Annotated in this window: 37 protein-coding genes; 27 read left to right on the top strand and 10 right to left on the bottom strand. The window is 52.0% G+C overall.

Features of this window, described 5'->3' with window-relative positions:
- Positions 1–405: 405 nt before the first annotated feature.
- The 5 genes from Q0482_RS08360 to Q0482_RS08340 form a co-directional block, all read right to left on the bottom strand.
- Positions 406–1,161 (bottom strand): exodeoxyribonuclease III, encoded by a 756-nt coding sequence (locus Q0482_RS08360; protein ID WP_299145403.1) that lies wholly within the window; start codon positions 1,159–1,161, stop codon positions 406–408.
- A gap of 578 nt (positions 1,162–1,739) precedes the next feature.
- A complete protein-coding gene (locus Q0482_RS08355) occupies positions 1,740–3,098 on the bottom strand; it encodes a PFL family protein (protein WP_299145401.1) in 1,359 nt (452 codons plus the stop codon).
- An 11-nt stretch (positions 3,099–3,109) separates the two neighbouring features.
- Complete coding sequence (locus Q0482_RS08350) at positions 3,110–3,382, bottom strand: ACT domain-containing protein (protein WP_291056427.1); 273 nt, start codon at positions 3,380–3,382, stop codon at positions 3,110–3,112.
- 771 nt (positions 3,383–4,153) lie between these two features.
- A complete protein-coding gene (locus tag Q0482_RS08345) occupies positions 4,154–5,509 on the bottom strand; it encodes an MATE family efflux transporter (RefSeq protein WP_299145400.1) in 1,356 nt (451 codons plus the stop codon).
- Positions 5,510–5,600: 91 nt separating this feature from the next.
- A complete protein-coding gene (locus tag Q0482_RS08340; RefSeq protein WP_299145398.1) occupies positions 5,601–6,449 on the bottom strand; it encodes a LysR family transcriptional regulator in 849 nt (282 codons plus the stop codon).
- Between the two features lie 222 nt (positions 6,450–6,671).
- On the opposite strand from Q0482_RS08340, the gene Q0482_RS08335 reads away from it, so the two are divergent.
- From Q0482_RS08335 to Q0482_RS08320, 4 genes are all read left to right on the top strand, one after another.
- Entirely contained in the window at positions 6,672–8,768 is a 2,097-nt protein-coding gene (locus tag Q0482_RS08335; RefSeq protein WP_299145396.1) for a phosphoethanolamine transferase, read from the top strand.
- An 856-nt stretch (positions 8,769–9,624) separates the two neighbouring features.
- Positions 9,625–10,275 (top strand): tRNA (guanosine(46)-N7)-methyltransferase TrmB, encoded by a 651-nt coding sequence (gene trmB / locus Q0482_RS08330; protein ID WP_299145394.1) that lies wholly within the window; start codon positions 9,625–9,627, stop codon positions 10,273–10,275.
- Positions 10,248–11,552, top strand: coding sequence for an FtsW/RodA/SpoVE family cell cycle protein (locus Q0482_RS08325; RefSeq protein WP_299145392.1), 1,305 nt, complete (start codon positions 10,248–10,250; stop codon positions 11,550–11,552). Before trmB ends, Q0482_RS08325 begins: the two co-directional genes overlap by 28 nt.
- A 71-nt stretch (positions 11,553–11,623) precedes the next feature.
- Positions 11,624–12,118, top strand: coding sequence for a hypothetical protein (locus Q0482_RS08320; protein ID WP_299145390.1), 495 nt, complete (start codon positions 11,624–11,626; stop codon positions 12,116–12,118).
- A gap of 979 nt (positions 12,119–13,097) precedes the next feature.
- On the opposite strand, the gene Q0482_RS08315 is transcribed toward Q0482_RS08320, so the two are convergent.
- Positions 13,098–13,352, bottom strand: a complete 255-nt coding sequence (locus Q0482_RS08315) for a hypothetical protein (RefSeq protein WP_299145388.1) — start codon at positions 13,350–13,352, stop codon at positions 13,098–13,100.
- Between the two features lie 186 nt (positions 13,353–13,538).
- Between Q0482_RS08315 and Q0482_RS08310 the strand changes: the two genes are divergently transcribed.
- From Q0482_RS08310 to Q0482_RS08295, 4 genes are all read left to right on the top strand, one after another.
- Positions 13,539–14,483, top strand: a complete 945-nt coding sequence (locus Q0482_RS08310) for a cytochrome d ubiquinol oxidase subunit II (RefSeq protein ID WP_299145386.1) — start codon at positions 13,539–13,541, stop codon at positions 14,481–14,483.
- Positions 14,484–14,498: 15 nt separating this feature from the next.
- On the top strand, positions 14,499–14,675 hold the full coding sequence (locus Q0482_RS08305; RefSeq protein ID WP_291057994.1) for a tryptophanyl-tRNA synthetase: 177 nt from the start codon (positions 14,499–14,501) through the stop codon (positions 14,673–14,675).
- A gap of 241 nt (positions 14,676–14,916) precedes the next feature.
- A complete protein-coding gene (locus tag Q0482_RS08300; protein ID WP_299145384.1) occupies positions 14,917–16,161 on the top strand; it encodes a putative DNA modification/repair radical SAM protein in 1,245 nt (414 codons plus the stop codon).
- 130 nt (positions 16,162–16,291) lie between these two features.
- The gene (locus Q0482_RS08295; protein WP_299145383.1) at positions 16,292–17,185 is read left to right on the top strand and encodes a TIGR03915 family putative DNA repair protein; all 894 of its coding nucleotides are present in this window, start codon (positions 16,292–16,294) and stop codon (positions 17,183–17,185) included.
- Between the two features lie 331 nt (positions 17,186–17,516).
- Here the strand turns inward: Q0482_RS08295 and Q0482_RS08290 are convergent, their stop codons facing one another.
- Positions 17,517–17,975, bottom strand: a complete 459-nt coding sequence (locus tag Q0482_RS08290; protein WP_299145381.1) for a MerR family transcriptional regulator — start codon at positions 17,973–17,975, stop codon at positions 17,517–17,519.
- 126 nt (positions 17,976–18,101) lie between these two features.
- On the opposite strand from Q0482_RS08290, the gene Q0482_RS08285 reads away from it, so the two are divergent.
- Positions 18,102–19,391, top strand: a complete 1,290-nt coding sequence (locus Q0482_RS08285) for a metallophosphoesterase family protein (RefSeq protein ID WP_299145379.1) — start codon at positions 18,102–18,104, stop codon at positions 19,389–19,391.
- 865 nt (positions 19,392–20,256) lie between these two features.
- On the opposite strand, the gene Q0482_RS08280 is transcribed toward Q0482_RS08285, so the two are convergent.
- From Q0482_RS08280 to Q0482_RS08270, 3 genes are all read right to left on the bottom strand, one after another.
- Positions 20,257–21,141, bottom strand: coding sequence for a QueG-associated DUF1730 domain-containing protein (locus tag Q0482_RS08280; protein ID WP_299145377.1), 885 nt, complete (start codon positions 21,139–21,141; stop codon positions 20,257–20,259).
- 54 nt (positions 21,142–21,195) lie between these two features.
- The gene (locus Q0482_RS08275) at positions 21,196–22,179 is read right to left on the bottom strand and encodes a zeta toxin family protein (RefSeq protein WP_299145375.1); all 984 of its coding nucleotides are present in this window, start codon (positions 22,177–22,179) and stop codon (positions 21,196–21,198) included.
- 1,230 nt (positions 22,180–23,409) lie between these two features.
- A complete protein-coding gene (locus Q0482_RS08270; protein WP_299145373.1) occupies positions 23,410–24,180 on the bottom strand; it encodes an adenosylcobinamide amidohydrolase in 771 nt (256 codons plus the stop codon).
- A gap of 145 nt (positions 24,181–24,325) precedes the next feature.
- Here Q0482_RS08270 and Q0482_RS08265 point away from each other — a divergent pair, with 145 nt between their 5' ends.
- From Q0482_RS08265 to Q0482_RS08180, 18 genes are all read left to right on the top strand, one after another.
- Complete coding sequence (locus Q0482_RS08265; protein WP_299145371.1) at positions 24,326–25,660, top strand: LPO_1073/Vpar_1526 family protein; 1,335 nt, start codon at positions 24,326–24,328, stop codon at positions 25,658–25,660.
- Between the two features lie 102 nt (positions 25,661–25,762).
- Positions 25,763–26,425 carry an L-serine ammonia-lyase, iron-sulfur-dependent subunit beta gene (gene sdaAB / locus Q0482_RS08260; RefSeq protein WP_299145369.1) on the top strand — a complete coding sequence of 221 codons (663 nt, stop codon included), beginning with the start codon at positions 25,763–25,765 and terminating at the stop codon, positions 26,423–26,425.
- Positions 26,426–26,435: 10 nt separating this feature from the next.
- Entirely contained in the window at positions 26,436–27,317 is an 882-nt protein-coding gene (gene sdaAA, locus Q0482_RS08255) for an L-serine ammonia-lyase, iron-sulfur-dependent, subunit alpha (RefSeq protein ID WP_299145367.1), read from the top strand.
- A gap of 44 nt (positions 27,318–27,361) precedes the next feature.
- Positions 27,362–28,816, top strand: a complete 1,455-nt coding sequence (gene rfaE2, locus Q0482_RS08250; RefSeq protein WP_299145365.1) for a D-glycero-beta-D-manno-heptose 1-phosphate adenylyltransferase — start codon at positions 27,362–27,364, stop codon at positions 28,814–28,816.
- Between the two features lie 3 nt (positions 28,817–28,819).
- Positions 28,820–29,899, top strand: coding sequence for a glycosyltransferase family 9 protein (locus Q0482_RS08245; protein ID WP_299145363.1), 1,080 nt, complete (start codon positions 28,820–28,822; stop codon positions 29,897–29,899).
- Positions 29,900–29,997: 98 nt separating this feature from the next.
- Positions 29,998–31,209 carry an MFS transporter gene (locus tag Q0482_RS08240; RefSeq protein ID WP_299145361.1) on the top strand — a complete coding sequence of 404 codons (1,212 nt, stop codon included), beginning with the start codon at positions 29,998–30,000 and terminating at the stop codon, positions 31,207–31,209.
- A 258-nt stretch (positions 31,210–31,467) separates the two neighbouring features.
- On the top strand, positions 31,468–32,253 hold the full coding sequence (locus Q0482_RS08235) for a gamma-glutamyl-gamma-aminobutyrate hydrolase family protein (protein ID WP_299145359.1): 786 nt from the start codon (positions 31,468–31,470) through the stop codon (positions 32,251–32,253).
- A 664-nt stretch (positions 32,254–32,917) separates the two neighbouring features.
- Entirely contained in the window at positions 32,918–33,628 is a 711-nt protein-coding gene (locus Q0482_RS08230; protein ID WP_299145357.1) for an AzlC family ABC transporter permease, read from the top strand.
- On the top strand, positions 33,625–33,960 hold the full coding sequence (locus Q0482_RS08225; protein WP_299145355.1) for a branched-chain amino acid transporter permease: 336 nt from the start codon (positions 33,625–33,627) through the stop codon (positions 33,958–33,960). Before Q0482_RS08230 ends, Q0482_RS08225 begins: the two co-directional genes overlap by 4 nt.
- Before the next feature lie 195 nt (positions 33,961–34,155).
- Positions 34,156–34,647 (top strand): YajQ family cyclic di-GMP-binding protein, encoded by a 492-nt coding sequence (locus tag Q0482_RS08220; protein WP_299145353.1) that lies wholly within the window; start codon positions 34,156–34,158, stop codon positions 34,645–34,647.
- 16 nt (positions 34,648–34,663) lie between these two features.
- Positions 34,664–35,779, top strand: a complete 1,116-nt coding sequence (cbiD, locus tag Q0482_RS08215; protein WP_299145351.1) for a cobalt-precorrin-5B (C(1))-methyltransferase CbiD — start codon at positions 34,664–34,666, stop codon at positions 35,777–35,779.
- Positions 35,764–36,390, top strand: a complete 627-nt coding sequence (cbiE, locus tag Q0482_RS08210; protein WP_299145349.1) for a precorrin-6y C5,15-methyltransferase (decarboxylating) subunit CbiE — start codon at positions 35,764–35,766, stop codon at positions 36,388–36,390. Before cbiD ends, cbiE begins: the two co-directional genes overlap by 16 nt.
- Before the next feature lies 1 nt (position 36,391).
- Positions 36,392–36,964, top strand: coding sequence for a precorrin-6Y C5,15-methyltransferase (decarboxylating) subunit CbiT (gene cbiT / locus Q0482_RS08205; protein WP_299145347.1), 573 nt, complete (start codon positions 36,392–36,394; stop codon positions 36,962–36,964).
- 10 nt (positions 36,965–36,974) lie between these two features.
- Positions 36,975–37,751, top strand: a complete 777-nt coding sequence (cobM, locus tag Q0482_RS08200) for a precorrin-4 C(11)-methyltransferase (RefSeq protein WP_299145345.1) — start codon at positions 36,975–36,977, stop codon at positions 37,749–37,751.
- A complete protein-coding gene (locus Q0482_RS08195) occupies positions 37,748–38,842 on the top strand; it encodes a cobalamin biosynthesis protein (protein ID WP_299145342.1) in 1,095 nt (364 codons plus the stop codon). Before cobM ends, Q0482_RS08195 begins: the two co-directional genes overlap by 4 nt.
- Complete coding sequence (gene cobJ, locus Q0482_RS08190) at positions 38,839–39,528, top strand: precorrin-3B C(17)-methyltransferase (protein ID WP_299145340.1); 690 nt, start codon at positions 38,839–38,841, stop codon at positions 39,526–39,528. Before Q0482_RS08195 ends, cobJ begins: the two co-directional genes overlap by 4 nt.
- A complete protein-coding gene (cobK, locus tag Q0482_RS08185; protein ID WP_299145339.1) occupies positions 39,525–40,343 on the top strand; it encodes a precorrin-6A reductase in 819 nt (272 codons plus the stop codon). Before cobJ ends, cobK begins: the two co-directional genes overlap by 4 nt.
- Positions 40,312–40,971: a precorrin-8X methylmutase gene (locus Q0482_RS08180; protein WP_291057780.1), complete on the top strand. Its 660-nt coding sequence runs from the start codon at positions 40,312–40,314 to the stop codon at positions 40,969–40,971. The genes cobK and Q0482_RS08180 overlap by 32 nt, the downstream gene beginning before the upstream one ends.
- Positions 40,972–41,143: the final 172 nt, after the last annotated feature.

Here is a 41,143-nt window from a genome sequence, read left to right as displayed (position 1 = left end):
AGGGGGAAGTCCCGCGAAGCGGGATAGGGGGTGGCCACCGGAGGTGGCCAATTCAGCAGAATGTTTAGCGCGATTTATGCAGCAGGAAGCTCATCCCGTAACGCTGACTTCATAATCATAGCCGCCTCTGGCGGCTATCCACAACCCTCAGCAGTGGAGCTGCTGTCAAACCTGAGAACCCTTGGGCCGTAGGCCCATCAATCTTAAGAACCTTTTCCCTGCTCCTTGAAACACAACCCTTCTACACAACCTGCGGCGAAGCCGCGCCCCTTTTTACTTGCGGCGTCAGCCGCCACCACAACCCTCGGGCCGGCAGGCCCGTCAAACCTGAGAACCTTAAGAACCTTCGGCCCGGAGGGCCGTCAACCCATAAAAAAAGACCGCTGCGGCGGTCTTTTTTGTATCTCAGCATTCCAAATCCAGTTCTACCGGGCAGTGGTCGCTTCCCATGATATTCGAATGGATGGAAGCGCCTTTGATGTGGTCTTTCCATACGCTGGAGACGAGGAAGTAGTCGATTCTCCATCCCACATTTCTTTCCCTGGCTTTGGCAAAGTAGCTCCACCAGGAGTAGGCATCCTTTTCATCAGGATGGAGGTGGCGGAAGGAGTCTGTAAATCCGGCAGAGAGGAGCTCACTCATGCGGCTCCTTTCTTCATCTGTGAAGCCGGCGTTCTTGTGGTTGGAAGCGGGGTTGGCGATGTCGATGTCCTCATGGGCTACGTTCAGGTCGCCGCAGAGAATGACCGGCTTTTCCTTCGCCAGTTTCGTCATGTATTCCTTCATGGCCTCTTCCCAGGTCATGCGGTAGGAAAGGCGGGCCAGCCCCCGCTGGCTGTTTGGTGTGTAGCAGCAGAGAAGGTAATGGCTGCCGAAGTCTGCGGTAATAAGCCGTCCTTCCTGGTCATGCTCCTCTATGCCCAGACCGTAGGTAACGGAGAGCGGTTCTTCCTTTGTGAAAATGGCGGTGCCGCTGTAGCCCTTTTTTACCGCGCTGTTCCAGTACTGATGGTATCCCGGCAGGTCCAGCTCAATCTGGTGAGGCTGCAACTTCGTCTCCTGCAGGCAGAAGCAGTCTGCATCCAGGGCGTTGAAGGTGTCCATAAAGCCTTTCTTCATGCAGGCACGAAGGCCATTCACGTTCCAGGAAATATATTTCAGTGTTTTCATAGGAGTCTCCTTATTTAAATAATTAGATATGTCAGTTCTATTATACAGGGAAGAGGAGATTTTGAAAAGGGTGATAACACGCCTTTGGCGTGTGGGTTTAGAGGGGGCAGAAGGTTCAAAGGGGGGCGTGCAGCCGCGAAGCGGCTGGGATCGAAGATCGGGATCCAGAATCGGGGAGGGCCGCCTGCGGCGGCAGGTGGTGGGCGTAAATAAGATTTACCGCTATCAATCTCCCCTTTTGTATAAATGGGGGAGACGTCGACTTTAGGCGACAGAGGGGGTGCATTTTACACCTTAGAAGGGGCGCCATTATGATAAAACCTTTACAACCGCCCTTACGGGCGATGGAAAAGCACTCCCCCCTTTTGGTGGCTGACGCCACCACCTTTCCCCCGCAAGCGGTGGCGCAATAAAGCTCCGCGAATCATTTTTCTCAAAAGTTGCTCTACATTAAGCACGGGTTGTAGTCCCCCCGCAAGCGGGGGGGGACAATAAATGTGGGAGCCTGAACCTTTGCATCAAAAAAAGAGGAAATCCGAAAATCCGGATTTCCTCTTTTCTATATCCCATCAGTTTGTCAGTGATCTCATGGGGGCGGGAATCTTTCCGCCGCGGTTGATGAATTCATCGGCCCGAAATTTGTTGATTTCCAGGACGGGGGCGTAGCCCATAAGGCCGCCGAACTGGACCATGTCGCCCGGTTTCTTTCCCGGTACGGGGATGAGGCGGGTGGCGGTGGTCTTGTTGTTAATCATGCCGATGGCTGCTTCGTCGGCGAGAATGGCGGAGATGGTGGAGGCGGGGGTGTCTCCGGGAATGGCAATCATGTCGAGGCCTACGGAGCAGACGCAGGTCATGGCTTCCAGTTTTTCCAGGCAGAGGCTGCCTTTTTCAACAGCTTCAATCATGCCCAGGTCTTCACTCACCGGGATGAAGGCGCCGGAGAGGCCGCCGACGCTGGAGGAGGCCATGAGGCCGCCTTTTTTCACGGCATCGTTCAGGAGGGCCAGGGCTGCTGTGGTTCCCGGGCCGCCGCAGCTTTCCAGTCCCATTTCTTCCAATACCTGGGCCACGCTGTCGCCGACGGCGGAGGTGGGGGCCAGGGAGAGGTCGATAATGCCGAAGGGGGCATGGAGTCTTTCGGTGGCTGCTTCTGCCACCATCTGTCCGAGGCGGGTAATCATGAAGGCGGTGTTCTTAATGGTGCGGGCTACTACGTTGAGCGGTGCGCCTTTTACGTCTTCCAGTGCTCTTTTCACTACGCCGGGGCCGGAAACGCCTACATGGATGGCGGTGTCGCCCTGGGTGATGCCGTGGAATGCGCCGGCCATAAAGGGGTTGTCTTCCACGGCGTTGCAGAATTCCACCAGCTTGGTGCAGCCATAGGCGTCCTGGTCCTTGGTGAGTTCAGCCGTTTCTTTTACCACTTCGCCCATCCGTTTTACAGCGTCCATATTGATGCCTGCCTTGGTGGAGCCTACAGCTACGGAGCTGCAGATGCTTTTTGTGGAGGCAAGGGCTTCAGGAATGGAGTCGATGAGGATTTTGTCGGAGGAGGACATGCCCCGGTCTACAAGGGCGGAGAAGCCGCCCAGAATGTCCACGCCCACTTCGTCCGCTGCCTTCTGCAGGGTCTGCGCAATGGATACATAGCTTGATGCTTTGATACCGCCGGCGATGAGGGAAATGGGGGTGACGGAAATACGGCGGTTGATAATGGGTACGCCGTATTCTCTGGAAATGTCATGGCTCACTTCTGTCAGATGCTCTGCCTTCGTGCAGATGGTGTCGTAAATCTTGCGATTCAGCGTCTTTTCATCATCGGAGACACAGCCTAAGAGGGAAATGCCCATGGTGATGGTGCGTACGTCCAGTTTGTTCTGGTCAAACATACGCTCCGTAGCTAGAATTTCTTCAATATCGAGCATGGCTCCCCCTTTCAGATGCGGTGCATGGCATAGAAAATATCAGCCAGCTGGGCCCGTACATCCACGCCCAGTTCTTTTCCCAGGGCGCCCAGGTCATCCTGCACTTCCTTCAGGGATCCTTTGGCCTTCTCCATGTCGCAGATCAGGACCATATCGAAAATATCACCTAAAATGGTCTGGGAAATATCAAGGATATTGATATTCTCCTTAGCCAGAGCGGCTGCTACGCCGGCAACAATGCCTACGCGGTCAGCACCGATTACGGTTACAACGATTTTTTTCATACATCTGCTCCTTCCGTTTTTTCTTTCCCATAGAAATCAGACTGCTGCAGCCCATTTTCCTGAAAAGCTTTTCTGCAGAATGTCTTTCCTCATTATAGCATAAATGGGGAGCGCCTGTGGCGCGATCGGGATCGGGGGGCCGGGGTGGCTGGTAGCTGGTGAGCTAGTGAGCTAGTAAAACCTTTACAACCTTCCTGGCGGGCGAAGGGAAAACAAGCCAACCGCGCCTTTGGCGCGAAGGGAATGCGGCCCCCTTTGGTGGCTGGCGCCACCACCTTTCCCCCGCTAAAGCGGGGGCACTATGGACGCTTACCAATGTACCACATGACTCTGCAGGAAAGCTTAGAGAGGTTTATTCTGCCCCCTGAATAGGGGGAAGTCCGGCGCAGCCGGATAGGGGGGTGGCCGCCTACGGCGGCCAAATCACCGTAGTGTTGGTTCATGCATATGATATTCAACGTATCAAGCCGTACTCAGCTAATTGCTAATTGCTAAAAGCTAACTGCTGTCGCCTCTACGCCAAGCGTTCCATTCTGCCGTAAGGCAGCATTCTACCGGGAGATTTGAGGGCTCAGTTTCACTGGATCCACGAAACTATGAGCTCCATACCGGCATGTACCTCCGCTCGAAATGACGGGGAGCTATAGTGACACAATGCAAACCCTGTCACGCTGACTATATAATCATAGCCGCCAAAGGCGGCTATCCACAACCCTCGGCGGCGAAGCCGCCGTCAAACCTAAGAACCCTTGGGCCGAAGGCCCATCAATCTTAAGAACTTTTTCCCGCGCCCTCCGGGCTTCTCAAATATTTCCTGTACAGATACACGCAGATGACCACAGACAGCAAAGATCCTGCAGGGGCAGCCATGCCCATGGGGAAGAGGGTATCCGGAAATAAAACGGAGGCGGCGTAGGTGCCGGGTATGCGGAAGGTGAAGATGGAGATGACATTGTGGAGGAAGGAGAAGGATGCTTTCCGGTAGGCGGCAAAGCAGCCGGAGAAGCAGAAGTGGACGCCGGCTATGGCGCAGTCGAAGACGTAGGAGTGGAAGTAGTCTATGCCCATGGCGATGACTCCGGGCTCGCCGGGGAGGAAGAGGGAGAGGATACAGCTTCCTTTCCAGTAGATGATGAAGATACAGAGGAGGCCGAAGGATACGCAGAGGGTGATGCCATAGCGTAGGCCCATCCTGCCTCGTTCGTGAAGGCCGGCGCCGGCATTCTGGGCAGCGGTGGCGGAGACGGTGGACATCATGGCCGAGGGGACGAGGAAGAGGAAGCTGATGATTTTTTCTACGATGCCTACGGCAGCGGCAGCCTCTACGCCGCGGCTGTTGGCGATGGCGGTGATGACCAGAAAGGAGACTTGGATGAGGCCGTCCTGACAGGAAATGGGAATTCCTATGCCCAAGATCTGGCGGGTCCATTTCTTTCCCGGCTTGAAATCTTCCATGGTCAGGTGGAGGGGAGATAGTTTATGCCGGAGGAATATCAGGGAAAGGATTACGCTCAGCCCTTCGCTGGAGAGGGTTCCCCAGGCGGCGCCGGCGGCGCCCATATGGTAATGACCGATAAGAAGGAAGTCCAGAAAGATGTTGAGCAGGCCGGCAATGGCGATGAAGGTCATGGGGGCTTTTGTGTTTCCCATGCCCCTGAAAAAGCTGCTGATGGCATTATAGGCAACAATCAGGGGAATCCCTGCAAAGCAGACGGTGAGGTAGGCTTTTGTATCCTCCATGGCTTCTGCCGGTGTCTGGAGGGCGGAGAGAATAAGGGGCATGAGAAGGAAGAGGAGAAGGGTGAGAAGAAAGGAAAGGGGAATGAAAAGGCAGGCGGTGCTTCCCATGAGGCGGAAGGTGTCTTTTTCTTTCCCTGCACCGAGACTGCGGGCGATGGATACGGCGCTTCCGATGGCAATGCCTGCGATGATGACGATGATCATGTGCATGACCTGGCTGCCGATGGAGACACCGGTGACAGGGGCGGCGCCGTAGTACTGGCCGGTGATGAAAAGGTCTGCCATGCCGTAGAAGGTCTGGAGGAAGCAGGCTGCCAGGTAGGGAATGGCAAAACGCATCATTTTAGGGAAAAGGGGGCCGCTGGTTAAATCGTTATGGAGAATCATAGGGTATCCTTAAGTAAAAAAGACATGATATTCTTATTTCAAAAGGATATCATGTCTCATTTGGAAAGTAAAAAGAAGAAAAAGGATTCATTCAGCACTTTTTTTCATGGAAATAGGTCATCATTCTTTCAAGAAGAGGGGATACATGGGAGGGGCGGTAAACCAGGCAGGTCCATTCGTCAAAGGCTGAGGGCAGGGGAAATGCATGAAGTCCGCTTCTGCTGCCCGGCTTTAAGGGCAGGATGGAAAAGCCCCGGCCCAGGGACAGCTGCAGCAGCTGCTCGGTATAGTTTTCCACCTGCAGAGTTTCCGAGAAGGAAACGTGGTAAGCGGCTTGAAATTTATCCCTGCAGGTGTGGATGTAGGCCGGATTGGATGTTTTGGTAAGGAAGGGGAGGCAGGAGAGGATGGCGGGGATAACTTTCAGCCTATCCGCATGGCTTTCGGCACATACAAGGCACTGGGAAATCGGGGTAAGGGGCATGGTGGCGAATTTTTTTGGAAAAGAAATGGCTTCGGGGCCGATAATGCCGTCCAGTATCCCTTCATCCAGCTTTTTTTCCAGTTCCGCCGTGGGGGCTGTGTGGTAGGAAATCATCATATCGGGACAGGCCTTTTGGAAATCCGGAAGGAAATCAATGCCCTGATATTCCTGACAGGCCAGTCCCAGTATACATTCCTTGTTCTTGTCGGCCAGGGAATTAAGGAGGCTTTTATAGGAGGCGCTGATCTGCTTCATACCTTTATAAAACCGTTTTCCCTCTTCCGTGAGGGAGAGGCCGGAGCGGGAGCGGATGCAAAGGGGGCATCCTGTTTCTTTTTCCAGCCCCGCCATGTACTTACTCATGGTGGTCTGGCCGATGTGACATTTTTCTGCTGCTTCCGTAAGACTGTCCGATTCGGCGGCTGCAAAAAAGTAATGAATTTTGTTGATATCCATGATTTCCTCCCTGAAAACTTTCTTTCTGCATTATATCATTTGGAAAGGCGCTTGGGAAAAGGGGCTGACAGCCTTTTCACGGTGGTGAAATGCCAGCGTAAACTTTACACTTCGGAACTTCCCGGTCTGCATTCAATTTATGACCATTCTGTGATACAATAAATCAGTTGTGATGATTTAGATTTGTAAGAGAATTTATCAATATATAAAGGTGTCAAATCCATGAAACATATAAAAAATGATTCCGAGAGAGGTACTCGGGTGACGAAGAAAAACATGAAGGAAGCCTACAGGAAGAATCATATTTCTTCCCCTCTCAAGAAGGAGAGTCCCGGCCACTGGAAACGCTGGTGGGCCATAGCCACCCTTCTTCCGTTCTGCCTGGCCTTTTTCCTGTCCTGGTATTTTGGCGCCCCCGGAGGCTATGAGCCCTTTTCCCAGGTGAAGGTGTTCCTTCTTTTCCTGCAGGTAGGCTTTGTGACTGCCTATTTCCTTCGGCACCACTTAAAGAAGGCGGCTGTCCATCTATGGCTTACCATCGTTTTTTTGTGGGCTCTGTCGCTGATTGTGCCGTATCTGGCATCCCAGACCGATGTGCTTCTTGATATGTCTGACGTATCCGGCGAACTGTCCACGCCTCTCTATCTCTTTGTGTCCTGTCTGTCAGCGGCCTGGATTCTGCCGGGGAAGGCCAGGATGATAGCCCGCATCGCCTGCGTCATCCTGATTATTCTTTATATCCTTATCCAGTTTACCTACATCGGCTATTATTTTATCACCCATTCCCTCATTTCCATCAATATGCTGCTGGCCCTGGCCCAGACGAATGTGGCGGAGACCATGGAGTATATCGAGGTGAATATTCCCTATGCAGAAATCGGGGCCGGTGTGGCAGCCCTTCTCATTCTGGGCTGGCTCATTTTCAAGGCAAGCCGGTTCAGTTTCAACCGGGAGCAGGTGTCCCGGAAGACCTGGTTTGCCATGCTCCTCCTTTTCTTCGTGAATGTGGGTCTCTGTGCCCTTTCTATCGGCGGCACCCGCCTGGCCCATGTATATTATGAAACCTATGAAACGCTGCACAGCTTCTCAGATTTCCAGAAAATGGTGAATGCGCGTCGTCATATGCACATCAGGGACAAGGACATCGTCCGTCAGCTGAAGGCGGCGCCGGACGGGGTGTATGTCCTCGTTATCGGTGAATCGCTGACCAGGGATCACATGAATGTGTACGGCTATTCCCGGGAAACTACCCCCTTCCAGTCGGCGGCAGTGGCAGATCCGCACTACCATTTCTTCAACCACGCCTACTCCTGCTATACCCAGACGGTGCAGGTGCTGACGGAAGCGCTGACAGAGAAGAACCAGTACAATGACATGGATCTCAAAAATGCGTACTCCATTATCGACCTGGCAAGGGAAGCGGGATTTAAGACCACATGGATTTCCAACCAGTCCCGCTTCGGTGTATGGGATACGCCCATTGGCGCCATCGGCTCTGCCTGCGATGACCAGTACTGGATCAATTCCTATGTAGGCACCGATGTGGTAACAAAAGATTACGACACCGCTCTCATTCCCTATCTTCGGAAAGTGGACCCTAATAACCGCCGCCAGCTGGTGGTAGTGCACCTCATGGGCAGTCACGTAAGCTACTGGGACCGCTATCCCTCTGAGTTCTACCACTGGCCCAGAAATCCGGGAAATACAAGAAGCACGGCGGAAATCATGAATGATGAGTACGATAATTCCGTTCTCTTCAACGACTACGTCATGGAAAACATTATGAACGAAGCCACCAACTGGCTCCACGCCGACGGCGTCCTCTACTTTTCCGACCACGGTGAACAGGTGACCGAAAGACCGGGACACAATGCGGACCAGTTTGACTACACCATGGTTCATATTCCCTTCTGGATCTACACCTCCGACGCCTACCGGGCTTCCCATCCCCTGGAAGTGAGAGCCATGATGGAAAGAAGAAACATGCCCTTTTCCAACGACATGCTCTATGACACCTTCATGGGCATGATGGGCCTCACCGCCGCCCGCTACGACCCCACCGCCGACATCCTCTCTCCGAGCTTCGACAAGGACGTCACCACTTTGATGACCATGTACGGCAACGTGATGATTAGAAACGACGTGGAACAGCTGGGAAGCGACCAGGAATTTATGGATAAGGAATGGAACAGGAAAATCGAAGAAAAAGCTCGGGCCGAAGGAAATAGAAACTTCGACTGGAACAGCTTCCATAAAGTAGACATAGCCGCCACGCCCATGCCGGAAGTAGAAAATTCCGGCACCAGCCAGGAAGATTGAGGAGGCCGAAGCGAGGCTGTGGGGTGTGATAGTGTACTAGTGAGCTAGTAAGCTAGTAAAACCATACAACCGCCCTGACGGGCGAGGGAAAACAAGCCACCGCGCCTGTGGCGCGTGGAAATGCGGCACCCCCCTTTGGTGCCTTACGGCACCACCTTCCCCCCGCTGAAGCGGGAGGACTATGGACGCTCAGCATTGTGCCACAGGAGTCTACAGGAAAGCATTGAGAGGTTTATTCTCCCCCCCCTGAATAGGGTGGCAAGCGAACACGATTCGTAGGGGAGCGGTAGCGACCTGAGAATCGTGTGAGACGCTTTCCCGTGGAGGGAGTCCGGCGCAGCCGGATAGGGGGGGCCAATTCAGTGACATGTTTAGCGTGAATTAAGTAACAGGAAGGCAAGCGCGTAACGCAGGCTCCTTTCTCAGAAAGGAGCTGGGCGGAGCCCTGAGGATAGGTCTTGAGATAGCTCCAAGCCACTATGAGCCGTCTTAGGCCCCTTCAGGGCCTCGGATTTTCTGCGAAAATCCGCTATCCTCCGTCGCCTGCGGCGACACCCCCTTCCAAAGGAAGGGGGCTAACGTACTCCGTCATGCAGCACTGGCGACACTAATAATGGTAAGCACGTAACGCTGACTTTATATTCATCGCCCGACAGGGCGGTACCACAACCCTCAGCAGCGGAGCTGCTGTCAAACCTAAGAACCTTTGGGCCGTAGGCCCATCAATCTTAAGAACCTTCCCCTATGAACCCGAGCTGCAAAGGGGCCCCTTTGTGACAAACAGGCAGGGCTGTGATACTATAAGAGAATACAGAATCCCATTACATACAATTTCCCATGATGAAGAGGAGGATATATGAGGCTTCGCAGGAAACCGTGGATTGATGAAGCAATCAAAGATTATACAGACATTCTTTACCTGGAGGAACCTACTGACAGGAAAGGGGAATGGCGCAGTGTTTTTCCCCATCCGGAAAATGAGCTCCATGTGGAGTTTGGCACCGGAAAGGGGCAGTTTATTTCCGGCATGGCCTCTATTCACCCCGATGTGAATTTTGTGGGCATGGAGGTGCAGGAGGGAGTTATTTACTATGCAGCCAAGAAGACGGCGGAGAAGGACCCGCCTCTCACCAATGTGCGCCTCATTCTGGGAGATGTCAGCGAAATTCTGAACATTTTCGGCGAAGGAGAGGTGGATGTGATTTATCTCAATTTCAGCGATCCCTGGCCGAAGAAGCGCCATGCCAAGAGGCGGCTCACTTACAGGGATTTCCTGAAACGGTATGCCCTTATTCTGAAGGAGGGCGGAGAAATCCGTTTCAAAACTGACAATAAGGATCTTTTTGATTTTTCCATTGAAGAATTTAAAGCCATGGGCTGGGAACTTTCCCAGGTGACCTACGACCTTCACGCCGCTCCGGTGGAAGGGGATGTAGAAACGGAGTATGAGGAAAAGTTCTCCAGAAGGGGGAATCCGGTATGTCGTCTCGTAGCGAGACGCCCCTGATTGATACAAAGTATGCGCCTCGGGCATTGCAGAAAATGTTCATTGTGGCAGGAATACTGATTATCCTGGGGGCCTTCAATGTATATAGCTCCACCTATTATATGAATATGGAATCCGGCGCCAGTCCCTACAGCCATATTATCAGGCATCTGGTGTTTCTGGCGGTCAGCCTGGTCTTTGCTTTTGTGCTGTCCCGGATTAATTACCATGTTATTAAGAAAGGGGCTGTTCTCTGGTGCCTTGGTACCATAGGGCTTCTTCTTCTGGTGATGGTGGCAGGCCGCACGGTGAATGGCGCCACCCGCTGGATTTCTTTGGGGCCCGTGTCCCTGCAGCCTTCGGAAATAGCCAAGGTTACAGGACTCATATGGGCGTCGGCTTATCTTTCCAAAAAGGTGGATGCCCATGCAGGTATGTCCATTATGGGCCATCTGTTTCTCCCGCTGGCTGCTCTTTTTGTCCCGTCCCTGAAGAAGCAGAAGGGCGCCTCCTTTTCCGGCCTGTTCCATTATTTCACGCCTTTTTACATGCCCCTTATCATGGCCCTTCTCGTCCTGAAGCAGCCGGACATGGGCACCGCCGGCATGATCCTTATCTTTCCGGGGCTTCTCTACATTATTGCAGGCATGCCCTTTCTTGAAATTGTGATTTCCATGGGAGCAGCCTTTGTAATCTTTATCGGCCTGGCTGTGATAGCTCCCTATCGTATGGCCCGGCTGGTGGTGCTCCTTCATCCCGAGCAGTACGCCCAGGGCATGGGGTACCAGACCATGCAGAGTCTTATTGCTGTAGGCTCCGGCGGCGTGCTGGGGCAGGGCATGGGACAGGGCTTTTCCAAATTTCTTTACCTGCCTGAGCAGTACACCGACTTCGCCTATGCTGTATTCAGCCAGGAATATGGGTTCGTAGGCTCGGCGGTGGTGCTCTGTCTCTATATGGCCTTCATGCTCTACGGCCTGTCGGTGGGAAGAAAACTGAAGCAGACCTATCCCGCCCTTTTGGTATATGGCCTGACCCTCCTCATTTCAGTACAGGGGCTGGTAAATATTGCCATGGTTATCGGCTGGTTTCCCGTCACCGGCATCCCTCTGCCCTTCATCTCCTTCGGAGGCACCTCCCTTCTCATGAACATAGCCGCCCTGGGTCTCATCTGGGGCACCGCCACCCAGAGCCTTCGGGAATATGATGAACAGGAAAGAAGAAAACGGATTGCCGCTATGGAAGGGCGCCCACTCTCCTTCGGCGAACTGTCTGGCTCCGTCTACGGCTCCTGGTGAAGGCATATAAAAAGGCTGTGAAGAAATGATTTCCATTTTTTCACAGTCTTTTATTTTATAGAGGAAATAAAATGACACGAAATATTTCACTTAAGGTATACGTTTTCTTCAAAGAAGAATCTCTTCCCGCATCGCTGATTAAAAAAGGGGCTGACTCCCTTCAGGGAAAAGGGGTGGATGTATCCATTTCCTTTAACAGGGAAACGTCGGAAGAAGAAATAAAAAAGATAAAAGAAAACACCGTCCTTGCCATTTTTGACACCCCGGAAAAAGCAGGCCGCTTCGCCTTCCTTGCAGGGAAAGCGGGCAAAAAAGGCCTCGCCCTTTCCGGCAGGAGCGCCTATGGAATAAGCCTTGAAGAAGAAAATATACTCTCCTTCTTCCAAAATGAAGAATTCCACTCCGCATTCTTCTATGCAGCAGACTGGGCTTTTCCTGTCATATCCGACAGCGCCCCTGATCAGGAAAGAGAACCATTCCTTCTTTCCATTTACCGGGGCCTTATGCTCTATGCCGCAGGAAAAGAAAATACCCTCCTGGCAGCCATGGACAGGGGGAGACGGTAGGCGGGACTGGGATTGGGACAGGGATCGGGTTAATTTAGTGGCTAGTGGCTGGTGGCTGGTCCCTAGTTACTAGCTACAAGCTACAAGCAACAAGCTACTAGTCCCTGACTGCTGGATTTCTCAGGGGAAGAGGACCACGTCAGTGTTGGAAGGGAGCGCCTTCGGCGTTCGGGATCGAGGATCGGGGGCCCCGCCTGCGGCGGCAGGTGGTGGACGCCTTTTGGAAATATAGGGGCGCCAGTATGATAAAACCTTTACAACCGCCCTTACGGGCGAGGGAAAAGAGTTTCCCCCCCTTGCCCGCTTTGCGGGACTTCTCCTAAAGGGAAGCGTGTCACTGGATTCTCAGTCGCCCAAGGGCTCCCTACGAATCCACTTCCCTTGCCACCCCTCAAGCGGTGGCAGAACAAAGCTCCGCGAATCATTTTTCTCAAAAGTTGCTCTACATTAAGCACGGGTTGTAGTCCCACCGCACAGCGGGGGAAGGTGGTGCCGTAGGCACCAAAGGGGGAAAAGCCACTGCGAAGACCCTGCATAGGGCCTTCGAGTCAGCCAAAATTGGCCCTTAGCCTGCCCATAAAAGGGCCTTCCTTTTAACTGGCTGACCGTGCGTGGCTAACTCACCGCCATGTTTAGAGTGGCTTATGTGACAGAAAGGCATTCCCGCAACGCTGACTTCATACTCATCGCCGCGAAGCGGCGATACCTTTCCCTCTGAACCCTCTGAACCCTCTAAACCCTTTGAACCCTCTGAACTTTTGAGCCTTATACCAAAGACCTGACGCCCCTATCCTCCGTCGCCTGCGGCGACACCTCCTTCCTATGGAAGGAGGCTATAAAATGCGGCTGTGCCGCCACCACAACCCTCGGGCCCGGCGGGTCCGTCAAACCCAAGAACCTTTGCACCGACAGGTGCATCAAACTTTAGAACCTTTCGCGCCCAAAGGGCGCAGAACCCGGGGCCACTCCGTGCCACCTTTTACCCTCTGAAATACCTCTTTGCCAATGACCAGGCGAATCCGAAGGATTTCTGAAAGAGCCAGAGGTAAAGGGCTTTCCTGGGGTGGAGGAGCCAGTAGGCTTTGGTAATGGGGGAGAGGGGTTTTAAAATTTCCTGCGTGGACGGATCAGCAGCCGTTTTAGCGGTTATGGCTTTCTTGGCCTTTGGTTTCATTTTTCCGGAAACCAGGGCTGCAGCCAGAGCGAGGAGCAGTGCTTTCATCAGTTTGTTCATGATTATCCCTCCTGTGAAAACCTTTATATCTTATCTTAATCATAGCAGATTCGGGAAAAGAGTTCAAAAACGGGGACTTTATAAATTTTTTGTTTCTATCTCGCCTCTTGTGGTATACTTTTTAGGGAAGCACCGCTTTCCTGAGGGAGATTTCCCTTTTACTACTTATGAATGCTGGAGGATTTTATGAACGCTGATTCCAATGTACTTCTTTTGCCTTTGTGCTTTTTCGGATTATACATGATTCTGGAGGCGGCGGACTGGGGGCTCTGCCTTTCTGCGCCCCTGGTATGCCGCAGTCGGGAGGAGAACCGGGCACTGCTTGGACTTCTCCGCCCCTGCCTGGATGGCAACGAACTTTGGTATTTTCTGGGGCTCTTTATGATGGGGGCGGCTATTCCCGGCATTTCTGACAGTGTGTTCCATTCGGAAAACATTGTCCTCATTGTACTGGTGGCTGCCGGTGCCCTCCTCCGCATGGCTGCTTCTCTCCTTAGAAACCAGTTTTCTTCATCCGGTGTTATGAAATTGATTTCTGCCTTTTCCTATGCGGCACTGGCGGTGATGGGACTTGCAGGATCATCACTTCTTATGGATGACGGATCCAAATTTTCCGTCCTTGGTGTTTTCTGCGCTCTATGGGTGATTCTGGCTGCTTTCCAGCTGGGTACCCTTTACGGAGCGGTGAAGGCGGTGAACCCGCTGGCTGAACGTTTCCGTGCCGCTTTCCTGGTATCCAGCGTGTTGAACGTGGTGGTGTACATCATCCTGGCCATCCTTTTGAAGAGCCATGCCGGCGATTCCAATACCTACGGCAGTTTCTTCTGGATCAGTCTGGTGGCCACAGCTATCCTGTTCGCCCTATCCTTCCTCCTGACCCGCATGCGTCATGTAAAGGTGGGGCTGGCAGCGGCTTATATTTCCTCTTTCTTTGCCATTGCTATTTACCTTTCCGCCTTTGCTGCCGTTCTTCCCAACATTTTTACTGTGGAAACCGCTTCCCTGAAACAGGCCATGGACGGCATGCCCGGCACAGCCCTTCTGGTGATCGCCCTGGTGTGGAGCCTGGGCTCTTTCCTGTGGCGGCAGATCCGGAAAAAAGAATATTACGAATGGAAAGATCATATTTAAGGAAGGTGTATTTACATGGGTGAACTTTTTAAGACACAGCATACCATCGATGAAATGCTGGACCGCATGGGTGTGAAAATCGTGCTGGACTCGGAACATCTGACAGAAGAAGATAAATTCGAGGCGGAAAAGCAGGGATCTTCCGTGGTACTGAAAAAAGTGGAAAAGAAGGATTCCGATCATAAGGAATGAAAACAAAAAGCAGGCCGGCGCCTGCTTTTTTATTGCATTTTTGCTTCCCGCCATCGTCGCCGTGCAGCGGCTATCCGCCACCTCTGAACCCTGTGAACCTTTTGGACCCTCTGAACCCGGGCCACTCTGTGGCCCCATGAGGAATCCTTTCCTTCAACTCTCTGAAACTATATTCCTACTGGAACAATTATTCTACTTTGTGGTATAATGAATTAAGAAAAAATGTTCCAGGGAGGAAATCATGGATATCGGAGATAAGCTTGATATATTGGCGGACGCGGCAAAATATGATGTATCCTGTTCATCCAGCGGTTCTTCGCGAGCCAGTGCGGGAGGTTTAGGAAATGGTCACAAAAGCGGTATCTGCCATACATGGACAGCAGACGGACGATGTGTATCCCTTTTAAAGATACTGATGACCAATTCCTGTATTTATGACTGCGAATACTGCGTGAACCGGAGAAGCCATGATACGAAAAGGGCCATGCTGACGCCGGAAGAAATCGTCATGCTGACCGTGGAATTTTATAAAAGAAATTATATTGAAGGCCTTTTCCTTTCTTCCGGCATCATCCGCTCTCCCGATTACACCACGGAGCTTCTCATCAAAACAGCCAGGCTCCTAAGGGAGAGGGAACATTTCAACGGCTATATCCACATGAAGGGAATTCCCGGCACGGACAGTGCGCTTCTTGATGAACTGGGGCGGTACGTAGACAGGGTAAGCGTGAATATAGAGCTCCCCTCTGAAAAATCCCTTCGTCTTCTGGCGCCGCAGAAAACAAAGACGGCCATCCTGGCACCTATGCGTTTCTTTAAGGAATCCATAGAAGCCCACAGGGAAGAAAAGAAGCATTTTAAAAAAGCGCCTTCCTTTGTGCCTGCCGGCCAGACCACCCAGCTTATTGTAGGTGCCAGCGGGGAAAGCGACCGTCAGATTCTGCTTCTCACCCAGGGGCTCTACCGGAAGGCGGACTTGAAGAGGGTATACTATTCGGCCTATGTGCCGGTGATGAAGGGAAAAAATCTGCCAGCCCTCAAAAGGCCGCCCCTTTCCCGGGAGAACAGACTTTACCAGGCTGACTGGCTCCTTCGGTTTTACCATTTCCAGGCAGAAGAAATCCTTACGCCGGAAGAACCGGATTTTGACGAGGAGCTGGATCCCAAGTGCACCTGGGCTCTCCGTCACCGGGAGCTTTTTCCTGTGGAAATCAACAGGGCGTCCTATGAAATGATTCTCCGGGTGCCCGGCATTGGCGTGAAAAGTGCCCTGCGTATCATCCGCCTCAGGAGGTATGGAAATCTTTCCTTTGATGATTTGAGGAGGGTGGGGCTGGTGATGAAAAGGGCCCGCTATTTCATCACCGTTAACGGAAGGTACTATGGCGGATTTGCCATTGATGATAAGAATCTAAGGAATCATCTCATATCAGAGACCGCAGCCAGGGAAGTGCGGGAGATGAGCCTTTTTGATACTCAGGTATAGGGAAGCACTGATTCATACATAGAGTTTGTTCTTAGAGAAATTTTTATGCACTGCTTCGTCGCAGTGGATAAAAGAACGGGAATAAAAGCAGACAATAATCAGCGCTTTCCCGGGGTGGTGAAACTAAACTATGCATTTTATCTATGACGGCACCTATCCCGGCTTTCTGACAGCGGTGTATGAGATTTATCATTTCGGCACCGGAAAGCTGGAAGATATCAGAAGGGACGAAGGGGAATCATCCCTGTTCGGTATGACATACCTGGTGGATACCCGGCTTTTAAAAGCGGAAAAAGTGGCTTCTGCCTTTGAGAAGAAATGCGGGAAAAGAGCCATGGGCTGGATGTACCGTGCCTTCCTTTCCAATTTTGAAGGCAGGGAAATGAAGATTTTCTTTTTTATGAAGGAAGGATTTAAGCTGGGAAAGAAAATCTATACCCGGCAGAAAGAGCCCTGGGTGCAGGACATCCTTTCCATGTGCCGGGCAGTGGGCAATGAAACGGAAAAATTTCGGGGCATCCTCCGCTTCAGTGAGCTGGAGGACGGCACCCTCTATGCGGTCATCCGTCCGGATCATTTCATCCTTCCCCTGCTGGCCGTCCATTTCAAGGACAGGCTGCCCGGCAAACGCTGGGCCATCTATGACAGCCGGCGCCGGGAAGCGGCGGTTTATGAAAATGGCCGGGTTTCCATTGTACAGATGGAACAGGTGCCGGAGCATATGAGATACAGCTCGGCGGAGGAGGATTTCAGACAGCTCTGGAGAAACTACTATCGCCATATGGGAATTGAAGACAGACGAAATCCGGCGGAAAGAATGAATTTCCTGCCTAAAAAGTACTGGCCCTGTCTCACGGAAATGGAAGATTCCTATAACCGTGGAGACCTGCCTCTCAAAGGACTGGATGAAAAGAAGCGGCCCGGAGCAGGAAAGACGATTTCCCAGGATGCGCTGGAAGATGTGCTTCATGCGGTGGAACTCCGCCTCCAGGAAGGGGACTGCGGTCATGGCAAAAAGCAATGATTCCTTTCAGGGGGCAGGCGGATAAATTATATCCAATAACATAAGTTCTGCCTCGCACCATCTTTATTTCTACCGCAGCAGAGGGGATTGGAGAAATCCGGTCCAACGATAGTACACCTTATTACGTTAGGAAATTGCACGTCTCAGAGTCTCAATAGAATCCCAAGCATCTGTTATCCATATTCACCTGCAGCACCGCCTTAAATAACAGAGAGACCGGCAGCTGGCGGTCATTTGGAAATTTCCGTGAAAATTAATGAATACAAAAGAGGCTGTGGAAAAATGTCCAGTCATTTTTCCACAGCCTCTATGCATCAATCAGTGCTTTCTTTCATATCTTCTTTTTACTTGTCATGAAATGAAGGCATTCATAGGCTGGGCGGAGATTGTCAGGAATGATATCCGGATTTTGCGCAGCCTTTGTAGTTCCTGCTTCAGCCGATGTCCGGTAGTACCACAGCTTGTAATCCACCACCGCCATCATTTCCTTGAGCTCCTTTTCCTTCTCTTCCAGCACTTCTTTCTGGCGGGCGAGGATGGCAAGCCGGGTATGGATGGTTTTGTCTCCGTCGTCGGGGAGATTCATGAAGACTTTGATGTCCTTCAGGGAAAGCCCCGTCTTTTTGAGACACTGAACCAGACGGAGTCTTTCTATATCCTCTTCCCGGAAAAGGCGCATGCCGCTGGAAGAACGCTTCAGATTAGGGATGAGCCCCTCCTTGTCATAATAACGGACGGTGGAAACAGGAATTCCCAGAATTTCGGCAGCTTCGCCGGCAGTATACAGCATAATACCACTCCCTGATAAAAAATACTTGACTTGAAGTTCACTTTAGCTTGTAGAATAAGCTATCATAGATTTTATGTCAATAGGGATTGTTATATTTTTCTGGATCATAGATAAGGAGTAAAAGAAATGAAAAGAAAATGGATGGCTGCGGTACTGGCCCTGGGCCTTGCTGCCGGTATGGCAGGATGCGGAAACCAGTCCGCTCCTTCTTCCCGTCAGGCCTCTTCCGGCCCGGTTTCAGAAAAAATGAAACCCTATAACCTGCACCAGGTGGTGGCAGAAAATAACGAAAAAGGCAGAACCATTATGTGGGAACTGCCTTCGGGGAATGATAATTCCCTGGAATACAGAAAAAAGGGGACTGATACGGTCTACACCGTTCCTGCGTCCGGTGAACCGCTGGAAGGAAATCGGGGTATCAAAAACGGCATTGTATATACGGCAAAGCTGGATAACCTGGAAAAGGGAGAAGCCTATGAGTACAGAACCAGGGAAGGAAACAGTGTAAGTGCCTGGTATCCTCTTTCCACCGATGACGGCGGCTCTTTCAAAGCCATCGTCACCTCCGACTCCCAGAGCTCCGACTATAGTGACTGGGAAAACCTGATTCACCATGCATCAGATGCTCATAAGGATGCGTCATTCATGATTGCACTGGGGGATCTGGTGGACAATGGAGACGATGAATACCAGTGGCAGACCTGGTTTAAGAGTGTAGAACCTACCCTCTCTCGCATCCCCGTGGCGCCGGCCCTTGGAAACCACGAAGCCTACTCCCTGGACTGGAAAAATCATATGCCAAACCGCTACCTGACCCATTTCACCCTGCCGGATAATGGAAATAAAGACTTGAAAAACCACTACTATTCCTTCGACTGGGGCGATGTGCACTTTACAGTGCTGGATACATCACTTTATGAAGAAAAAGAGTGGCTGCCGGATCTTTATGAAAAGGAAAGGACATGGCTGGAAAAGGATTTGAAAGGTACAAAGAAAAAATGGAAAGTGGTGCTCATGCATAAAGACCCTCTGCAGTATGGATTTGCCGATGAAAGCAGACCTCACAGGGAAGAAGGATTTTCCGAAGAAGGGGAAATCTTCATGCCCCTCTTCGATACCTGCGGCGTAGACCTTGTCATCTCCGCTCATCTCCACACCTACCGCGACCGAGGTCATATCTATGACTTTAAACGTTCCGAAAAAGGACCGGTTTATGTTATCGACGGTCTCTCCGGCAACGTCCGCTACCCAGAACTGTGGAAAAAACACGAACTGGATGAATACGTGGCACCCCAGCCGGAAACGGATAACTATTCCATCTTGGAAGCAGACAGGGATACACTGACCCTCACCGGCTACCTTCCCGATGGGACAAAACTCCATGAAACCGTAGTGAGGAAAGGAGAACAGGGATAGGAGATAGAAGAGAGAAGAGAGAGGTTAGAAATCAGAAATCAGACTTTCTGTCGGCTGTCCGCTGCTCACTGACCGCCTTGGTGGGCATGCAGCCGCAGAGCGGCTGGGATCGAAGATCGGGGGCCGCATGACGGCGCAGATCTAGTGGCTTGTGGCTGGTAGCTGGTGGCTGGAAAAACCATACAACCGCGCCTAACGGTCAGTCGATTAAAAGGAAGGCCCTTTTATGGGCAGGCTATGGGCCAACTTCGACTGACTTGCACATTCTCTGCAGAATGTGCACAGCGCGTGGAAAATAAGGCACCCCCCTTTGGTGCCTTACGGCACCACCTTTCCCCGCTAAAGCGGGGGCACTATGGATGCTTGCCAATGTGCCACATGACTCCTTGGGAAAGCATTGAGAGGTTTATTCTCCCCCCTGAATAGGGGGGAGTCCGGCGCAGCCGGATAGGGGGTGGCCGCGGAAGCGGCCAATTCACTGCCATGTTTAGTATGATTTATGCAGCATAAAGGAAATCCCGTAACGTAAGGCTCCTTTCTCCGAATGGAGCTCCGCGGAGCGGTGAGGATAGGCCTTTCTCCAGCAAAGGCATCGCCTGCGGCTATAGCATTACTTCATGTAGCACTTGTGACACATGATGGAAGAACGTAACGCTGACTTTATAATCATTGCCCGAAGGGCAATCCACCACCCTCGGCCCGCAGGGCCGTAAACCCTCCCCTCTGAACCTTCTGAACCCGGGCCACTCCGTGCCACCAAAGGGCCTGCCCCCTTTGGTGCTGACGCACCACCTTCCCCCCGCAAGCGGTGGGACTATAAATGGGGGAGGAACCCTCTGAACCCGGGCCACTCTGTGGCCCTTATTTATTTCTCATTCACAATTTTCCAGTTCCGAAGGAGGACTTTCTTCCCTCTCCAGGCAAAGGCGTAATTTTTATAAGTTTTATCGAAGCTGCGGTTAGACAGGGATTCCATCATTTCTCCGGTGAGAAGGGGAATCCTTTTTTCATGGATTTCCGGCAGGGGAGAGGGGGGTGCTTTTCGATTATAGGGGCAGCAGTTCTGGCAGGCGTCGCAGCCGAAGATAAGAGGCGTTTTTTTGATGATTTCCTTTTCCTCTTCCTCCAGGTCTTCTTTTTTCTGGGTGAGGTAGGATTTACAATGCCATGGATTGAAGGGCTCTTTCCCTATGATTTTACCCGGGCAGGCATTTTCACAGAGACGGCAGTCACCGCAGGAAAGGGTAAGAGGATTGTCGGGAGTGAGGGAAATTGTGGTGAGGATGGCGCCGATGGTGACGCAGGAACCGTATACCGGATGGATGAGGCAGTGGTTCCTGCCGAAGAATCCTAATCCCGCCGCATAGGCAAGCCATCGGTCCACCATGGGGGAGGTATCGGTAAGGGCTTTGAATTCTTCTTCCGGATAGATGGATTTCATGTGGTTTATGATATTTTCCATGTACCGGTGATTGGTGCGGTGGTAATCTTCAGGGCGGGCGTACAGGGCAATATTTCCCATTTCCTTTTCTTCTGTCTTATAGGGGAAAAGGATGACGAAGAAAGACATGGCGCCGGAAAGGAGAGCTTCCGGGGTCATTCTTTTTTCTATTTCTTCCGGTGCAAAGGGGACAGGCCCGGTAAGGGACAGTTTTTTCGATAGCTCGTCAGAAAAATGAACACTGCAGGCGCCGCAGGCTGTAAGACCCAGAGAGCGGGCAGTTTCCTGAAAAATTGTTTTCGGATTCATGATATTTCCTTAATGAAATAATAAAAAACGGCGCTTGGGAAAAGCGCCGCAGGGTTATTTAACCATTCGCTTGGCCAGAAGTTCGCTTACTCTTTCCGTAGGCATATCATCGCTGTCATAGAGAAGGCCTTTGGGGCTCTTAATGATGAGCCGGTCCATCAGGTTCTGGCTGATAAGGTCATTGGTAGCCGACAGAAATGCCATGCATGCCTTGTCATGATAGTCTTTCGTAATCAGTCTGGACAGCCCCGGCGCTTTCAGCCGCTGCTGGAGGAAGAGCTGGTGAATGGCTTTCCAGCTTTCTTTCTTCGGGCATGCCCGGAGGAGCACGCAGATTTCATAGCCCATGTCCTTAAGGTAGGAAATATATTCCAGGGTATGGGATACATTTTCCAGAGATCCTTCCTGCAGGATGTGGTATCTTCCTTCTGCCGCCTTTTTCATGGTGAGGTCCGACAGGTACCTGCCCTGTTCCATGGAAAAGCAGGCGCAGTACTGGCCGTATTTTTTCATCAGCTCCCGGAAACGGGGATGAAAGCCGCGGAAATTGTCGCCCATGGACTGGATGATATTTCCGCCGTATTCCTCGATAATCATGGAAGACATCCGCGTTTTACCGGATCCCGGCTGGCCTGCAATGATAAAGGCCATGGGATGTTTCTGATTTCCGGCTTTGTTTTCACGGACAGAAGGCCATACGGTCTTTTCAAAAAGGGCATCCATTTCGTCCTTTTCGAAGGCGCTTTCCTTCTCAACAAGCTGGCGGGAAAACTTGGCATTTACCGGGCGGAAAATCTGGTCTGCCATGTACCGGGTCTCTATATTATAGGCTTCCTGGAGCATGCTCACCTGGGTGGACATAGGAAGACCATGTCCTTTGCGGAGCTCAATGAGTGACATCTCGCGGATGGTGGTGCGCCAGAGACTATAAAGACGGGACTCGTCAGCCCTGTCAATTTCCACTTCATCTTTCATAGTCCAAAGCAGGTTATGAATGGTGGTGAAAATCTCCGCATTCACTTCCAGTTGTATTCCCATAGGGGTAATTTCCGCTGATTCACTTAGTTCGCTGATTGTCCGCTCGTCATAGGGCATAGCCTGACCAACTCCTTTGCTAAATACATATATATTCTTCTCAATCATAACAAAGTGCAGGGAATTTGTCTATGAAAGAAATAAAAGGGTCGACTTTGTCGGCCCCCGGCTCAAAAGGTGCAGAAGGTGAAGCGGGTTCAAAGGGTGGTGGCAGGCGTGCAGCCGCGGAGCGGCTGGGATCGAAAATCGGGATCGAGGATCGGGGGACCGCCGCCCACTGTCATCCTCGCCAGCGAAGGATCTCGGTACGCTTAGTAAGTATTGCCAATGGCAGTAAATACCAGTCGGCGGGGCGGCTGTATTCCCGGAGGGGCTTGCGCCTTCGGCGCAGAGGGGCGTATGGCATCCATCGGGCCTTCGTCTCTCGGTGCCAAGGGTTGCGTCGCTGTCGCTCAGGGGGCAAAGGCCGTGGTGTGGCGCCTTCTAATTCATTGAAGGCGCCATTATGATAAAACCTTCACAACCGCCCTGGCGGGCGGGGGGAAAAGAGGCCCCCCCTTTGGTGGCTTGCGCCACCACCTTTCCCCCCGCTGAAGCGGGGGGCTATGGACGCTTGCTGTTGTGTTACATGACTTTGCGGGAAAACATAGAGGGGTTATATTCTGCCCCCTGAATAGGGTGGCAAGCGAACTTGGTTCGTAGGGAAGCAAAGCGACCTGAGAACCAAGTGAGACGCTTTCCCGTGGAGGAAGTCCGGCGCAGCCGGATAGGGGGTGGCCGCGGAAGCGGCCAATTCACCGTAGTGTCAGTTTGTATATGATACTCAACGTATCAAGCCGTACTCAGCTAATTGCTAAAAGCTAATTGCTGTCGCCTCTACGCCAAGCACTCCTTTCTGCCGCAAGGCAGCATACTACCGGGGAGATTTCTCGGCTCCCTTTCGCTGGCCCCATGAATCTATGGGATTATACCGGCTTGTACCTCCGCTCGAAATGACGGGGCAGCTATGGTGACACAATGCAAGTCCCGTAACGTTGACTTTATGATCAATGCTGCCTTCGGCGGCAATCCTTCCCCTTTGAACCCTTTCTACACAACCTTTCTCTACACAACCTTTCTACATAACCTGCGGGCCCTCCGGGCCCGCCCCCTTTGGTGCTGACGCACCACCTTCCCCCCGCAAGCGGTGGGACAATAAGTGAGGGGGAGGGAACCCTCTGAACCCTCTGAACCCTATCTCTTCAATTTCCCCAGATCCACCGCCTCCGGCGTTTTCAAAAGGGGTGATGCATTCCAGGGGTGGTCGTATTTCACCAGACATTCGGTTACCGTTTCATAGGCTGCCTGGGCCAGGGCGGCTCCCAGCTCTGAGAAGGGGCCGGCGTCGGTGAAATGAGGGCCTTCGGGGTCGGTGATGAAGGTGATGCCGTCGGTGCCTGTTCCGGTGGCAGGAAGGCCGTTATTTACATCCGCAATGCCCAGGTCCTGGAGGGCGGCGGTTTTTCCTTCTGTCAGGGTGATGAGAGCCCTGGCCATAATGCCGTCGGGAAGGCTGCCGTGAATGAGGACTATCATGTTAATAGTTCCCAGGGGAGCAAACTTCCCCTTTTCTTCCCTGTAGAGGGCAGGGGAGGAGGCGCGGCAGGCGGTTTTTTCCACGCCGCCGGTGGTAATGGCTTCCACCAGTACAGGGCCTGCTTTTATGGTTTTATGGGAGAACAGGTTAACTTTGGCGGCGGTGAGGAGGACGGCGCTTTCTTCCGGAACGGCTCCTCTCTTCAGGGCGCAGAGTTTGAGGTAGGAGGATACGGAGCCTCCGGGGAAATCTTTTTCCGAGGGGTAGAAGGCGGTGAGCTTCCGGTTCAGGGCGTATCGTATATTTCTGAATCCACCGCCGTAAATGGCCGTGGACAGGGAGCGATGAGGACGGTCAAAGGTAACCATAAGTGTTTCCGGGAATAGGAGGAGACGGCTGCCCGGCATGGAAAGCTGGATTTCTTTCATAGGATACTCCTTTAACATTTAAATGATAAAATCATTATACTATGTATGATGAAAAGAAGCTTGGCACTCCTGTCATTGAAGTGAGGGGGAAAATATGATACCATGTAACTGAATTTATCTAATTTGAACAGAACGAGGAGATTTCATGGTTATTATTCCTTATATAGTACTGGCTGCGGTGGCAGCGCTTTTCTTTGTGGTCTCTTATTTTGTTATCTGCGGATTTCCCCAAAAGAAGGGGAAGGCGGAAAAAGCGAAGGCAGCTGTCAGTGAGGCTGAGAAGAAGGAAAATATAGAAAAGCCTTCCTTTGACCATAGGGATGATTCTATGGATGATGCTACCCGCATTATTCCGGTAAAGCCCCGCCGTCAGGCACCGGTCCGCTTTGATGACGAGGAGGAAAAGACAAAGGTCTTCACCAGAAAGGATTTCGGCGAATCGAAAGAAAAGGATGCTTTTTCTTCTTCCAGCGGCAAAAGCCCTTTCCCGCCGGAACCGGAGCCCCATGTATTTACTGCCCAGCCGGACCTGAATTCTCTGGAAGAATATTTTGTCCGTCATTTCCTGAACCGCTATGGAGCCGTTTCTTCCACTGTGGAGCAGGATACAAGAAGGGTGACCCAGCATTTGATCGAAGGCCTTCAGATGAAGAGCCGGGAGGCTGTGGATACGCTTACCCATATTATGGTGCAGGAGGCCATGCAGAATGCCCAGCGCACCTATGTAATGATGCCTACGCCTACGGTTTTGGAAATAGTTACCGATGCCTTTTCCGATGTGGCCAGAGGCAGCCGTTCTGATACGAAGACCATTCTTGCCTATGATGCGCTGAAGGCCATGCCCCGCATGGAGGAAAGCGAGTTCCATGCGCTGGCGCTGCTTCTGATTTTCCATTATTCCAGAAATACGGACAATGTGGACGCAGACCATTTGAAGAAATATACGGATAAGTATATCACGCCTTTCCTCTACAAACTGCCTGACGAGTACACCGGCTACCAGCAGCTTGAATATCTGCACTGCGTGTCCCTGTCTAATAAGGATATTCCTTTTGGACAGGTGCTTCATGATTCCTATCCCTTCATTTTCGCCTTCCGCGGCTGCATGAAGAGTGAACTGGCTTCTGCCTATTCCTCCTGGCCGGAGGGCACTATCGTGGCCAGCCTCTATAATTCCTATGTGAAGCCGGCGGCGGTGGATGAATCTACCCTGTCCGGACTGTTTGACGACATGGGCATGGATGATGAGGTGACCAGAAGGAGTGTTCTTGCATTGGTGGAATCCCGTCCTGTTACCTATGACAGAAAGGAAATGGGATATATTCTGGGCAAGGTTTCGCCCAATCTGCAGAAGCTGCAGGATATCTGGGATAACAGCATGATTCGCCGTTCGTCCCTCACCCTTATGGGCATGTATATTGCCAAGATCTGCATTCGGGAAACCATAGGGGAGGATTTTGACCTCAGCCACTGGATGTAATTCTTTTGAGCGAATAAGGACAGCCGGCAGGCAGTGCTTCTCGGAAAATATTTAAAATCTGCCGCCCTGCGGCGGATTTTCTTTTTTGAAAGGTGGGATACCATGGGTATTTTTGATATCATTGGACCGGTGATGGTGGGTCCTTCCAGCTCCCATACCGCCGGCGCCGCCCGCATCGGGCAGACTGCCAGAGCTATCCTTGGGGAGCCGGTAAAGGAAGCCAGGATTACTCTTTATGGCTCTTTTGCCAAAACCGGCAAGGGCCATGGTACGGACCGGGCCCTGGCGGCAGGGCTCATGGGATATGCGCCTGACAGCGGCACTATCCGGGATGCTTTGAATATTGCGAAACAAAGGGGAATTGATATTTCATTCTATCTTTCAGAAGAGGATATGGGTCATCCCAATGTAGCCAAAATCGATGCCAACGGCATCCACGGCGCCCATGTGTCCGTGGTGGGCCGCTCCCTGGGCGGCGGGCGTATTATGGTGACCAGCATTGACGGCTATGATGTGGAAATCACGGGGGAAGAATATACGCTTCTCACCCGTCATAATGATAAGCCCGGCGTGGTGGCCAAGGTATGCGAGGAACTGGCTAAAGAGCAGATTAATATTTCCACCATGCGTCTTTTCCGTAAAGGGAAGGGCAGCGAAGCGGTGATGATTATCCATACGGATCAGCCGGTACCGCCGGATGTGGCGGAAAAGGTGAAGAATTCCAACGAAAACATTACCTATGTCATGGCGCTGGATATTATTTAAGGAGGGCTTTATGGAATACCATTCTATGAAAGAACTGTTTGCTGTGGCAGACGTGGAAAAATGCTCTCCCGGCATTATCGCCTGCCGCGTGGAAGCGGAGGAAAGCGGGAAGAGCTATGAGGAAATCTGGTCCCGCATGAAATATACCATCCCCATTTTTCGGGAATCCATCCAGAAGGGACTTTCTGACACTGCCAAATCGGCCAGCGGCCTGGTGGGTGGCGATGCTAACCGCCTTTTTACAGGCCACATGCGCTTTCTCTCTCCCGTATGCCAGAGGGCGGCTTCCTATGCCATTGCCACAGCCGAGGCCAATGCGAAAATGTACCGTATCGTAGCCTGCCCTACGGCCGGCTCCTGCGGCATTCTTCCGGCCGTTCTCTCCGCTGTGGTGGAAGAGACCAATGCTTCCATGTATGACATAACCTGCGCCCTTTTCACGGCCGGTGCCATCGGCCGGGTGATTGCGGAAAAGGCGTCCATTGCCGGCGCCGTGGGCGGCTGCCAGGCGGAATGCGGAGCAGCCTGCGGTATGGCAGCTGCGGCGGCAGTAGACCTTCTCAAAGGATCCACGAAGCAGATAGGTAATGCCTTTGCCCTGGCACTGAAGAATATTCTGGGCCTTGTGTGCGATCCCGTAGGGGGACTGGTGGAAGTTCCCTGTGTGAAGCGGAATGCCTTCCATGCGGTTCATGCCCTTCTGGCGGTTGAAATGGCTATGAACGGCATTGAAAGCGTCATCCCTCCCGACGAGGTGATTGAAGCCATGGGGGATGTGGGACGGCGTCTTCCCGTAGAACTTAAGGAAACAAGCCGGGCCGGCCTGGCAATGACGAAAACAGGCAGGAAGATCCACGATGAAATCTTGAAGAAATCGGCTATGGTGAAATAAAGACCCGGAGCACTGCATAAGTGCTTTTCGAGGCAGGAGAATCTATGCATCAGGACGGAGTACGTTTTTTAGAAAAAGAAATCACACAAATGAAGGTAGCGGTTATCGGTGATATGATGACTGACCGCTATATTACAGGCAGGGTGAACCGGATTTCACCGGAAGCACCGGTGCCGGTGAACCTGGTGGAATCCCAGCGGGAAGTGCCCGGCGGCGCAGCCAATACGGCTGCCAACCTGGCGGCCCTGGGATGTCCGGTTTTTGCCTGCGGCATGAAGGGCAATGATGCCGACGGGGCGGTCCTTTCTTCTCTTATGGAACAGGCGGGTATCGATATGTCCGGCATGATTTTAGCCGAAAATTACCATACCACTGCTAAAATAAGAATCCTTGGCGCCCGGCAGCAGATGATGCGTCTTGACTATGAGGAAAAAAAGAATCCCTCTTCCCATGACTGCCATTTCATCCTGTCATGGCTGGAACAACTTCTTCGTGAGGGACTCCGGTGCATCGTCCTTTCCGATTACGGCAAGGGCATGATTACAGGAGAACTTTCCGGGGCGGTCATTTCCCTGGCAAAAAGATATGGAGTGCCGGTACTGGTGGACCCCAAAGGTTCTGACTGGACCAAGTATGACGGTGCCTACGGCATTACCCCCAACCTGAATGAACTGTCGGACTGCGTGGGACGGGAAATCCCCAATGAGGATGAAGCGGTGGAAAAGGCAGGAAAGGAAGTCCGGGAAAAATACCATCTGACCCATCTTTTCGTCACCCGTTCCGAGAAGGGAATTACCTGCATCAGCGAAAACGGTTCGATTCATCGCGCCTCCGCAGCCCAGGATGTGTTTGACGTGTCCGGCGCCGGAGATACGGTGATGGCGGTTACCGCTGCCGCTACGGCTGACGGACTTCCTATGGACACCATTCTGGAGCTTTCCAACAAGGCGGCAGGCATTGCGGTTTCCAAAGTGGGCACTTACCAGGTAAAAAGGGAAGAACTTCTCTCCGCCTGGAGCAGGGGAGAGAATGTGCGTCTTTCCTACCGGCCCCTGACCTGGGAAGAAGCGGAAGAAAAAGTCCGCCTCTGGAAAGAGCGGGGAGAAAAGGTGGTTTTCACCAACGGCTGCTTTGACATCCTTCACCGGGGTCATGTAACCTACCTCCAGCAGGCGGCGTCTTTGGGAAATCACCTCATTGTAGGTCTCAACAGCGATGAATCTGTGAAGAAACTGAAGGGGTCAGGCCGCCCTGTGAATAAGGAAGAAGACAGAAGCTTCATGCTGGCGGCCCTCCGATGTGTGGACGAAGTGGTGGTTTTCGGGGAAGATACGCCGGAAAAGCTGCTGTCCCGCTTAAAGCCGGACATCCTTGTCAAAGGCGGCGATTACAGGGTGGAAGAGGTGGCAGGAAGGCAGTATGCGGGAGAAGTGAAAATCCTTTCCTTTGTAGACGGCTACTCCACCACCGGCCTCATTCATAAAATTCGCAGGGAATAAGCTATGGAAGACAGATATTACCATGTGGACCTCAAAAATAAAACCATCGTCCTCATTTACATGCTTTATTTCGGGGACATGGTTTCCATTTCCCCCTTCCTGGAGGTGCTCCGCCGGGAAGCTGAGGGATCTAAAATCCTGCTTGTCATGGATGCCCGTTTCCAGGAAGCGGTGAAATACAATCCCAATATTGATGAAATCATTCCCTTCGACCGTCATGGCAGGGAAAAGGGCATGGGGGCCACCTGGAAACTGGGAAAGAAAATCGGGGCTTTCAATCCCGATATTCTCCTCACCCTTCATGGCACCACCAGAAGCACTCTGCTGGCACTGGCCATGCATCCAAAACACTGGGGCGGCGAAGAGGGAACAAGGATAGACTCCTTCTTCATGGACTGGCCCATGACCATTGAAACCTACAATTCACATGCGGTGGACAAATACCTGAAAGTCTTGGAAAGACTGGGAGTCAAGGACCTGCACCACAGCGGCATGCGTACCTTTACTTCACCGGAATGGGAAAAGAAGGCTGATGACTTTTACCGTGCCCGGGGAATCAGTCCAAAAGACAGGCTGGTAGGCCTTTCGGTCGGAAGCTCTACGGCTGAAAAGAACTGGCCGGCGGAGAAATATGGAAAAACGGCGGATCATTTTGCAGAAAAAGGCATGATACCCGTATTCTTCGGTGTCCCGTCGGAACTGCCGCTCATTGAAAAGGCAGTGAGCGTCATGAAATCCAAACGGTATATCATCGCGGCAGGGAAGCTCTCCATGGGAGAATTCATGGCCGCTGCCGGACGATGCTCCCTGGCTTTTACCAATGACAGCGGACCCATGTATGTTTTCGACAGCCGGGGCGTTCCCACCATTGCCATGTTCGGCCCCAGCAATGCCAAATTCCACCATCCATTAGGCCCCTGCTCCAAGGCCATTTCCTCCTGGGACATGCCCATGGGGCCGGAACATGTGAATAAAACCATAGCCTCCGGTCAATATACCCCGATTTCCGAAATTCCCCTGGAAAAAGTGATTGAAACAGGGGAATGGGCACTTGCTGAATCGGAATCAGTAGAAAAGGAATAGAGCATCATAAAAATGCTTTCTCAGCATAGAGGAGGCATTTTTCTGTGATATAATTTATACATACATATTTTTCTATACGTTATTAATCAGGAGACTGTATGCATCTTCTTTCTGTGTTTCCTGCGCTGCAGGTTAAAAATTACCGTATATTCTGGATAACCCAGTGGATTGCGCTTATCGGTTTCTGGCTGCAGCTTACAGCCCAGCAGTGGCTGGTGTACACCATGACCGATTCCGCTCTTCTTCTGGGTCTGCTTTCTGCCTGCCAGTTTGCGCCCAGCCTTCTTTTCACCCTTTTCACAGGTCTTTGGATAGATAAACACAATAAGCGGAAAATCCTCATGGGAACCCAGCTCTTTTATCTCATCCAGGCTTCTCTTCTGGGACTTCTCCTTTGGACAGGCCATGAAACCTACCTGTGGATTCTTTTCTTTGCCTTCTTTGTGGGCACCATCGACAGCTTTGATATGCCTGCCCGCATGGCCTTCATGCCGGAGCTGGTGGGGAAGAAGGCCCTTCACAGTGCAATCAGCCTGAATTCCGCCAATTTCAATATTACCCGCATGGTAGGCCCTCTTCTAGCGGCATTCCTTTTGAAATATCTATCTTACAGCACCATCTTTTTCATGAATGCCCTGTCCCTTGTGCCTATTATCATTGCCTACAGCCGCATGGATGTGAATTCCGTTATAGAGGAAACGGAAAAGCGCCACCCTATCCTTGAAATACGGGAAGGGTTGAAACAGGCGAAGAACAACCCGGTCATTTACAAGAATCTCATCGCTGCGGCTATCGTAAGCGGCCTCATTTTAAATCTGGGCACCTACGGCCCTCTCTTTGCTGACCGGGTGCTTCATGAAGGCATCGACGGCTTCGGCTCCATCCTTTTTGCCGCCGGCGCCGGATCCATGGTGAGCGGCCTTCTGGCCGGAGCGTCGACAAGACATCTGTCCAACACCATGATATTCCGGGCGGCCGTTCTCTGTGGTGTTCTTCTCATGGCAGTGAGCTATGTCCATTACTTTATTCCTGCCCTCTTTCTTTTCGCCCTTCTTGGCTTTTTCATTATCGCCTTCATTGTGAACTGCAATACAGTGATCCAGATGGCGTCGCCCAAAGAATTTCTGGGCCGCATCATGGGCCTCTATACCTTTGTCTTCCTGGGAAGTGCACCCTTTGGTTCTCTGCTTGTCAGCTTCATTATCGAGCAGGTAGGCACCTCCCTGGGACTTCTTCTGGTAGGGGCCCTGGCCATCGGTCTCCTGGTCATTTTTGCCCGGCCTGCTGATGAAATGCATTCCCTTTCGTAAAAGGAAGAAACAGAAAAAGTGTATACACTTTTTCTTGAAATAGTTATAAAATTCTTCTTATGCAGGGGCCTTGCCTTTTAATATGGTTTCCGCTATACTACAGACATAGAATTTCAGAAAAGCAAGGGCGCTGATTATACATCAGCGCCTTTTGCTTTCAGCGAAGATGCTGCCACCGGGCGGCATCTTTTTGCATAGGCAATGACTTTCATTCATATATCAGACAGGACGGATGTCCTGCCATTACAGGAGGTGTTGATGATGCGAAAGCCGAAAATCGGGGTTATGCCGCTGTGGGACGAAGAAAAGGAAAGTATATGGATGCTCCCCGGATACATGGATTCCATTAAAGAAGCGGGTGGGATTCCCGTCATTCTCCCGCTCCATCTGAAGGAAGAAGAATTTGACGAAATCGCCAAAGACTTTGACGGATTCCTCTTTACCGGCGGACAGGATATATCGCCTGCCCTTTACGGAGAAGAGAAACGGCCCCTCTGCGGACCGGTATGCTCCATGAGAGATAAACTGGAAACCATGGTGTTCCGCTACTGCTGGGACCATGATGTACCGGCTCTTGGTATCTGCCGGGGCCTGGAGCTTATGAATGCTCTCCTGGGAGGCACTTTGTACCAGGACATTGCCTCCGAATGCCCCACCCTCCATGCACCGAACCATGTGATGGACTTCTCCTACGACTGGGTGGCCCATTTCAACAGTATCCTCAAAGGAAGTCCCCTCTATGAAAGGCTGGGCGTTTCCTTCCTGGGTGTCAATTCCCTCCATCATCAGGCAGTGAAGACCCTGGCCAAATCCTTAAAGCCCATGGCCGTATCGGAAGACGGCCTGGTGGAAGCAGCCTATGCACCGGAAAAGAAATTCCTGTGGGCCGTGCAGTGGCATCCGGAATACTCCTACACCTATGACGGCCTGGACATGGCCATCTTCGAAGCCTTCACCGAAGCCGCCGGCCGTGGTATGTCCACCCATGTATCTCCTTTCCTGCCGCCGGATTATACCACCACCGATACCTTCCGCCTGGGGTAGGAGGGGAAAAATATAAATGGTCAATGAATGGGGCGCCCTTTGAAAAAGGGGCGCTCTTTTCTGTGGGCTGGTGCCGGCTATCGGCTATCGGCCTTGGCGGGCGCCCCTTAAATAATGAAGGGCGCCAGTATAAATAAAATAAAACCTTACAACCGCCCTAGCGGGCGAGGGAAAACAGGCCAACCGCGCCTGCGGCGCGTGGAAAAGCGTTCCTCCTTGCCCGCTCCGCGGGACTTACCCATAGGGAAGCATGTCACTGGATTCTCAGTCGCCTTGGGCTCCTTACGAATCCAGTTCCTTTGCCACCCCGCAAGCTGTGGCAGAACAAAGCTCCGCTAGGCTGTAATCTCATAAGTAGCTCTAAGCAAAGCACGGGTTGTTGTCCCACCGCACAGCGGAGGGGAAGGTGGTGCCGTAAGGCACCAAAGGGGGGAAGGCCACCTGAGGTGGCCAATTCAGCAGAATGCTTAGCGGGACTTAAGCAGCAGGAGGAAAAATCCCGTAACGCCCTTGCCACCCCGCAAGCGGTGGGACAATAAGTGAGGGGGAGGGAACCCTCTGAACCCGGGCTGCCGGCGGCCCCTTGCAATCCCATTTCCTTTTCCATACAATAAGAGTACCTGTCTTTAAGGCAGACACTTTCTGATTTCGTTACGGAGGGCTTATGGATTCATCTTCACCGGCATGGAAGGCGCTGCATGAGGCTTTCCCCCGCACCATACCCATATTTGCAGGTTTCTGGTTTCTGGCTTTTGCCTATGGCTTTTATATGTATACCCTGGGATTTTCCTTTATCTATCCCACACTGATGGCTATGATTATCTTTGGCGGTTCGCTGGAATTTGTGACGGTGTCCATGCTGCTTTCTCCCTTTGCACCCTGGCAGGCGCTGGTAGTGGCGCTGACGGTGCAGGCGCGCCATCTTTTCTACGGGCTTTCCATGCTGGAGAAATATAAAGGTACCGGCTGGAAGAAGCCTTTCCTTATTTTCTGGATGTGTGATGAAACTTTTGCGCTGAATTATTCCTCCACTATTCCTTACGATGTGGACAGGGGGTGGTACTATTTCTGGGTGTCATTTCTCAATTATTTCTACTGGGTATCCGGTGCTCTGTTGGGAGGACTTCTGGGAACGGTGATTCAATTCAATACCAAGGGCCTTTCTTTTGTGATGACATCCATGTTCCTTGTGATTTTTCTGGAACAGTGGCTGAAGGAGGAAAAGCATTTTACCGCCCTCATAGGCCTTGGCATTTCTCTGGGAGCCTTGTACTTTTTCGGCGGGGACTCCTTTATCATTCCCGCCATGGCAGGTATGATGCTGGTGCTTACCATTTTTAGAAAACCTCTGGAGAAGGCAGGTGGATTTTTATGAGTTCCATGCCTTTGTGGCAGCAGGCAGCCACTATTCTTCTCTGTGCCCTGGGGACCATGGTTACCCGGTTTCTGCCATTTCTTATTTTCAAGCCGGGAAGCGGACTTCCTTCTTATGTGAAATACCTGGGGAAAGCGCTGCCTTCTGCGGTTTTTGCGCTGCTGGTGGTGTACTGTTTGAAGGATGTTTCCCTCTTTTCCGGCAGCCATGGTATTCCGGAGGCGCTTTCCATGGCGGTGACCACGGCGCTCCACCTGTGGAAAAGGCAGATGCTTCTTTCCATGGCCGGCGGTACCATCTGTTATATGATGCTGGTGCAGTATGTGTTTTAAAAAATTAAAATAATTTGATATGTCCGGCCCCTGAATATGATCTTTCTGCATTCAGGGGCTTTTATTTTAATTTTTTGATAAAAGTTTCTCTATTTTCCTGTCGTATATGGTAAAATGATATGGTGCAATCAAATTCATTAAAAGGAATGGAAAATCACAGGTTTCTGTGGATTCCTGCCGGAGTAGGAGGACAGGATGGCAAAGGATTATTCTTTTGATGTGGTGTGCCGCACTGATTTACAGGAGGCGCAGAATGCAGTAAACCAGGCTGCCCGGGAAATCGGTACCCGTTATGATTTCAAAGGAAGCAAAAGCTCTGTATCCCTGGAAGAGGGACATATCACACTGATTGGTGATGATGATTTCAAGCTGAGGCTGGTACGGGATATCCTGAACACAAAGCTGGTGAAGCGGGGGATTTCCCTTAAAAATATTAAAGACGGCAAGAAGGAGCCGGCTGCCGGCGGTACGGTACGCCAGGTGCTGGAGCTTCAGAACGGCATTTCTTCGGAAATGGCCAAGGATATTGTAAAAAGGGTGAAAGCGTCCAAAATCAAGGTGGCTGCTAAAATTAACGGTGATGAAGTGCGAATCAGCGGGAAAGACAAGGATGCGCTCCAGGAATGCATTGGCTTCCTGAAGCAGCAGGATCTTCCGGCGGATTTACAGTTTGTGAATTACAGATAGAAGAGATGAAGGGATTATGAAACCAGAGGAAATGATTGGCAAAGTGCTCCGTGAAGGACACACCACCGGCGCTACTGCGGCAGGGGCCATGAAGGCGGCAGTGCTTGCCATGAGAGGAGAATTTCCCAAAACGGTGACGGTCCTTTCCCCCCAGCGTCAGGAAATCGTGATTCCTGTGGAGTCGGCAGAAGGGGATGCGCATCAGGGAAGCGCTACCTGTCTGAAGGATGCAGGGGATGATCTGGACTGTACCAATGGAACTCCCATTGTAGTGACAGTGGAACTGAAAGAGGAGCCGGGCATGGAGCTTAAGGCAGGAAAGGGCGTGGGCATTGTGACCCGGCCGGGCCTGCAGGTGCCGGTGGGGAAACCGGCCATCAATCCGGGGCCCCAGATTATGCTTCGGTATGTGTATGAAGAGTTTTTCCATAAAGACCAGGGAATCGTCGTGACAGTTTCCATTCCCAAGGGGGAGGAGCTGGCAAAGCAGACATTGAATCCTTCCATCGGCGTAAAGGGCGGGATTTCCGTCCTTGGCACCACAGGTATTGTAAAGCCCATGAGTGAGGATGCCTACAAGCGGAGCCTGGCGCCTCAGGTGCCGGTGGTTTGGGCGTCCGGTTTCCGCACGGCAGTGCTGTGCCCGGGACGAATCGGAGAAAATGCGGCTAAGATTATGGGCATCCCGGAGGGAGCCATTATCGAAACAAGCAATTTCATCGGTTTCATGATGGAGCAGTGCATTGCCCGGGGCTTTGACAAGATGCTTATTATCGGCCATATGGGAAAACTGGTGAAAGTAGCTTCCGGCAGTTTCCATACCTATAACAGGAACAGTGACGGCCGTATGGAAACCATGGCAGCTTACGCTGCCATGAACGGCGCATCTCCTTCGGTGGTAAAGGAAATCATGGAATGCAATACTACTGACGGGGCGGCCATCATTATTCACAGGGAACACCTGGATATGGTCTATGGCCAGATGGCGGAAAGAGCACAAGTCCGTTCTGAGCGGTACATTTTCGGGAAATCGAAGGTGGGCGTCATCTTTGCCGCCATGGACGGTACCATTCAGGCCATGAGCAGTCATGCAAAGGAGATTTTGAAGGAAAACAAATGGATCATACATTAATCGTAGCAGGCATTGGTCCCGGCGGCCGCGAATATATCCTGCCGAAGGCCCTTTCTGCCATAGAAAATGCCCATTACCTGGTGGGCGGAAAAAGGGCGCTTCATGACTACGCCGGAGAGGGGCAGGAAACCTATCCGGTCACCGGAAAGCTTTCCCTTCTGGCAGAATGGCTGGAAGAGAAGCTCACCATCGGTGATGTGGTGGTCATGGTGAGCGGCGATCCCGGTTTCTACAGCCTCCTTCCATGGCTGAAGAAAAGGTTCCCCGAAAGTCCTCTGCAGGTGATTCCCGGGATTTCTTCCGTGCAGGCGGCGTTCTGCCTCATTAACGAACCCTGGCAGGGGACCAAGTGGCTTTCCTTCCATGGAAGGGTGCCGGAAGAAAGGGATACGGCCTATGAAAAAGGGAAGAAGCTGGCTTTTCTGACGGATTATGAACATAATCCTGCCTACATTGCCGGTTATCTTATAAAGCAGGGGTGGCCGAAGGAAACAAAAGCCGCAGCCTGTGAGCATATTTCCTATGAGAACCAGCATATTTCAGAGTCCTCTCTGGAAGATATGGTATCTCTCGAAGGTTTTGGTGAATCAGTGATGGTGGTGATAGGGTAAGATGCACAGATTTGGTATTCGTGATGAGGAGTTTATTCGGGGAAAGGTACCGATGACGAAAGCAGAGATTCGTGCCATGGTCATGGTGAAGGCAGGAATTCGCCCGGAGGATCGGGTGGCTGACATCGGTGCAGGTACGGGATCCATTTCCATTGAAGCAGCCCTGGCGGCTTCCAAGGGGGAAGTGTATTCCATCGAAAGAAATCCGGAAGGCATTCGGCTGATTGAGGAAAACGCCGAAAAATTCGGATTGAAAAACATTCACACCATTCAGGGCGTGGCTCCGGCGGCCATGGACAGCCTGCCGCCTCTTGATGTGGTGATTATCGGCGGCTCCAGCGGCAATATGCATGAAATCCTTGACAGGGCGGAAACGCTCCTGCCAAAGGGCGGGCGTATCATCCTGACCGCGGTCACTGCGGAAACCACAGGGGAAGTGGTGCGGGAATTTGAAGACCGTCCCTTTACCCTGGAAGGATTCCAGATGCAGATTAACAGGCTTAGGAAATTGGGAAGGTATCATTTATATGATCCCCTGAGCCCTGTATTTATCTTTACTGCAGAAAAAATTTGAGGAGGTTTTTATGGCAAAATTATATTTTATCGGTGCAGGCCCGGGAGACCCGGAACTGATTACCCTGAAAGGCAAGAGACTGATCAGCGAGGCTGATGTAATCATTTATGCCGGCTCCCTGGTGAACCCGGAAATTCTGAAGTACGGCAAAGAAGGGGCTGAAATCTACAACAGCGCCACCATGAATCTGGATGAAGTGCTGGAAGTGGAAATCGAAGCTCTGAAAGCCGGTAAAAGGGTAGCCCGCGTTCACACAGGGGACCCTGCCATTTATGGCGCTATCCAGGAGCAGATGGACGGCCTTCGTGCTGCCGGCATTCCGGACGAAGACTTTGAAGTGGTGCCGGGGGTAAGTTCCTTCCTGGCTACCGCTGCTGCCCTGAAGCAGGAATATACGCTGCCCGGTATTTCCCAGACAGTCATCATTACCCGTATGGAAGGAAGAACGCCGGTGCCGGAAAAGGAAAAGCTTTCTCTTCTGGCTGCCCATCAGGCTACCATGTGTATTTTCCTTTCCGTCCATGCCATTGAAAAGGTGATGGCAACCCTGAAAGAAGGGGGGTATCCGGGAGATACACCGGTGGCCATCGTGGCAAGGGCTACCTGGCCGGACCAGCGGATTTTCCGGGGCACCATCGATACCATTGCCGACATTCTCCATAAAGCGGGTGTCGTGCGCCAGGCTATGATCGTAGTGGGTAAAGTACTTGACACGGACTATGATCTGTCCAAGCTCTATGACAGCAAATTCACCACCATGTTCCGTAAAGGAACCGATGAAAAATGAAGTACGCAGTGATTTCAATCTCCAGGGAAGGAGCCGCTCTCGGCGCCCGGGTGAAAGCGGGGATTTCCGGAGAAGGAACGCTGTACGAAAGAAAGGGTTCGGAAAGCGGTGAGAAGGCGGAGTACTTCAACCGCACCCTGGCCCTGACGTCCGATATCTTCTCGAAGTATGACGGCCTCCTCTTTATCATGGCCTCCGGTATCGCTGTGAGGGCCGTAGCTCCCCATGTGGTGAGCAAAGCTTCTGATCCTGCGGTGCTGGTGATGGACGAATGCGGAAAGCATTGTATTTCCCTTCTGTCCGGTCATCTGGGCGGCGCCAATGCCTGGGCAAGGGAAGTGGCGGCAGCGGTGGGAGCGGATCCCGTCATTACCACTGCCACTGATGTCCATGAGAGACGGGCCCCCGACGATGTGGCCAGAGAGCTCATGATGCGGGTGGAACCCCTGGGCGCTTTAAAACCGGTGAACAGCCTCATTGCGGGAGGAAAAAAGGTATCCTGGTTCCTTGATATGGAAACAGAGGGAGCGGAATCCATAGGAAAACGTCTCTCTGAAAAGGGGATTTCCTTCCTGCCCCTGTCGGACCTTCCGCAGGAGGACTTCCAGGGCTGCGTCATGATTTCCAATGGAAAAGTGCACGTGGACAAGCCCTTTGTGAGACTGATACCTAAAAATCTTTATGTCGGCATAGGCTGCAAAAGGGGCACTCCGGAAGCACTGATAGAAGAGGCTTTCCAAAAGGCCCTTTCCGAGGCCCGGGCCTATGAATACCAGGTGGCATCCCTGGCCAGTGTGGATGCCAAGGCCGATGAAAAAGGCCTTCTGGACTTTGCCGGTCATCATCATCTTCCGATTCATTTTTACAAGGCAGAGGAACTTAGAAAAATGGCGGAGGAGTATGATTTACCTATATCAAAATTTGTAGAAAACACGATAGGAGTGGGAAACGTATGTCAATCAGCAGCGTTAATGGAATCAATGAAGGGAAAAACGCTTCTGCCGAAAACGAAGTTTGCAAGTGCCACGGCGGCCATTGCCCTGGGATTATCCGGGTCATCGGCATTGGACCGGGACATGAGGAAGAAATGACTCCCAAGGCAGTAAAGGCTTTGGAAGATTCCGATATTATTGTAGGCTACAACACCTACATCGCCCTGGTGAGAAACCTCATCGGCGATAAGGAAGTCGTAGGAAACGGCATGCGCCAGGAAGTGGACCGCTGCCAGAAGGCAGTAGACCTGGCTGTGGAAGGACACAGCGTAGCTGTCATTTCCTCCGGTGACCCCGGCGTTTACGGCATGGCTGGTCTGGTGCTTGAACTGGTTCAGAAGGTGCCTGCTGAAAAACGCCCGACCTGTGAAATCATCCCCGGCCTGACCGCTGCCAATACGGCAGCCGCCGCTCTGGGAGCACCGCTTATGCATGACTATGCGGTTATCAGCCTGTCCGACCTCATGACTCCCTGGGATCTCATTAAGAAGAGAGCCCGTCTGGCAGCAGAAGGGGACTTCGTCATTGCCATTTACAATCCAAAGAGCCGCGGCCGTGCCACCTATCTGGATCAGATCCGCGATATTGTGCTGAAATACCGCAAACCGGAAACCCCGGTAGGCATCGTCCGCAAGGCAGGCCGTCCCGGCATGACTGTCACCGTTTCCAACCTGGAAAACCTTCCGAAGGAAGATGTGGACATGCAGTCCACCGTCATCATCGGCAACAGCAACACCTATGTGGCTGACGGCATCATGATTACACCAAGGGGGTACAAGGTTTGATCTGGATTATTTCCGGTACCCAGGACGGCAGGGAAATCGGGGCGGAACTGGCTGACCGTGAAATGGCAAAGCCGGAAGAGAGCCGCCGGGACATCCTCATGACCGTAGTGAGCCAGTACGGCAAAGTACTGGCTGCCCATAAGGGTCTTGACATCAAAGTGGGCCGTTTCAAGAAAGAAGATATGGTGCGGGTAATCCGTGAAAAAGGAGTCACCCTCATTCTGGATGCCAGCCATCCCTATGCGGCCATTGTGTCTGAAACAGCCCTCTCCGCCTGCAGGGAAACGGGCATTGACTATGTACGTTACGAACGGGCGGAAATTCCCCTTCCCGATTATGACAAACTTTATCATGCCAAAGATGAGTTTGAAGCAGCAAAACTGGCAGGCAGCCTGGGAAAGAGTATCCTTCTCACCACCGGCTCCAAAACCCTTCCTGTCTTCGTCCATGAACCTGCCCTTCAGGACAAGACTATCTGGGCCAGAGTGCTTCCCGTGTCCAATGTGATTAAAATGTGTGAAGACCTGGGCATGAAGGCAAAGAATATTCTGGCCATCCAGGGGCCTTTCTCCTATGAAATGAACCTGGCCATGATTCATGACTATCACTGCGATGTCATGGTGACTAAGAACAGCGGCCTCATCGGCGGCAGCGATACAAAACTGAAAGCTGCCATGGACAGCGGCATTTCCGTCATCGTTATCGACAAACCAAAAGCAGATTTGAAAGGCGTTCCTGTGTTTGATACACCGGCAGGCGTCCTTGCATATATGGAGGAACATTATGGATTTCATCAAAAACCCGAGAGCCATTGAAGAAAAGAGCATGGATCTCATTGATCCATTTATCAGCGACATTGACCTTACACCGGAAGAAGTGACCGTTTACTCCCGCATGATTCATGCATCCGGCGACGTAGACTACGGCCACCTGATCCGTACAAGCGAAGGCGCCGTAGAAGCAGGTATCAAAGCCCTGGCCGGCGGCTGCAATATTTACTGTGACGTAAATATGGTAAAAGCAGGCATCAACAAAAGAGCCCTTTCCGCTCTTGGGGGAGAAGTGTTCTGCCGTGTGGCGGATCCGGAAATCGCAAAGATTGCCAAAGAAAAGAACATCGCCCGTTCCATGGCAGCCATGAACTCTTTCGGCAAAGACCTGAACGGTTCCATTATTGCCGTAGGCAATGCACCCACTGCTCTCTATGAAGCCATTCGCATGGTGGAAGAGGACGGCATTCGCCCGGCCCTCATCATCGGTATCCCCGTAGGCTTCGTAGGCGCTGCTGATTCCAAGGAACAGCTGGTAAGAAAGGCTCCCTGCCCCTACATCACCGTCAGAGGCACCAAAGGCGGCAGCTCCATTGTCGCTTCCTGCGTAAACGCTCTCATGTACAACCTGGTGAAGAGAGATAACATGCTCTACGTACAGGGGAAGAAATAAGATGAGTGGGCTGGTGAGGTAGTGTGACGAGTCAGGCGGGAAGTATAGCGCGTAACGTAAGGCTCCTTACGGTCAAGCGATTAAAAGGAAGGCCCTTTAATGGGCAGGCTAAGGGCCAATGTCGCTTGACTTGGCAATCCTATGCAGGATTGCCACCCGCAGGAAGGAGCTG

Source organism: uncultured Dialister sp. (assembly GCF_937959425.1).
Taxonomy (GTDB): domain Bacteria; phylum Bacillota; class Negativicutes; order Veillonellales; family Dialisteraceae; genus Dialister.
The sequence above is the reverse complement of the archived record's forward strand: the minus strand, read 5'-3'. Positions and strand labels throughout refer to the sequence as shown.

What these genes read in the sequence shown, in the direction of transcription:
- Q0482_RS08335 (WP_299145396.1), top strand. Translation starts at nt 6,672, where the DNA reads ATGAAACATATAAAAAATGATTCCGAGAGAGGTACTCGGGTGACGAAG.
- Q0482_RS08350 (WP_291056427.1), bottom strand. Translation starts at nt 3,382, where the DNA reads ATGAAAAAAATCGTTGTAACCGTAATCGGTGCTGACCGCGTAGGCATT.
- trmB (WP_299145394.1), top strand. Translation starts at nt 9,625, where the DNA reads ATGAGGCTTCGCAGGAAACCGTGGATTGATGAAGCAATCAAAGATTAT.
- Q0482_RS08295 (WP_299145383.1), top strand. Translation starts at nt 16,292, where the DNA reads ATGCATTTTATCTATGACGGCACCTATCCCGGCTTTCTGACAGCGGTG.
- Q0482_RS08245 (WP_299145363.1), top strand. Translation starts at nt 28,820, where the DNA reads ATGGAAGACAGATATTACCATGTGGACCTCAAAAATAAAACCATCGTC.
- Q0482_RS08280 (WP_299145377.1), bottom strand. Translation starts at nt 21,141, where the DNA reads ATGAATCCGAAAACAATTTTTCAGGAAACTGCCCGCTCTCTGGGTCTT.
- Q0482_RS08220 (WP_299145353.1), top strand. Translation starts at nt 34,156, where the DNA reads ATGGCAAAGGATTATTCTTTTGATGTGGTGTGCCGCACTGATTTACAG.
- cobJ (WP_299145340.1), top strand. Translation starts at nt 38,839, where the DNA reads ATGACTCCCAAGGCAGTAAAGGCTTTGGAAGATTCCGATATTATTGTA.
- Q0482_RS08240 (WP_299145361.1), top strand. Translation starts at nt 29,998, where the DNA reads ATGCATCTTCTTTCTGTGTTTCCTGCGCTGCAGGTTAAAAATTACCGT.
- Q0482_RS08275 (WP_299145375.1), bottom strand. Translation starts at nt 22,179, where the DNA reads ATGGGAATACAACTGGAAGTGAATGCGGAGATTTTCACCACCATTCAT.
- Q0482_RS08180 (WP_291057780.1), top strand. Translation starts at nt 40,312, where the DNA reads ATGGATTTCATCAAAAACCCGAGAGCCATTGAAGAAAAGAGCATGGAT.
- cbiT (WP_299145347.1), top strand. Translation starts at nt 36,392, where the DNA reads ATGCACAGATTTGGTATTCGTGATGAGGAGTTTATTCGGGGAAAGGTA.
- Q0482_RS08345 (WP_299145400.1), bottom strand. Translation starts at nt 5,509, where the DNA reads ATGATTCTCCATAACGATTTAACCAGCGGCCCCCTTTTCCCTAAAATG.
- cbiE (WP_299145349.1), top strand. Translation starts at nt 35,764, where the DNA reads ATGGATCATACATTAATCGTAGCAGGCATTGGTCCCGGCGGCCGCGAA.
- sdaAA (WP_299145367.1), top strand. Translation starts at nt 26,436, where the DNA reads ATGGAATACCATTCTATGAAAGAACTGTTTGCTGTGGCAGACGTGGAA.
- Q0482_RS08325 (WP_299145392.1), top strand. Translation starts at nt 10,248, where the DNA reads ATGTCGTCTCGTAGCGAGACGCCCCTGATTGATACAAAGTATGCGCCT.
- Q0482_RS08225 (WP_299145355.1), top strand. Translation starts at nt 33,625, where the DNA reads ATGAGTTCCATGCCTTTGTGGCAGCAGGCAGCCACTATTCTTCTCTGT.
- cbiD (WP_299145351.1), top strand. Translation starts at nt 34,664, where the DNA reads ATGAAACCAGAGGAAATGATTGGCAAAGTGCTCCGTGAAGGACACACC.
- Q0482_RS08305 (WP_291057994.1), top strand. Translation starts at nt 14,499, where the DNA reads ATGGGTGAACTTTTTAAGACACAGCATACCATCGATGAAATGCTGGAC.
- rfaE2 (WP_299145365.1), top strand. Translation starts at nt 27,362, where the DNA reads ATGCATCAGGACGGAGTACGTTTTTTAGAAAAAGAAATCACACAAATG.
- Q0482_RS08230 (WP_299145357.1), top strand. Translation starts at nt 32,918, where the DNA reads ATGGATTCATCTTCACCGGCATGGAAGGCGCTGCATGAGGCTTTCCCC.
- Q0482_RS08195 (WP_299145342.1), top strand. Translation starts at nt 37,748, where the DNA reads ATGAAGTACGCAGTGATTTCAATCTCCAGGGAAGGAGCCGCTCTCGGC.
- Q0482_RS08340 (WP_299145398.1), bottom strand. Translation starts at nt 6,449, where the DNA reads ATGGATATCAACAAAATTCATTACTTTTTTGCAGCCGCCGAATCGGAC.
- Q0482_RS08270 (WP_299145373.1), bottom strand. Translation starts at nt 24,180, where the DNA reads ATGAAAGAAATCCAGCTTTCCATGCCGGGCAGCCGTCTCCTCCTATTC.
- Q0482_RS08300 (WP_299145384.1), top strand. Translation starts at nt 14,917, where the DNA reads ATGGATATCGGAGATAAGCTTGATATATTGGCGGACGCGGCAAAATAT.
- Q0482_RS08285 (WP_299145379.1), top strand. Translation starts at nt 18,102, where the DNA reads ATGAAAAGAAAATGGATGGCTGCGGTACTGGCCCTGGGCCTTGCTGCC.
- Q0482_RS08315 (WP_299145388.1), bottom strand. Translation starts at nt 13,352, where the DNA reads ATGAACAAACTGATGAAAGCACTGCTCCTCGCTCTGGCTGCAGCCCTG.
- Q0482_RS08355 (WP_299145401.1), bottom strand. Translation starts at nt 3,098, where the DNA reads ATGCTCGATATTGAAGAAATTCTAGCTACGGAGCGTATGTTTGACCAG.
- Q0482_RS08290 (WP_299145381.1), bottom strand. Translation starts at nt 17,975, where the DNA reads ATGCTGTATACTGCCGGCGAAGCTGCCGAAATTCTGGGAATTCCTGTT.
- Q0482_RS08320 (WP_299145390.1), top strand. Translation starts at nt 11,624, where the DNA reads ATGACACGAAATATTTCACTTAAGGTATACGTTTTCTTCAAAGAAGAA.
- Q0482_RS08235 (WP_299145359.1), top strand. Translation starts at nt 31,468, where the DNA reads ATGATGCGAAAGCCGAAAATCGGGGTTATGCCGCTGTGGGACGAAGAA.
- Q0482_RS08265 (WP_299145371.1), top strand. Translation starts at nt 24,326, where the DNA reads ATGGTTATTATTCCTTATATAGTACTGGCTGCGGTGGCAGCGCTTTTC.
- Q0482_RS08310 (WP_299145386.1), top strand. Translation starts at nt 13,539, where the DNA reads ATGAACGCTGATTCCAATGTACTTCTTTTGCCTTTGTGCTTTTTCGGA.
- cobM (WP_299145345.1), top strand. Translation starts at nt 36,975, where the DNA reads ATGGCAAAATTATATTTTATCGGTGCAGGCCCGGGAGACCCGGAACTG.
- sdaAB (WP_299145369.1), top strand. Translation starts at nt 25,763, where the DNA reads ATGGGTATTTTTGATATCATTGGACCGGTGATGGTGGGTCCTTCCAGC.